This is a genomic window from Tepidiphilus succinatimandens, from assembly GCF_006503695.1.
GTDB classification, from domain to species: domain Bacteria; phylum Pseudomonadota; class Gammaproteobacteria; order Burkholderiales; family Rhodocyclaceae; genus Tepidiphilus; species Tepidiphilus succinatimandens.
The window spans coordinates 1-52714 of record NZ_SBIK01000018.1 but is presented as its reverse complement, the minus strand read 5'-3'; the positions used below and the strand labels follow the sequence as shown (position 1 = coordinate 52714).

The 52714-nt window shown below is 66.2% G+C and carries 52 protein-coding genes and 1 tRNA gene; 24 read left to right on the top strand and 29 right to left on the bottom strand.

The window, feature by feature from the left end:
• The coding region (locus tag EPD82_RS12430; protein ID WP_170210828.1) for a helix-turn-helix domain-containing protein at positions 1–124 on the bottom strand (124 nt) is incomplete at its 3' end.
• A 140-nt stretch (positions 125–264) separates the two neighbouring features.
• Positions 265–822, bottom strand: a complete 558-nt coding sequence (gene greB / locus EPD82_RS10660; RefSeq protein ID WP_055424100.1) for a transcription elongation factor GreB — start codon at positions 820–822, stop codon at positions 265–267.
• A gap of 69 nt (positions 823–891) precedes the next feature.
• Between greB and EPD82_RS10655 the strand changes: the two genes are divergently transcribed.
• Positions 892–1629 (top strand): alpha/beta fold hydrolase, encoded by a 738-nt coding sequence (locus tag EPD82_RS10655; RefSeq protein WP_055424099.1) that lies wholly within the window; start codon positions 892–894, stop codon positions 1627–1629.
• Between the two features lie 15 nt (positions 1630–1644).
• Here the strand turns inward: EPD82_RS10655 and EPD82_RS10650 are convergent, their stop codons facing one another.
• The 3 genes from EPD82_RS10650 to EPD82_RS12290 form a co-directional block, all read right to left on the bottom strand.
• On the bottom strand, positions 1645–2472 hold the full coding sequence (locus EPD82_RS10650; RefSeq protein ID WP_055424098.1) for an endonuclease/exonuclease/phosphatase family protein: 828 nt from the start codon (positions 2470–2472) through the stop codon (positions 1645–1647).
• A gap of 8 nt (positions 2473–2480) precedes the next feature.
• A complete protein-coding gene (locus tag EPD82_RS10645) occupies positions 2481–3380 on the bottom strand; it encodes a flagellar brake protein (protein WP_055424097.1) in 900 nt (299 codons plus the stop codon).
• A gap of 64 nt (positions 3381–3444) precedes the next feature.
• The gene (locus tag EPD82_RS12290; RefSeq protein WP_055424096.1) at positions 3445–5274 is read right to left on the bottom strand and encodes a cation:proton antiporter; all 1830 of its coding nucleotides are present in this window, start codon (positions 5272–5274) and stop codon (positions 3445–3447) included.
• Positions 5275–5414: 140 nt separating this feature from the next.
• Between EPD82_RS12290 and ilvB the strand changes: the two genes are divergently transcribed.
• From ilvB to ilvC, 3 genes are read left to right on the top strand one after another with little or no spacing between them, the layout of a single operon-like run.
• Positions 5415–7130, top strand: coding sequence for a biosynthetic-type acetolactate synthase large subunit (ilvB, locus tag EPD82_RS10635; RefSeq protein WP_055424095.1), 1716 nt, complete (start codon positions 5415–5417; stop codon positions 7128–7130).
• A gap of 23 nt (positions 7131–7153) precedes the next feature.
• Positions 7154–7645, top strand: a complete 492-nt coding sequence (gene ilvN, locus EPD82_RS10630) for an acetolactate synthase small subunit (RefSeq protein ID WP_055424094.1) — start codon at positions 7154–7156, stop codon at positions 7643–7645.
• 36 nt (positions 7646–7681) lie between these two features.
• Entirely contained in the window at positions 7682–8698 is a 1017-nt protein-coding gene (gene ilvC / locus EPD82_RS10625) for a ketol-acid reductoisomerase (protein WP_055424093.1), read from the top strand.
• Here the strand turns inward: ilvC and tilS are convergent.
• The 4 genes from tilS to EPD82_RS10605 all read right to left on the bottom strand — a co-directional run bounded on the left by tilS (position 8695) and on the right by EPD82_RS10605 (position 11837).
• Complete coding sequence (gene tilS, locus EPD82_RS10620; protein WP_141056626.1) at positions 8695–9729, bottom strand: tRNA lysidine(34) synthetase TilS; 1035 nt, start codon at positions 9727–9729, stop codon at positions 8695–8697. The genes ilvC and tilS overlap by 4 nt on opposite strands.
• Positions 9704–10666 (bottom strand): acetyl-CoA carboxylase carboxyltransferase subunit alpha, encoded by a 963-nt coding sequence (locus tag EPD82_RS10615; RefSeq protein WP_141056625.1) that lies wholly within the window; start codon positions 10664–10666, stop codon positions 9704–9706. Before EPD82_RS10615 ends, tilS begins: the two co-directional genes overlap by 26 nt.
• A 117-nt stretch (positions 10667–10783) precedes the next feature.
• The gene (locus EPD82_RS10610) at positions 10784–11488 is read right to left on the bottom strand and encodes a Bax inhibitor-1/YccA family protein (RefSeq protein WP_141056624.1); all 705 of its coding nucleotides are present in this window, start codon (positions 11486–11488) and stop codon (positions 10784–10786) included.
• Between the two features lie 28 nt (positions 11489–11516).
• Positions 11517–11837: an HPF/RaiA family ribosome-associated protein gene (locus EPD82_RS10605; protein WP_141056623.1), complete on the bottom strand. Its 321-nt coding sequence runs from the start codon at positions 11835–11837 to the stop codon at positions 11517–11519.
• 102 nt (positions 11838–11939) lie between these two features.
• On the opposite strand from EPD82_RS10605, the gene EPD82_RS10600 reads away from it, so the two are divergent.
• Positions 11940–12884, top strand: a complete 945-nt coding sequence (locus tag EPD82_RS10600; RefSeq protein WP_141056622.1) for a LysR substrate-binding domain-containing protein — start codon at positions 11940–11942, stop codon at positions 12882–12884.
• Here EPD82_RS10600 and EPD82_RS10595 read toward each other — a convergent pair.
• From EPD82_RS10595 to EPD82_RS10580, 4 genes are all read right to left on the bottom strand, one after another.
• Positions 12815–14521, bottom strand: a complete 1707-nt coding sequence (locus EPD82_RS10595; RefSeq protein ID WP_420824933.1) for a TRAP transporter large permease — start codon at positions 14519–14521, stop codon at positions 12815–12817. The genes EPD82_RS10600 and EPD82_RS10595 overlap by 70 nt on opposite strands.
• Positions 14521–15090 carry a TRAP transporter small permease subunit gene (locus EPD82_RS10590; protein ID WP_055424087.1) on the bottom strand — a complete coding sequence of 190 codons (570 nt, stop codon included), beginning with the start codon at positions 15088–15090 and terminating at the stop codon, positions 14521–14523. The genes EPD82_RS10595 and EPD82_RS10590 overlap by 1 nt, the downstream gene beginning before the upstream one ends.
• Before the next feature lie 69 nt (positions 15091–15159).
• Positions 15160–16566, bottom strand: a complete 1407-nt coding sequence (locus tag EPD82_RS10585) for an FAD-binding oxidoreductase (RefSeq protein WP_055424086.1) — start codon at positions 16564–16566, stop codon at positions 15160–15162.
• A gap of 46 nt (positions 16567–16612) precedes the next feature.
• A complete protein-coding gene (locus EPD82_RS10580; RefSeq protein ID WP_055424085.1) occupies positions 16613–17695 on the bottom strand; it encodes a TRAP transporter substrate-binding protein in 1083 nt (360 codons plus the stop codon).
• 107 nt (positions 17696–17802) lie between these two features.
• On the opposite strand from EPD82_RS10580, the gene EPD82_RS10575 reads away from it, so the two are divergent.
• The gene (locus EPD82_RS10575) at positions 17803–19464 is read left to right on the top strand and encodes an L-lactate permease (RefSeq protein ID WP_141056620.1); all 1662 of its coding nucleotides are present in this window, start codon (positions 17803–17805) and stop codon (positions 19462–19464) included.
• 7 nt (positions 19465–19471) lie between these two features.
• Complete coding sequence (locus EPD82_RS10570; protein WP_141056619.1) at positions 19472–20812, top strand: glycerate kinase type-2 family protein; 1341 nt, start codon at positions 19472–19474, stop codon at positions 20810–20812.
• 36 nt (positions 20813–20848) lie between these two features.
• Here EPD82_RS10570 and EPD82_RS10565 read toward each other — a convergent pair.
• A tRNA-Ser gene (locus EPD82_RS10565) sits at positions 20849–20938 on the bottom strand.
• Between the two features lie 46 nt (positions 20939–20984).
• On the bottom strand, positions 20985–21443 hold the full coding sequence (locus EPD82_RS10560; protein ID WP_055424082.1) for an HIT family protein: 459 nt from the start codon (positions 21441–21443) through the stop codon (positions 20985–20987).
• Between the two features lie 81 nt (positions 21444–21524).
• On the opposite strand from EPD82_RS10560, the gene EPD82_RS10555 reads away from it, so the two are divergent.
• From EPD82_RS10555 to EPD82_RS10535, 5 genes are all read left to right on the top strand, one after another.
• Positions 21525–22046 carry a bacteriohemerythrin gene (locus tag EPD82_RS10555; protein ID WP_170210827.1) on the top strand — a complete coding sequence of 174 codons (522 nt, stop codon included), beginning with the start codon at positions 21525–21527 and terminating at the stop codon, positions 22044–22046.
• A 32-nt stretch (positions 22047–22078) separates the two neighbouring features.
• The gene (locus tag EPD82_RS10550; protein WP_141056617.1) at positions 22079–22837 is read left to right on the top strand and encodes a sulfite exporter TauE/SafE family protein; all 759 of its coding nucleotides are present in this window, start codon (positions 22079–22081) and stop codon (positions 22835–22837) included.
• 21 nt (positions 22838–22858) lie between these two features.
• The gene (aceB, locus tag EPD82_RS10545; protein ID WP_141056616.1) at positions 22859–24460 is read left to right on the top strand and encodes a malate synthase A; all 1602 of its coding nucleotides are present in this window, start codon (positions 22859–22861) and stop codon (positions 24458–24460) included.
• Positions 24461–24596: 136 nt separating this feature from the next.
• On the top strand, positions 24597–26213 hold the full coding sequence (locus EPD82_RS10540) for an MFS transporter (RefSeq protein ID WP_141056629.1): 1617 nt from the start codon (positions 24597–24599) through the stop codon (positions 26211–26213).
• Entirely contained in the window at positions 26210–26533 is a 324-nt protein-coding gene (locus EPD82_RS10535) for a DUF4212 domain-containing protein (protein ID WP_141056615.1), read from the top strand. Before EPD82_RS10540 ends, EPD82_RS10535 begins: the two co-directional genes overlap by 4 nt.
• 20 nt (positions 26534–26553) lie before the next feature.
• Here EPD82_RS10535 and icd read toward each other — a convergent pair whose 3' ends face one another.
• On the bottom strand, positions 26554–27798 hold the full coding sequence (gene icd / locus EPD82_RS10530; protein ID WP_141056614.1) for an NADP-dependent isocitrate dehydrogenase: 1245 nt from the start codon (positions 27796–27798) through the stop codon (positions 26554–26556).
• 202 nt (positions 27799–28000) lie between these two features.
• On the opposite strand from icd, the gene aceK reads away from it, so the two are divergent.
• Positions 28001–29797, top strand: coding sequence for a bifunctional isocitrate dehydrogenase kinase/phosphatase (gene aceK, locus EPD82_RS10525; protein WP_141056613.1), 1797 nt, complete (start codon positions 28001–28003; stop codon positions 29795–29797).
• A 38-nt stretch (positions 29798–29835) separates the two neighbouring features.
• Positions 29836–30507 (top strand): YiaD family glycine zipper/OmpA-like lipoprotein, encoded by a 672-nt coding sequence (locus EPD82_RS10520; protein ID WP_028873784.1) that lies wholly within the window; start codon positions 29836–29838, stop codon positions 30505–30507.
• Positions 30508–30519: 12 nt separating this feature from the next.
• Here the strand turns inward: EPD82_RS10520 and EPD82_RS10515 are convergent, their stop codons facing one another.
• Positions 30520–31194: a M48 family metallopeptidase gene (locus tag EPD82_RS10515; RefSeq protein WP_170210826.1), complete on the bottom strand. Its 675-nt coding sequence runs from the start codon at positions 31192–31194 to the stop codon at positions 30520–30522.
• Positions 31195–31247: 53 nt separating this feature from the next.
• On the opposite strand from EPD82_RS10515, the gene nadC reads away from it, so the two are divergent.
• Together nadC and EPD82_RS10505 are read left to right on the top strand one after the other, a co-directional pair.
• Complete coding sequence (nadC, locus tag EPD82_RS10510; protein ID WP_055424074.1) at positions 31248–32096, top strand: carboxylating nicotinate-nucleotide diphosphorylase; 849 nt, start codon at positions 31248–31250, stop codon at positions 32094–32096.
• 204 nt (positions 32097–32300) lie between these two features.
• Positions 32301–33542: an ATP-binding protein gene (locus tag EPD82_RS10505; protein ID WP_055424073.1), complete on the top strand. Its 1242-nt coding sequence runs from the start codon at positions 32301–32303 to the stop codon at positions 33540–33542.
• A 69-nt stretch (positions 33543–33611) separates the two neighbouring features.
• On the opposite strand, the gene thrC is transcribed toward EPD82_RS10505, so the two are convergent.
• The 9 genes from thrC to mltG are packed head-to-tail and all read right to left on the bottom strand — an operon-like array spanning position 33612 to position 43315.
• Positions 33612–35042 carry a threonine synthase gene (thrC, locus tag EPD82_RS10500; RefSeq protein ID WP_141056611.1) on the bottom strand — a complete coding sequence of 477 codons (1431 nt, stop codon included), beginning with the start codon at positions 35040–35042 and terminating at the stop codon, positions 33612–33614.
• Between the two features lie 30 nt (positions 35043–35072).
• Positions 35073–37574: an ABC transporter permease gene (locus EPD82_RS10495; protein ID WP_141056610.1), complete on the bottom strand. Its 2502-nt coding sequence runs from the start codon at positions 37572–37574 to the stop codon at positions 35073–35075.
• Positions 37571–38749: a M20 aminoacylase family protein gene (locus EPD82_RS10490; RefSeq protein ID WP_141056628.1), complete on the bottom strand. Its 1179-nt coding sequence runs from the start codon at positions 38747–38749 to the stop codon at positions 37571–37573. Before EPD82_RS10490 ends, EPD82_RS10495 begins: the two co-directional genes overlap by 4 nt.
• Positions 38750–38773: 24 nt before the next feature.
• Complete coding sequence (locus tag EPD82_RS10485) at positions 38774–39490, bottom strand: ankyrin repeat domain-containing protein (protein ID WP_055424070.1); 717 nt, start codon at positions 39488–39490, stop codon at positions 38774–38776.
• On the bottom strand, positions 39487–40272 hold the full coding sequence (locus EPD82_RS10480; RefSeq protein ID WP_055424069.1) for a TatD family hydrolase: 786 nt from the start codon (positions 40270–40272) through the stop codon (positions 39487–39489). The genes EPD82_RS10485 and EPD82_RS10480 overlap by 4 nt, the downstream gene beginning before the upstream one ends.
• Positions 40273–40285: 13 nt before the next feature.
• Entirely contained in the window at positions 40286–40654 is a 369-nt protein-coding gene (locus EPD82_RS10475) for a PilZ domain-containing protein (RefSeq protein WP_055424068.1), read from the bottom strand.
• Positions 40655–40656: 2 nt separating this feature from the next.
• Positions 40657–41667, bottom strand: a complete 1011-nt coding sequence (locus tag EPD82_RS10470; protein WP_141056609.1) for a DNA polymerase III subunit delta' — start codon at positions 41665–41667, stop codon at positions 40657–40659.
• Positions 41655–42290 carry a dTMP kinase gene (gene tmk / locus EPD82_RS10465; RefSeq protein WP_055424066.1) on the bottom strand — a complete coding sequence of 212 codons (636 nt, stop codon included), beginning with the start codon at positions 42288–42290 and terminating at the stop codon, positions 41655–41657. The genes EPD82_RS10470 and tmk overlap by 13 nt, the downstream gene beginning before the upstream one ends.
• On the bottom strand, positions 42287–43315 hold the full coding sequence (gene mltG / locus EPD82_RS10460; RefSeq protein ID WP_206202277.1) for an endolytic transglycosylase MltG: 1029 nt from the start codon (positions 43313–43315) through the stop codon (positions 42287–42289). The genes tmk and mltG overlap by 4 nt, the downstream gene beginning before the upstream one ends.
• A 96-nt stretch (positions 43316–43411) precedes the next feature.
• Here mltG and ygfZ point away from each other — a divergent pair, with 96 nt between their 5' ends.
• Both ygfZ and EPD82_RS10450 read left to right on the top strand, forming a co-directional pair.
• Positions 43412–44407 (top strand): CAF17-like 4Fe-4S cluster assembly/insertion protein YgfZ, encoded by a 996-nt coding sequence (ygfZ, locus tag EPD82_RS10455; RefSeq protein WP_141056608.1) that lies wholly within the window; start codon positions 43412–43414, stop codon positions 44405–44407.
• Positions 44408–44410: 3 nt separating this feature from the next.
• The gene (locus EPD82_RS10450) at positions 44411–45172 is read left to right on the top strand and encodes an NRDE family protein (protein ID WP_141056607.1); all 762 of its coding nucleotides are present in this window, start codon (positions 44411–44413) and stop codon (positions 45170–45172) included.
• A 108-nt stretch (positions 45173–45280) separates the two neighbouring features.
• On the opposite strand, the gene EPD82_RS10445 is transcribed toward EPD82_RS10450, so the two are convergent.
• Together EPD82_RS10445 and tadA are read right to left on the bottom strand one after the other, a co-directional pair.
• The gene (locus tag EPD82_RS10445) at positions 45281–45799 is read right to left on the bottom strand and encodes a L,D-transpeptidase (protein ID WP_055424062.1); all 519 of its coding nucleotides are present in this window, start codon (positions 45797–45799) and stop codon (positions 45281–45283) included.
• Positions 45790–46284 (bottom strand): tRNA adenosine(34) deaminase TadA, encoded by a 495-nt coding sequence (tadA, locus tag EPD82_RS10440; RefSeq protein WP_218054552.1) that lies wholly within the window; start codon positions 46282–46284, stop codon positions 45790–45792. Before tadA ends, EPD82_RS10445 begins: the two co-directional genes overlap by 10 nt.
• Before the next feature lie 86 nt (positions 46285–46370).
• Between tadA and EPD82_RS10435 the strand changes: the two genes are divergently transcribed.
• The 4 genes from EPD82_RS10435 (at position 46371) to EPD82_RS10420 (ending at position 51624) form a co-directional block, all read left to right on the top strand.
• Positions 46371–47807, top strand: coding sequence for a putative nucleotidyltransferase substrate binding domain-containing protein (locus EPD82_RS10435; protein WP_055424061.1), 1437 nt, complete (start codon positions 46371–46373; stop codon positions 47805–47807).
• 209 nt (positions 47808–48016) lie between these two features.
• Positions 48017–50902 carry an adenosylcobalamin-dependent ribonucleoside-diphosphate reductase gene (locus EPD82_RS10430; RefSeq protein ID WP_055424060.1) on the top strand — a complete coding sequence of 962 codons (2886 nt, stop codon included), beginning with the start codon at positions 48017–48019 and terminating at the stop codon, positions 50900–50902.
• 130 nt (positions 50903–51032) lie between these two features.
• Positions 51033–51314, top strand: a complete 282-nt coding sequence (locus EPD82_RS10425; RefSeq protein ID WP_055424059.1) for a BrnT family toxin — start codon at positions 51033–51035, stop codon at positions 51312–51314.
• A complete protein-coding gene (locus tag EPD82_RS10420) occupies positions 51304–51624 on the top strand; it encodes a helix-turn-helix domain-containing protein (RefSeq protein ID WP_198289067.1) in 321 nt (106 codons plus the stop codon). The genes EPD82_RS10425 and EPD82_RS10420 overlap by 11 nt, the downstream gene beginning before the upstream one ends.
• Here EPD82_RS10420 and EPD82_RS10415 read toward each other — a convergent pair.
• Positions 51575–51832: a hypothetical protein gene (locus tag EPD82_RS10415; protein WP_141056606.1), complete on the bottom strand. Its 258-nt coding sequence runs from the start codon at positions 51830–51832 to the stop codon at positions 51575–51577. The genes EPD82_RS10420 and EPD82_RS10415 overlap by 50 nt on opposite strands.
• A 33-nt stretch (positions 51833–51865) precedes the next feature.
• Here EPD82_RS10415 and EPD82_RS10410 point away from each other — a divergent pair, with 33 nt between their 5' ends.
• Together EPD82_RS10410 and EPD82_RS10405 are read left to right on the top strand one after the other, a co-directional pair.
• Entirely contained in the window at positions 51866–52063 is a 198-nt protein-coding gene (locus EPD82_RS10410; protein WP_055424057.1) for a hypothetical protein, read from the top strand.
• Positions 52064–52067: 4 nt separating this feature from the next.
• Complete coding sequence (locus EPD82_RS10405) at positions 52068–52370, top strand: hypothetical protein (RefSeq protein WP_055424056.1); 303 nt, start codon at positions 52068–52070, stop codon at positions 52368–52370.
• Positions 52371–52714: the final 344 nt, after the last annotated feature.

The following is a 52714-nucleotide window of genomic DNA, read 5'->3' as shown; positions in this document are numbered from 1 at the left end:
CATACTGCCGGTTCCATTCGGCGAGCGCCCAGTTCCACACGCGCCGGGCCGTGCCGCAGGCGCGTTTGAAGTAATCCGCCTGCTCGGGCGTGGGACGAAGGGCGATCTTGTGGGTAAGGTGCATGGTCAGTCACTCATCGCCAAGAAGTTTTGCCGCCTTGCCCGTGCTCATGGTGTTTTCCATGAACACCCTTATGGACTAATTTGCACTTTTGGTAATACGAGAGTTGGCTCCTTCGTTTCTGGGCATAGAGGGGGAAATTTTCAAGAGGAGGCTTCATAGCGGATGTCGACGATCTCCAGCTCGCGCACGCCGCCCGGCGTGGGAATGCGCACCACCTCCCCCAGCTCGGCCTTGAGTAGCCCCCGCGCGAGCGGCGCGATCCAGCTCACTTTGCCTTTGCCCGCATCGGCCTCGTCGACCCCGACGATCTGCCAGGTCTCCTCCGTCTCGGTATCCAGATCGCGGACCGTCACCGTCGCCCCGAAGAAGACGCGGTCGGTCTGCGTCTGCTCGCGGGGGTCGACCACCACGGCCGATTCCAGCCTTTTGGTGAGGTAGCGCAGGCGCCGGTCGATCTCGCGCAGGCGCCGTTTGCCGTAGATGTAGTCGCCATTCTCGGAACGGTCGCCGTTGCTCGCCGCCCAGGCCACCGTCTCGACGAGCTGGGGGCGCTCGACCTTGACGAGCCGTTCGAACTCCTCGCGCAAGGCGCGATGACCCGCCGGCGTCATGTAGTTCTTGAAGCCGGGAAAGCTTTGTACCTCGACGAGTTCCTCGTCCTCGTCGACCTCGCTCTCGCGCACGAAGGCCTTGCTCATGCGTGCTCCTCCTGAAGCGTCAAGAAAAACGGTAAAGTATAGTCTTCGATTCTGCCGGAGGGTTCCACCATGACGTTCGCCACCGATCCGCTCGTCGTCCTCATCCACGGCGCCGGGCACGACCGGCGCATCTGGTGGGCCGTCACCCTGGGACTGAGCCGGCTGGGCTGGCAGGTGAGCGCCCCCGATCTGCCCGGCCACGGCGCCGACGAGCGCGCGCCCTGCCCCACCATCGAGGAATACGCGGCGGCGCTCGCCGCCGGGCTCGATGCCGAGCGTCCCGTCGTTGCCGTGGGTCACAGCATGGGTTCGCTCGTGGCGCTGGAACTCGCCGCGCGGCTGGGCGAGCGCTGCCGTGGGCTCGCGCTCATCGGCACGGCGCTGCCGATGGCGGTGAGCCCAGAATTGCTCGAGCGCGCCGCCGAGCCGCGCGCCGCCTGCCAGATGATGGAACCGTGGGCATTCGGTGCCCGCGCCCGGGGAACGGGGCTGCCGCGGGCGGTGCAGGAACTCGTGCTGGAACAGCGCCCCGGCGTGCTCGCCAACGACCTGCGCGCCTGCCATGCCTACGCCGCGGAACCGGCACTGGAGCGTGCCAAAGGGATGAGCGCGCCGGCGCTCTTCCTCACCGGGGCACAAGACCGCATGACGCCCGTCAAGGCCGCGACCCGTCTTTGGGAAACGCTCGCGCGGCGCGAAGCCGCCTGTACCTGGCACACCCTGCCCGGCGTGGGGCACACGCCCATGCTGGAAGCGCCGCTTGCGCTGCGCTGGCTGCTGCACCGGTTCCTACGCCGCTGCCGCTGAGCCGATCGCTGCGTTTCAGAATTCGAGATCGAGCACGATGGGCTGATGGTCGGAGGCGGCCGTGTCCCGCACCACGAAAAAATCCCGCACGGCCGGGCGTAGCGCCGCGCTCACCCAGGCGTAGTCGCAGCAGTAAGGGTGATCGGGCCATTCGGCCCCGTGCAGCCCCACCGTGTGCTCGTGCGGCGCTTCGCCATGCACCAGGCGCCAGGCGTCGAACCACAGACCGCTTTCCTCGAGCAGCCGGTACTCCTCGTCTTCGGGAGCGAAGTTCCCGTCCCCGAGCCACACCGCCTCCGCCGGCCGCGGCCAAGCGCGGAAGGTCGCTTCTTCCTCGTCCCCGCCGCCCTGCGGCCAGGCGAGGATTTCCCGCTGATGTTCGACGAGGGCTTGCACCTGCGCCAGGCGCTGACGCCGCGAGTAGTATTCCAAATGGCTCGTCGCTACCCGCAGCCGCCGCTCGCCCACCCGCACCACCGCCTCGAGCAGCACGCGCGGCATGCACTTGTCGGTCTCCGGCGGCGGATAGGGCAGACTCACGCGCTGCACCTGCTCCACCGGCAGACGGCTGCCCAGCCAATTGCCGAAGAGCGCCCGGCCGCCGTGGGCGCGCGGCACGTCGAGCGCCGGGGCGTAGAAGCCGTGATACTCCGGTAGCGCACCGCGCAGGATGGCCGGTCCGTCCTCACCGCGCGAACCGGGCAGCTCGTCGAAGCGGCTCGCCACTTCCTGCAGGCAGATCACGTCCGCGTCGAAGGCGCGCAGCGCCGCAAGCAGGCGCGCCCAATCCACCCGCCCGTCCGCCCCCCGCCCCCATTGAACGTTCCAGCTGACGATGCGCATTTTTCCTCCTAACCGGTCACCGTCGGGTTGGTCTGCACGGCGGCGATGTAGGTCATCAGGGCGACGGTATCCTCGGGTGTGAGATCGACGAACTCGATGCCGTAGCCCTTGGCTCCCTCCAGGGTGCGATCGTCGATCTCGCGCATCGAACGCACGATGGCCGGCACCGCCAGGATGATCTCCGTGCCAGAGATCTCCAGCTTGAACTTGATCTGGATGCGCTGCCCGACCTTCAGCGGATGGCGCGTGGCCAGCAACCCTCCGCCCACCGACAGATCGAGGATGACCCCACCGAAGGCCTGGTTGTCGTCGGAGACCACCGCCGCCACCAGGCGCACGGGGACACGCTCGCTGCGCCGCAGCCGCACCGCCACCACCTCCAGCGGATAGGTCAGATGCAGATGCGGGTAGGGGCGCGAGGCATTGACCAGCACGGAGGAAGGGAAGACGAAGGCGTAGGAGCCGACGCTGCCGCGTACCTGCAAGGCGGTGCCATCGGGCACGAAGAGCGGCAATCCGCCGCGCTCCAGAGCGTCGACGATCACCGACTTGCCGCGCAGCGAACCAATGTAGCGCACGAAATAGCGATCCTCTTCCCGGCCCAGCTGGATCTGAAGGACGGTACCGGGCAGCAGGCGCAACTCCTCGAAGTTCAGGCGAAGGGCATTGTTCTTGCCCGGTTCCTCCTCCCGTTCCACCACGTTCAAGGCCGCACCGATCGCCTGACGGAAACGCTCGTCGGTGGTCAGATTGCGTTCCGCCCCCTGGCGCAGGAGTTTTTCCTTCTCCTCGGCCGAAGCGATCACGTGCCCTTTCGCCAGCAAGAAACGGCCGTGCCGGTCGAAGACGTCGAATGGGATCGGCTTGCCGACCAGAAATTCGCTGGGACGGACGGGAACACGAAGCACCTGGGATCTCCTCTGAGCCGCGGGCACGCATGAACGACGGGCGGCTCATTCTAACGCGGGACGATCATGCCGAAGCGCCCGCCACTTTGCCTTTTTCGCCCTCGACCGGCAGATAGAGGCCGAGCAGATACCAGTCCGGACCGGGGCGGGAGGTAAATTCCGGCCCCACGCCCTGCAGGCGCCCCTTGGCATCGATCGCCAGCAGCAGATTCCCCCGGCCAGAAAACTGCTCCTGGTAGGATTCGAAAGCAAATGCCTCGCTCAAGCGCGTGGCATAGATCTTCGCGCCGCGCTCGAAGAGCGCCAGCAGTTCGGCCAGACCGGCTTCCTTCCCGGCCAGAAGACGGGCATAGCGAGGATCGGCCACCTGCTGCCCCTTCTTCGCCACCTCTTCGGGCGTGAGCACGACGTAGACGTTGCCCCGCCCGAATTCGCGCTGGTAGCGTACCGCCGCCAGTGCGTTCAGTTCCGGATACGGCGACATCGCCAGCAGATAGCCCACGCCGACCAGATCGAGCCGCCGGTCGGCTTCCTTCGAGACCACGTTACCGAAGAACGTCTCCAGCCCCGCCATGCGCGCCTCGCGTACCAGGGCATAATCGGTGTCGGCCACGATCACCCGAAAGCCCAGCCGGGTGAGCGCCAGGCCCAGCTCCCGTCCCAGGCGATGCGCCCCCACGATCAGCACCCCGCGCGCCTGCGGTTCCGCCACCCCCAGACGTTGCGCCGCCAGTCTGGCCGTGCCGCCAGCAAAGAGCACCGTGCCGATGATGACGGCAAAGGTGAGCGGCACCAGCACCTCCGCCCCCGGGTGCCCCAGCTCACGCAAGCGCAGCGCAAAGAGCGCCGACACCGCCGCGGCCACGATCCCGCGCGGCCCGATCCAGGCGATCAGCGCCTTCTCCTGCCACCTCAGCCCGCTCCCCCAGGTCGACGCCCATACCTTGAGCGGCTGGGCCACGAACTGGATCGCCATGAAGACCAGCACCACTCCCTTGCCGACCTCGGCGAGCTGCGCCACGTCCAGGCGCGCCGCCAGGACGATGAAGAGTACCGAAATGAGAAGAATGGTGAGCGTCTCCTTGAACGAGAGGATGTCCTCCAGAGGCACCCCTTTCATGTTGGCCAGGCGCATGCCCATCACCGTCACCGCCAACAATCCCGCCTCGTGGGCGAGCAGGTTGGAGGCGGTGAAAACCCCCACCACGAAAGCGAGCACAATGACGCTGTCAAGGTAATCGGGCACCAGGTAGCGGCGCAACATCCGTCCCAGCGCCTCGGCCGCGATCCAGCCGGTGGCGAACCCCACGCCCACCGCCTTGACGAACACCCACAGCGCCGACCAGGCCGGCAGATCGGGCAGCGCTCGGCTGACGAGAAACTGATAGACCAGCACCGCCGCCAGCGCCCCGATCGGGTCGATCACGATCCCCTCCCAGCGCAGCACCGTGGCCACCTTGTCGCTGGGACGCACGAAGCGCAGCAGCGGTACGATCACCGTGGGTCCCGTCACCATCACCAAAGCCCCAAAGAGCGCCGCCAACCCCCAATCGAGGTCCACGAACAGGTGGGCCGCCACGGCCGCCACCGCCCAGGTCAGCAACGCCCCGAGGCTCACCAGGCGCAATACCACCGTGCTCATGCCCCGCAGCTCGCTGAAGCGCAGGGTGAGGCTGCCCTCGAACAGGATCACCGCCACCGCCAGCGACACCGCAGGAAAAAGCACCGGGCCGAAGAGGCGATCCGGATCGATCCAGCCCAATCCCGGGCCGGCCGCAAGCCCCACGGCCAGCAAAAAGACGATCGCCGGCACCTGGGTGCGCCACGCCGCCCACTGCGCCGCCGCGCCGGCGACGACGATGAAAGCAAGTGTAAACAAGATATTCTCGTTCATCGATCTTTTCTCCCGGGCGCGATGCGTTCCCCATTATAAGAGGTCGAAGGAAGCGACCCGCTTGACCAAAGCCCACCGAGCCGCTAACGTTACGGGTTTACCCGATCCTTGCACGGATCATCCCTACGAGGTACACCCCCATGCTCCTCACCGGCGCCGAAATCGTCGTCCAGTGCCTGCAGCGCGAAAACGTCAAATACGTCTTCGGCTACCCCGGCGGCGCGGTCCTGCACATCTACGATGCCTTCTTTCAGCAAGACCAGATCCGTCACGTGCTCGTGCGCCACGAGCAGGCCGCGGTGCATGCCGCCGACGGCTACGCGCGCGCAAGCGGCGAAGTGGGCGTGGCGCTCGTCACCTCCGGGCCCGGGGCCACCAACGCCGTCACCGGCATCGCCACCGCCTACGGCGATTCCATCCCGGTGGTGATCCTCTCCGGCCAGGTCCCTACCGCCATGATCGGGCAGGACGCCTTCCAGGAAGTCGACACGGTGGGCATCACCCGCCCCTGCGTCAAGCACAACTTCCTCGTCAAGGACGTCGCCGAGCTCGCCGAAACGATCAAAAAGGCGTTTCACATCGCCCGCACCGGCCGCCCCGGGCCGGTGCTCGTCGACATCCCCAAGGACGTCTCGGCCGCCAAGTGTGCGTTCCACTACCCCGAGACGGTGTCGATGCGCTCCTATAACCCCGTCGTCAAAGGGCACCAGGGACAGATCCGCAAAGCCGTGAAGGCGCTGCGCGAGGCCAAGCGCCCCATCCTCTACGCCGGCGGCGGCGTGATCCTCGCCGATGCCGCCGACGAGCTCACGGCGCTCGCCCGCCGCCTAGGGGCCCCGGTCACCACCACACTCATGGCGCTGGGTGCCTACCCGGCGAGCGACCGCCAGTTCCTCGGCATGCCCGGCATGCACGGCACCTATGAAGCCAACCTCGCCCTGCACCACGCCGACGTCGTGCTCGCCGTGGGCGCGCGCTTCGACGACCGCGTCATCGGCAGCCCCGAGCACTTCGCCAGCGAACCGCGCACCATCATCCACATCGACATCGACCCTTCCTCCATCAGCAAGCGCGTCAAGGCCGACCTGCCCATCGTGGGCGACGTGCGCCACGTGCTCGCCGACTTCCTGCGCATCCTCGACGAAGAAGGCCTCACTGCCCCCCGCGAGACGCTCGCCCCCTGGTGGGAGCGCATCGAGCAGTGGCGCGCCCGGCGCTGCCTCGCCTACGAGCAGCCCGCCGATGGCCCGATCAAGCCGCAATACGTGATCGACACGCTATGGAAAGTGACGAAGGGCGAAGCCATCGTCACCTCCGACGTGGGGCAGCACCAGATGTGGGCGGCGCAATACTACCGCTTCGATCATCCGCGCCGCTGGCTCAATTCCGGCGGACTGGGCACCATGGGCGTGGGTCTGCCCTACGCCATGGGCGCGCGCTTCGCCCGGCCCGACGCGCCGGTGGTGTGCGTCACGGGCGAAGCCTCCATCCAGATGTGCATCCAGGAACTGTCCACCTGCAAGCAGTTCCGCCTGCCGCTCAAGATCGTCAACCTCAACAACGGCTACCTCGGCATGGTACGGCAGTGGCAAGAGCTCTTCCACGGCGGGCGCTATTCCGAATCCTACATGGACTCCCTGCCCGATTTCGCCGCGCTCGCCCGCGCCTACGGCCACGTCGGCATCCGCGTGGATCGCCCCGCCGATCTCCAGCCGGCGCTCGAGCGCGCTTTCACCGAGCACGCCAATGAACTCGTCTTTCTCGACGTGCGCATCGATCCGCGCGAGAACGTCTACCCCATGATCCAGGGCGGCAAGGGGCTCACCGAGATGATCCTCTCGGCCAACGACCTCTGACCCACGGCACAGGAACGAATGCCATGAGACACCTCATCTCCGTGCTGATCGAAAACGAATCCGGGGCGCTGTCGCGCGTGGCCGGCCTCTTCTCCGCGCGCGGCTACAACATCGAATCGCTCACCGTCGCGCCCACCGAAGACCCCTCGCTGTCGCGCATGACCATCATCACCAGCGGCTCGGACGAGATCATCGAGCAGATCACCAAGCAGCTCAACAAGCTCATCGAGACGGTCAAGGTGGTCGATCTCTCGGAAGCGCCGCACCTCGAACGCGAACTGATGCTGCTCAAGGTGCGCGCCACGGGCAAGGACCGCGAAGAGATGAAGCGCATGACCGACATCTTCCGCGCGCGCATCGTAGACGTCACCGACACCACCTACGTCATCGAGCTCACCGGCAACCAGGGCAAGCTCGACGCCTTCATCCAGGCGATCGACCCGGCGCTCATCCTCGAGGCCGTGCGTAGCGGCGTGTGCGGCATCGGTCGCGGCGAGCGCGTGCTGCGCGCCTGATTCTTTCATCACCACAACGACGAAAAAGGAAACGCCATGAAAGTGTATTACGACAAGGACGCCGACCTCTCGCTCATCAAGGGCAAGGCAGTCACCATCGTCGGCTATGGCTCCCAAGGCCATGCGCACGCGCTCAACCTGCGCGACTCGGGCGTAAACGTCACCGTGGGGCTTCGCCGCGGCGGCAGTTCCTGGCGCAAGGCCGAAGCCGCGGGGCTCACCGTCAAGGAAGTGGGCGAAGCGGTCAAAGGGGCGGATCTGGTGATGATCCTGCTGCCCGACGAGACCCAGCCCGAAGTCTATACGCGCGACATCGAACCCAATCTCAAGCAGGGCGCGGCGCTCGCTTTCGCCCACGGCTTCAACATCCATTACAACCAGATCGTGCCGCGCGCCGACCTCGACGTCATCATGGTCGCCCCCAAAGGGCCAGGCCACACTGTGCGCTCCGAATACGTCCGCGGCGGCGGCGTGCCCACGCTCATCGCCGTGCATCAGGACGTCTCCGGCAAGGCGCGCGATTTGGCGCTCTCCTACGCCGCGGCCAACGGCGGCACCAAGGGTGGCGTGATCGAGACCACTTTCCGCGAAGAGACCGAGACCGACCTCTTCGGCGAGCAGGCCGTGCTCTGCGGCGGGGCGGTGGAACTCGTCAAGATGGGCTTCGAGACGCTGGTCGAAGCCGGCTACGCCCCCGAGATGGCCTACTTCGAGTGCCTGCACGAGCTCAAGCTCATCGTCGACCTCATGTACGAAGGCGGCATCGCCAACATGAACTACTCGATCTCCAACAACGCCGAATTCGGCGAGTACACCACCGGCCCAGAAGTCATCAACGAGCACTCGCGTGCCGCCATGCGCCGTGCGCTCGAGCGCATCCGCAACGGCGAGTACGCCAAGCAGTTCATCCTCGAGGGCAAGCTCAACTACCCCAGCATGACGGCGCGCCGGCGGCTCATCGCCGAGCACCCCATCGAACAGGTGGGCGCCAAGCTGCGTGCGATGATGCCGTGGCTCGCCAAGAACAAGCTGGTCGACCAGAGCAAGAACTAACCACAGCGCCAGGCGGCGTCGCACCCCTGAGGCGCCGCCTCCACCCACAGGCGCTCGCCGCGGGCGCACAGCCACGCATCCCCCAGGGGAAAGCGCCGGACGCCGCCCCCATGAGATGCCGCCTGGCGCAGCCCCTCTTCCAGACGCCGTTGGGTAGGTGGCAGAGCCGGTAGCCGCAGCGTCGCCCAGCGTACCAAATTCTTCTGCCGGTGGAGCGGTAGCCGGAAAAACTCCGCCCAATCCCAGCCGCCCTGCGGATGGCGCACCCGTTCGTCGTCGAGCGCGGCCAGGTCGTCCAGTCCCTGCTGCGCCTCGGCCATGGTTTCGGCGGTACGGGCGAGCACGGTGCGCACGCCCGGCAACCTTTCCTCCAGCCGCGGCAGGATGTCGCCGCGCAGCCAGTTACGGGTGAAGTCGGCGCTCATATTCGACGGATCTTCGACCCAGCTCAAACCGCGTTCTTGCGCCCAGGCGATGAGTGTCTCTTTGGGCAGATCGAGGAAAGGGCGCAGCCACCACGGCGCCGCCGCCCCGGCCAAGGGCGCTGGCGCGATCTGTCGCATCGCCGCGAGCCCCGCCACCCCGGAGCCGCGCAGCAGGCGAAAAAGCACCGTCTCGGCCTGATCGTCACGATGCTGCGCCAGCACCAGCGCATCGCCCGGCACGGCGGCGAGCGCGCGCAGACGCGCCGAGCGCGCCGCCGCTTCCAGCCCCTTGCCGTCCGGCTGCACGCGCACGTACGCCACCTGCAGCGGTACGCCGAGCGCGGCGCAGTGCGAGCGCACCGCCTCGACCCAGGCGTCGGCCTGAGCGAGGAGCCCATGGTGCACATGCACCGCCCTCAGCTCCAGCGGAAATTCGCCGCGCGCCTCGGCCAGCGCGTGCAGCAGCACGGTGGAGTCGACCCCGCCGGAGCACCCCAGCACGAGCCGCAGCGGCTGCGAGGACACCCGCGCCGCCAGCGCTTCGATCGCCTTGAAGATCGCCGCGGAGACCGGCTCGCGTTCAGGTACGCTCGACGAAACGGCCATAGGACGCCAGACGCTGCTGCCGGCGTTCCACCAGCGCCTCGGGCGCGAGCCCTTCGAGCCCGGCGAGCGCCTGCTGCAGATGCCCTTTGAGGATCTCGGCCATCTGCTCCGGTTCGCGGTGCGCCCCGCCCACCGGTTCCGGCACGATGCCGTCGATCAGCCCCAAGGACAAGAGCTTGGGCGCGGTGATACCCAAAATCTCGGCCGCCTCGGGCGCCTTCTCCGCGCTCTTCCACAGGATGGAGGCGCAGCCTTCGGGCGAGATCACCGAATAGACGGCGTGCTGCAGCATGAGCACCGCGTCCCCCACGGCGATCGCCAGCGCCCCGCCCGAGCCGCCTTCGCCGATCACGGTGACGACCACGGGCACGCGCAGCATGGCCATCTCGTAGAGATTGCGCCCGATCGCCTCCGACTGCCCCCGCTCCTCGGCGTCGATCCCGGGATAGGCCCCGGGGGTATCGACGAAGGTGAACACCGGCAGACCGAACTTCTCGGCGAGTTTCATCAGGCGCAGCGCCTTGCGATAGCCTTCGGGCCGAGGCATGCCGAAGTTGCGCGCGATCTTCTCCTTGGTGTCGCGCCCTTTCTGGTGGCCGATCACCATGCACGGCCGCCCGTCGAAGCGCGCAAGGCCCCCGACGATCGCCTTGTCGTCGGCGAAATGCCTATCGCCGTGCAGCTCCTCGAAGTCGGTGAAGATGCGCGCCACGTAATCGAGCGTATAGGGGCGCAGCGGATGGCGCGCCACCTGCGTCGTCTGCCAGGCATCGAGCCTGGCGTAGAGCTCCTCGAGCTGCTTGCGCGCCTTCTTCTCCAGCCGCTCGATCTCCTCGCTGATGTCGACGGCGGAAGCGTCGTGCGCATAGCGCAGCTCGCCGATCTTCTCCTCCAGCTCGGCCACCGAGCGCTCGAATTCGAGAAAGATGCGTTTCATCACCTGCGTCCCGACCTGAGAAGAGGGAATTTTACCCGAAGGCCACCGCCAGGGCCGGAAAAATGAAAAGGGCGCCTACGCGCCCCTTTCCCGACGGACGGAATCAGTACGCCCGGATCACTCCTCGCCGTTGAACACGCCGAGCAGCTGCAGCAGGCTGGTAAAGAGGTTGAAGATCGTCACGTAGAGCGAGACGGTCGCCAGGATGTAGTTGGTCTCGCCGCCGCGCACGATCTGGCTGGTCTCATAGAGGATCAGGCCGGACATGAGCAGTACGAACATGGCCGACACTGCCAGCGACAGCCCCGGCATCTGGAAGAAGATCGCCCCCAGCCCGGCGAGGAAAGCCACCAGGATGCCGACGAAGAGGAACCCTCCCATGAAGGAGAAATCCCGCTTCGAGATCGTGGCGTAGGCCGAAAGCCCCAGGAAGATGGCCGCCGTGCCGCCGAAGGCCTGCATCACGATGGCCGGGCCGTTGGGCAGCGCCAGATAGGCCGAAAGGATCGGCCCCAAGGTATAACCCATGAAACCGGTGAGCGCAAAGACGGCGAGGATGCCGCTTGCCCGGTTGGCAAGTTTGTGCACAAGAAAGAGGAGCCCAAAATAGCCCACCAGGGTGATGATGACTCCCGGATGCGGCAGCCGCAGCGCCATGGCCGCGCCCGCGGTGAGCGCCGAAAACGCCAGGGTGAGTGCGAGCAGCACATAGGTGTTGCGCAGCACCCGGTTCGTGGCCGGCAGCGCCTCGCCCCGCGCTTGCGCCCAGGAGACGGCCCGCGCCTGCGCGGCGTCGTTCCAGCGTTCATCGATTCGTTGCATCATCTACCTCCTTCAGAAAATCCACGTCTCACGCTGGCAGCGGCACGGTCTGCGGGCGGGCGAAGCGGCGTTCGAGCACCCGCTGCACGCGCTTCACCGCCCGTTCGACCGCCAGCTGCGCCACGCGCTCGGTAACCGCGAACACCACCTGCGGCCGCTGCCGCAGGCGCATCTGCACCACGCAGCGCTTGGCCCAGGCGCCGGTTTCGTCACGCACGTCCACCAGCTTCACCCGCGCCCAGGTCACGCGGTCGCGGAAGCGGCGAATCGCCCCGGAAAAACGGTTTGCCAGCTCCTCCTTGTCGATCTCATGGCACGTCTGACCTTCGCAAACGAGTTCCAGTTTCATCGCGAACCTCCTTGTTCTTGTCGTGGCTTCGAGTTTTCATTGTAGAACAAAGATGCTCAGATAAAATCAGAAAAACATTGCAGATCGTTTCGGAGAATTCGAATGATCAACCTCAAACAACTGCACCACTTCTGGCTCGTCGGGCGCACCGGCAGCATCCAGCGCGCCGCCGAAACGAGCGGCCTCACCCCCCAGACCATCTCGGGGCAGATCGGTGTGCTCGAAGGGGCGATCGGCCGCCGTTTGCTGCGCCGCAAAGGGCGCGGCATCGAGCTCACCGAGGCGGGCAGAATCGCGCTGCGCTACGCCGAACAGATCTTCCGGCTCGCCGAAGAAATGGAAGCGGCACTCGCGCGCGAAGACGAACAGCCTACCCTACCCTATCGTCTGGGGCTGCTCGACATCGTGCCGAAGTCGCTCGCCGCCCTGCTGCTCGAGCCGGTGCTCGAACACCAGCCGAGACTGCGCCTGAGCGTGATCGAAGACCCTTTGCCGCGGCTACTGAGCGAACTCATGCTCGGGCGGCTCGACGCCCTCATCACCGACGGGCCGCCCCCCGCGCAGCTCGGCAACAAACTGCAATGCCGGCTGCTGATCGAATCCCGGCTCGCCCTCTATGCCCGGCCCGAGCTGAGCCTGGCAGGCCCCCTGCCGCAGGCGCTCGACGGCGCCCCCTTGCTGCTGCCCGGCGAGAGCGCCGTAACGCGCCTCGCGCTGCTGCAACTCTTCGACGAGCACCACGTCACACCGCACATCGTGGGGGAATTCGACGACAGCGCCCTCATGCGCACGCTGGCAGAGAACGGGGCGGGAATCCTGCCTGCCCCGGCCATTCTCGAATCGACGCTATGCGAGCGCGACGCCCTGCGCTGCCTCGGCATCTTGCCCCACATTACCGAACGCTACTATCTGGTGACCCTCGAGCGCAAATGGCATCACCCCGGCAACGCGGCGCTGCTGCGCCGCTTCGCCCAGGATCACCAACTGGATTCGCCGCCCGCGGCGCCGCGCCCGGGATCCGCAGCGCCTTCGGCCCCCCAGCCCTGATCCCCGACGGGAATCTCGATCTTTTCCAGGTCGATCTTCTCCGCCTTGGAGAAACTCATCGTCACCAGGCTCGGGAAGACGATCAACAAGCCCACCATCACCAGCTGCAGGACGAGGAAGGGAATCGCTCCCCAGTAGATCTCGGCGGTGGAGACGCCGCGGATCTTCTTGCCGGTGACCGCATCGACGTATTCGCCTGCCGGCGCCACGCTGCGCAAGAAGAAGAGCGCAAAGCCGAAAGGCGGGTGCATGAAGGAAGTCTGCATCACCATGGCGATGAGCACGCCGAACCAGATGAGATCGATTCCCAGGGCGCTCGCCGCCGGTCCGAGCAGCGGGATGACGATGAAGGCGAGCTCGAAATAGTCGAGGAAGAAGGCGAGCACGAAGACGAAGAGCGCGGCGAAGATGAGGAATCCCACCTGTCCGCCGGGCAGCTGCGTGAGCAGGTGCTGCACCCAATGGCTGCCGCCCACCCCCTGGAAAGTAAGGTTGAAGAGCGTCGAGCCGATGAGGATGAACATGACGAAGGAAGAAAGCGTCGTCGTGCCTTTGAGCGCCTGAACCAGCAGCGCCATGTCGAGCCGTTTGCGCGCCACGGCCAGCAGCATCGCCCCCACAGCCCCCATCGCCCCGCCCTCGGTCGGCGTGGCCACACCGAGGAAAATGGTGCCGAGCACGAGGAAGATGAGCGCGAGCGGCGGAATGAGCACGAAAGTGACCCGTTCGGCCATGCGCGAGAGCAGCCCCAGGCGGAAGGCGCGGTTGATGAGCGCGATCACGAAGGCGATGAGCGCGGCGAAGGTGGTCGCCACCACCACCGTCTCGTCGACCGGCTGTTCCTTGGGCTCGCCGCCGACGAGCCAGGCGAGCATTTCATTGTAGTGCTGGCCGGCGACGATGCCCACCGTGATCGCGATCGCCGCCAGCACAGCCACCGAACGCGTGCCGCTCGAACCGTCGTCCTCGCGGATGGTCCGCGCCTCCGGCGGCAGGGCCGGCAGGTCTTTCGGACGCAGGATCGTCAGACCGATCACGTAGAGCACGTAGAGCCCCACCAGGGCAAACGCGGGGATGAACGCCCCTTTGTAGAGATCGCCCACGCTCTTGCCCAGCTGGTCGGCGAGCACGATCAGCACGAGCGAAGGGGGAATGATCTGTGCCAGGGTGCCCGAAGCGGCGATCACACCGCTGGCGAGCTTGCGATCGTACCCGTAGCGCAGCATGATGGGCAGCGAGATGAGCCCCATGGAAATCACGGAAGCCGCCACCACGCCGGTGGTGGCGGCAAGCAGCGCCCCGACGAAGATCACGGCGAAGGCAAGCCCCCCGCGCACCGAGCCGAAAAGCTGGCCGATGGTGTCGAGCAGATCCTCGGCCATGCCCGAGCGCTCGAGCACCAGGCCCATCAAGGTGAAGAAAGGCACGGCGAGCAGCGTCTCGTTTTGAATGATGCCGAAGATGCGCAGCGGCAACGCCTGGAAGAACACCGGCGAAAGCAGACCGAGCTCGATGCCGATCAAGCCGAAGAACAAGCCGCACGCCCCAAGGGCGAACGCCACCGGAAAGCCGTAGAGCAGAAAGAAGACCAGCCCCAGGAACATCAGGGGCGCGAGATTCTGTGCAAGCCAGGCCATCATCGTGCTCCCTCGGCGCCGCCGGCCGGCGGCGTTTCATCGCTTTCCTTGACGAAAGGCGAAGGCAAGGCGCCCCGGAGAAAGGCGACGCGCTTGATCGCCTCGGAAATTCCCTGAAGCAACAAAAGCGTGAAACCGACGGGAATCGTGAGGTAGACCGGCCAGCGAATGAGCCCGCCGGAATTCGAGGACATCTCGCCGGAGACGAAACCCTGCCAGAAGAAAGGGATGGAGAAATAGAGCACGCCCACGCACACCGGCAGCAGCATGAAGAACAGGCCGAAGAGATCCATCCACGCCTGCGTGCGCAGCGAGAAGCGCGAGATCAGGATGTCGATGCGCACGTGCTCGTTGTTGCGCAGCGTGAGCGCCGCCGCCAGCATGAAGGCCGCCGCGTAGAGATACCACTGCGCCTCGAGCCAGGCGTTCGAGCCTACGTTCAGGAGTTTTCTCACGATGGCATTGCCGGCGCTCAACACGGTGGCGGCGAAGATGAACCAGATCGCAATTCGCCCGAAGAACCGGTTGAGCGCGTCGATGCCGCGCGACAGCCTCAGCCAAGCCTGCATCGCACCGCCCCTTCGTAAAAAAGATAAATTATAAGACAACCGATCACCGCCAGCTTGAAAGCCGCTGGCTCACGGTACGAGTTTGCCCGGGTTGAGGATTCCTTTCGGGTCGAGCGCAGCCTTGATCGAGCGCATCAGCGCCACGCCCACCTCGCCCGCCTCGTGCGCGACGAACTCGCGCTTGCCCATGCCCACGCCGTGCTCGCCGCTGCAGGTTCCACCCAGCGACTGGGCGATCGCCACGAGTTCGGCGCTCAGGGCCTCGGCGCGCGCAAGTTCGGCCTCGTCTTCCGGATCGATCAGGATCACCGTGTGGAAATTGCCGTCGCCCACGTGCCCCAGGATGGGGGCGATCAGGCCGGAAGCATCGATCGCCGCTCGCGCCCGCAGCACCGCCTCGGCCAGCTTGGAGATCGGCACGCAGGAATCGGTGGTGATGCCGCGGCAGCCTGGACGCAGGTTGATGCAGGCGAAGTAAGCTTGATGCCGTGCCTCCCACAAGCGGGAGCGATCCTCCGGGCGGCTTGCCCAGGCGAAGTCCTCGGCACCGTGTTCGCGCGCGAGCTCTTGGACGAGCGCCACCTGCTCCTCGAGCGCGCTCGGTGAGCCATGGAACTCGAAGAAGAGCGTGGGCGCCTCGGCAAGGTCGGTCTTGCTGTAACGGTTGATGGCGTGGATCGAGACCTCGTCGAGGAATTCGACGCGCCCGACGGGCACGCCGCTCTGGATGGTGCGGATCACCGTTTCCACCGCCGCCTGCATCGAAGGGAAACGCACCACCGCCGCGGCCATCTCCTCCGGCAGCGGATGCAAGCGCACCGTGACCTCGCTGAAAACCCCCAGCGTCCCCTCCGAACCGACGAAGAGCCGCGTCAGATCATAGCCGGCGGAGGATTTCTTCGCCCGCGTGCCCGTGCGCAGGATTCGCCCGTCGGCGAGCACCACCTCGAGCGCCAGCACATTCTCGCGCATGGTGCCGTAGCGCACCGCGTTGGTGCCCGAGGCGCGCGTGGCCGTCATCCCGCCGATCGAGGCGTCCGCCCCTGGGTCGATGGGAAAGAAGAGTCCCGTACCGCGCAAGGCGTTGTTCAACTGCTTGCGCGTCACCCCTGGCTGCACCACCGCGAGCATGTCTGCCGGCTCGATTTCGAGGATGCGATCCATGCGGGTGCAGTCGAGGGCAATCCCCCCGTGGACGGCCAGGACGTGCCCCTCGAGCGAAGAGCCCGCGCCGAAGGGGATGACCGGTACGCGGTGCGCCGAGCAGGCGCGCAGCAGGGCGGCAATCTCTTCCCTGCTCTCGACGAAAGCCACCGCCTGCGGCGGCCGGTCGGGGAAGTGGGATTCGTCGTGCCCGTGGTGCGCACACACGCCGGGCGACTGGGTGAAACGCTCGCCGAGCAGCAGGGTCAACTCCTCGACCAAAGTCGGCGGCAGCTCGGCCGCCAAAGGCAAATCGCGGGGTGAGACGTCCATCGTTTCGTCCTCGGGAAGGGTCGCTCAGAGCGAGCGCACTGGGCGCTCACAGCGGCAAACCGGCCATGTATTGGTCGTAGCTCAGCTCCGAGAGGCGGAACCAGGCGTATTCGTCGCGCAGGAACTTCTGGTACTGCGCGTTCAGGCGGCGGAAATCCTCGCTCTTCGCCTCGAACTCGGCAAAGACCTCGCGGCTCGCCTTGAAGGCCGCGTCCATCACCTCCTTGGGCATGCGCTGGATCTTGGCCCCCTCGGCGATGAGGCGGCGCAGCGCCTCGGGATTGCGTGCATCGTACTTGGCGAGCATGCGGGTGTGCGCGTCGGTGGCGGCGATGCGGATCGCTTCCTGATAGGCTTTGGGCAAGGATTCGTACGCCTTGGCATTGACGAGCAAGGTCACCTGGGCGCTGCCCTCCCACCATGCCGGATAATAGCCGTAGGGAGCGACGCGATGAAAACCCAGCTTCTGGTCGTCGTAGGGCGAGCTCCATTCCACTGCGTCGATCGTCCCTTTCTCCAGCGCCTGATAGACCTCGCCGCCGGGAATGGCCTGGGACACCGCCCCGAGCTTGCCGAGCACGTGGCCGGCCATGTTGCCCATGCGCATCTTCAGGCCCTTCAAATCATCGACCGAGCGGATCTCCTTGCGATACCACCCGCCCCACTGCGCTCCGGTATTGCCTAGGGGGAAATTGACGATGCCGTAACGGGCATAGATCTCGCGCAGGAGCTGCAATCCCCCACCATCGTACATCCAGGCATTCATCATCCGGGCGTTCATGCCGAAAGGCAGGATCGCGTCGAAGGCGAAGGCCTCATTCTTGCCGATGAAATAAAAGGTGATGGCGTGCGCCATCTCCACCGTGCCGTTTTGCACCGCATCGAACACACTCAGCGCCGGAACGATCTCCCCTCCGGCCGAAATGTCGATCTGAAAGGCACCGTCGGTCAGGTCGGCGACGTTGCGCGCAAAATCCTCGCTCACGCCGAAGAGCGTGTCGAGCGAACGCGGATAGCTCGAGGCCAGGCGCCAGCGCACGTTGCGCTGGGCCATTACCACGGCCGGAGCCATCCCGGAAAAAAGGATTCCGGCCAAGCCGGTTCCCTGGATGAAACGACGTCGTTGCATCCCTCCTCCACTTTTTATCAAACGATACAATATTTCGATTAGGGTACAATGAAACGGCGCCGACGACAATCGACCGCCAATAACCACACCAAGAGAGGAGACGAGACATGACCTGGCAGCAAGTCTATGACCCATTCGGAAACATGATCGTGTCCACCCTCATCGCCGCCATCCCCGTGGCGGTTCTGCTGATCGGGCTGGGCATCGTCCGGTTGCGCGCCCATATCGCGGCGGGATTGGGGTTGATCGCGGCGCTCGCCATCGCCATCGTCGCGTTTGGCATGCCCACGCCGATGGCGACCAAGGCCGCCTTCCTCGGCGCGCTCACTGGGCTCTTCCCCATCGGCTGGATCGTACTCAACGTGATCTTCCTGCACCAGCTCACGACGCAGAATGGCAGCTTCCGCGTGCTGCAGGAATCGATCGCCGGCATCACGGAGGACCGACGGCTTCAGCTCCTGCTCATCGCCTTCGCCTTCGGGGCGTTCTTCGAAGGCGCGGCGGGTTTCGGCACGCCCGTGGCGGTCACGGCGGCGCTCCTGATCGGCCTTGGCTTTTCGCCGCTCGCCGCCTCGGGCCTGAGCCTGATTGCCAACACGGCGCCGGTCGCCTACGGCGCGCTCGGCACCCCCATCATCACGCTCGCCAAGGTCCACGGCTACGATGTGTACGAGATCAGTGCCATGGTCGGTCGGCAGCTGCCGTTTTTCTCCGTGCTCGTGCCCTTCTGGCTCATCTGGGCCTTCGCCGGCTGGCGCGGCATGAAGGAAGTGTGGCCGGCGATCCTGGTGACGGGGGTGAGTTTCGCGATTCCCCAATTCCTCGTGTCGAATTTCATCGGCCCGGAGCTGGTCGACGTGATCGCCGCCCTCTGCTCCATGGCCGCGCTGGTGGCTTTCTTGAAAGTGTGGCAACCGCGCCGCCTCTGGACTTCGGCCTCCATCGTCGGCCACGAAGACGACGGTGGTACGCCGCCACCCGCCACGCCGATCGCCCGCCCACCGCGCGCCGAGGTGATCAAGGCCTGGACGCCTTGGGTCATCCTCACCGTCTCGGTCTTCGTCTGGGGTCTTCCGGCAGTCAAAAATTGGCTCAATTCCCTGTGGGCACCCAAGTTCGTCATCGAAGGCCTGCATAAAATGGTGGAAAAGGTGCCGCCAGTGGTTCCCCAGCCCACGCCGGAGTCGGCCGAGTTCGTCTTCAGCGTGCTGTCGATGACCGGCACCGCCATTTTCGTCGCCGCGATCATCGGCGGATTGGTGATGGGCTATCGCCTGCCCGCCCTCTTCAAATCCTATGGCCGGACGCTGTGGCTCGTGCGCTACTCGCTGCTCACCATCGTGCTGATGCTCGCGCTCGGCACGCTGACGCGCTACTCGGGACTGGATACCACGCTGGGGCTGGCCTTCGCCACCACGGGCATGTTCTATCCTTTCTTCGGCACTCTGATGGGCTGGCTCGGCGTGGCGCTCACCGGCTCGGACACCGCCTCCAACGTGCTCTTCGGCGGCATGCAGAAGGTGGCGGCCGAACAGCTGGGTCTGTCGCCGAACTTGATGGGTGCGGCGAACAGCTCCGGCGGCGTGATGGGCAAGATGATCGACGCCCAGTCCATCGTCGTCGCCTCCACTGCCACGCGCTGGTTCCACCACGAAGGCGACATCCTGCGCTATGTCTTCTTCCATTCGATCGCCCTCGCCTGCCTGATGGGGATCTTCGTGACGCTGCAGGCCTACGTGCCGCCTTTCACGTCCATGGTGATCAGGTAAGCCCGCAGTGCGCCTTCCCCAGCCGCACGAAACAATTTTCCACGCCGCCATCGCTGCCGTCGATCCCGGCGCGGCGCTGCGGCGGGCCGTGCGGCGCGACGCCGACCGCCTGCTGCTCAATGACGGCACATCCTACGCGCTCGAACGCTTCGAGCGCCTCCTCGTCGTCGGGGCGGGGAAAGGAGCGGCGACCATGGCCCAGGCGGCGGAGGACTTGCTCGGCGATCGGCTCACCGCCGGCCTCGTCGTCGTCAAGTACGGCCATGCCGCTCCTCTGCGCACGATCGAGCTCGCCGAAGCGGCGCACCCCGTCCCCGACGCGGCCGGCCTCGCCGCGGCCGCCCGCATCCTGCAATTGCTGGAGGAGGCCGACGAACGTACTTTGGTGCTGTGCCTGCTCACCGGTGGCGCTTCGGCCCTGCTCGAGCACCCTCTGCCCGGCCTGACGCTGGCAGACATCCAAGAAACCACCGCCTTGCTGCTCGCCGCCGGCGCCGACGTCCGCGAACTCAACACGGTGCGCAAACACCTCTCGGCCGTCAAGGGTGGACGGCTCGCCGTGGCCGCCCATCCGGCCACCCTCCTCACGCTCGTACTCTCGGACGTGATCGGCGATCCGCCGGAGATCATCGCCTCCGGCCCGACGGTACCCGACCCTTCCACCTATGCCGAAGCCTGGTCCATCCTCGAGCGCCATGGCCTGCAAGCACGCGTTCCGTCGCGCGTGGCGGCACACCTGCGCCGCGGCCTGAGAGGAGAAATTCCCGAGTCACCCAAACCGGGCGATCCCCGGCTCGCCCGCAGCCACACGGCGGTAATCGGGAACCTGCACGAGGCGCTGATCGCGGCGCAAGCGACAGCGCAGCGCCTGGGCTATCGCAGCACCCTTCTCACCGAGACGCTGCAAGGCGATGCCGTCGCCGCTGCCCACCATCTGGCGCACATTGCACTGAACGAGGAACGATCGACGAAGGAACGGCGCTGCCTGCTCGCAGGCGGCGAGACCACGGTGCAGGTGCTCGGTAACGGCAAGGGCGGACGCAACCAGCACCTGGCGCTCGCCTTCGCGCGGGAGGTCTCGGGCCATCCCCGCATCTCGCTCCTTGCCGCCGGCACCGACGGCACCGATGGTCCCACCGACGCTGCCGGCGCCTATGTCGATGGCGACACCATCGCCCGCGCCCGCGCGCTGGGGCTCGACCCCGACGATTTTCTCGCGCGCTGCGATTCCTATACGTTTTTCGCCACGTTCGATGCCCTCACCGGGGACTGTAGCCACTTCCGTCCCGGGCCGACCGGGACGAACGTGATGGACATCGACATCATCCTGATCGAAGCAGGAAAATGACGATCTGTATTGAAGGTATTGAAAAACAAAGAAAAATGGCGGAGGCGGTGAGATTCGAACTCACGAGGGGCGCAAACCCCTGGCGGTTTTCAAGACCGCTGCCTTCAACCGCTCGGCCACGCCTCCGTGCACCAGCGCCTTGCGCGCCGGCGCAGGCGATTCTACCGCAAGTTCAGGCGAATGCCGTCGCTCCGCTGCCGCCCAACTCTGCCCGCAGCGCGGCGGCAAGCGTCGCCGAGGGAAGGATCACGGCGTGCGGCGACGAACCGCGACGGCGCGGCGGGGCCCAGATGGCATCGGGAAAGTGCGCGTCGTCGCGATAGCGCGGAATCACGTGCCAGTGCAGGTGCGGCACCATGTTGCCCAGACTGGCGAGGTTCACCTTGTCCGGGCTCATGAGACGGCGCAGCACGCGCTCCGCACCGAGCACCACTTGCCACAGGTGCGCGCAGTCGGCCGCGCCCAGGTCCGTCATCTCGGCGACGTGTGCTTCCCAGATCACGCGCAGGTAGCCAGGGTAGTCGGCGTGGCGAGCGTCGATGATGCGGCAGCGCGCGTCGCGCCACAGGACGTCTTCCGCTTTCCCAAGGCATAGAGGGCAGCTATCGAAACGATCGGCAGAAGGCGGCATAGCACATTCCCCAAACGTGAATTGGATCACTATAATCCGCTCTTTATTGCGCTGCAAGCGACCGCCATGAATTCGCCCGCCATGGATCCCCGACCCGAGCCTGCGTTCCAGCTTCAATGGCGCGAGGCGCTCTCGGTGCACAACGACGCCATCGACCGCGACCACCGCTGGCTGATCGAGCTCGTCGACCGCATCCAGTCGCTGATCCTCAGGCGCGCCTCGCTCGCCCAGCTCACCGTCGCGCTCGACGAACTCGCCCGCTACACCGAGGAGCACTTCACGCGCGAAGAGGCAATCCAACGGGCAGCAGGCTACCCTCACCTCGGCGAGCATCACCGCGCGCACGAAACGCTCAAACGGCAGCTGCAAGACCTCACCGGTCGCATCCTCGCCCAGCCGGTCGATCGCACCACGCTCGATGCCCTAGACGACGACACCCGACGCGACCTGCTCTCGCTGCTGCGCTCCTGGCTCATCGACCACATCATCAAGGAAGACCTTCAGCTGCGCCCCTGGCTGGAGCGATTCCCCCGTGACTGGAACCCGGCCGACGCCCCTTCCTTCTTTCCGGAAAAAACGGACCAAACAGCGACTCCCGGCTAGAATCCTTCGCATCCAATCGAGCGGAGGGAAAGATGACGGCAAGCGAATGGACCCTGCTCGCACTGGGCGGGTTTGGCGCCGGCGCGATGAACGCGATCGCTGGCGGCGGCACCTTCATCTCCTTTCCGGCGCTGCTCGCCATTGGCCTGCCACCGGTCACTGCCAACGCGAGCAACTCGGTGGCCCTGTGGCCGGCGAGCCTGGCGAGCGCCTGGGCCTATCGCCGCGAGCTCGCCCGCTACCGCCAGCACCTGCCGCGCCTGACGCTCGCCGCCTTCGTCGGCGGCGCGCTGGGCGGTGGCTTGCTGCTGGTGACGAGCAACGCCCTCTTCGCCCGCCTCGTTCCCTGGTTGCTGCTCACGGCCACGCTCCTCTTCGCGCTTGCGCCGCGCATCAACCGCTGGCTGGAAGCGCGTCGCCGCGCCGGGCCGCGCCAGGCGCTGGGCTGGGGCGGCACGCTCTTCCAGCTGCTGGTGTCGATCTATGGCGGTTTTTTCGGCGCCGGCATGGGCATCGTGATGATCGCCGCCATCGCCATGCAGGGCATCGAGGACCTCAACGAGATCAACGCGCTGAAGAACTGGCTCTCGGCGGTGATCTACAGCGTGGCCGCCCTCACCTTCACCCTGGGCGGCGCGGTGAGCTGGCCGCACACGCTCGTGGTCTTGCTCGCCGCCGCCGTGGGGGGATATCTGGCCGGATACGTGGCGCGCCGCCTGCCGGCCATTTGGCTGCGCCGCTTCATCCTCTTGGTGGGAACGGCACTCACGCTTTATTATTTCCTTTTTTGATCGAGAAGAGAGGGAAACCCCATGACCATCGCCTTGCCCCAAGGCGTGCAACTGCACGCGCCGCTGCACCCGCGTTTCGACGAAATCCTCACCCCTGGCGCGCTCGAGTTCGTCGCCAAACTGCACCGCCGCTTCGAACCCCGCCGCCAGGAGCTGCTGCGCGCACGGCAAGAACGCCAGGCGCGCATCGACGCCGGCGAAAAACCCGACTTCCTGCCCGAGACGCGCGCCGTGCGCGAGGGCGACTGGAAGATCGCGCCGCTACCCAAGGCGCTCGAATGCCGTCGCGCCGAAATCACCGGCCCGGCGGCGGACCGCAAGATGGTCATCAATGCCTTCAACTCGGGGGCGGACAGCTACATGACCGACTTCGAGGATTCCAACAGCCCCAACTGGTTCAACCAGGTGCAGGGGCAGATCAACGTCTACGACGCCATTCGCCGCAAAATCGACTTCGTGGCCGAAAACGGCAAGGAATACAAGCTCGCCGACCAGATCGCCGTGCTGCAGATCCGTCCGCGCGGCTGGCATCTCGACGAAAAACACGTCACCGTTGACGGACAGCGCCTCTCCGGCTCGCTCTTCGACTTTGGCCTCGCCTTCTACCACAACGCCAAAGAGCAGCTGGCGCGCGGCCAAGGCCCCTTCTACTACCTGCCCAAGCTCGAGAGCCATCTCGAAGCGCGCCTGTGGAACGACGTCTTCTGCTTCGCCCAGGACGAACTGGGGCTGCCACGCGGCACCATCAAGGCCACGGTGCTCATCGAGACGATCCTTGCCACCTTCGAAATGGAAGAGATCCTCTACGAGCTGCGCGACCACTCCGCCGGGCTCAACGCCGGGCGCTGGGATTACATCTTCTCCTGCATCAAGAAGTTCCGTAAGGACAAGGACTTCTGCCTGGCCGACCGCGCCCGCATCACCATGGAAGTCCCCTTCATGCGCGCCTATGCGCTCGCGCTCGTCAAAGCCTGCCACAAGCGCGGCGCGCCGGCCATCGGCGGCATGAGCGCGCTCATCCCGATCAAGAACGACCCGGAAGCGAACGAACGGGCGCTCGCCGGCGTGCGCCACGACAAGCGGCGCGACGCCAACGACGGTTTCGACGGCGGCTGGGTGGCCCACCCGGGCCTGGTCGAGGTGGCCATGGAGGAATTCAAGGCCGTGCTGGGCGATCGGCCCAACCAGTGGGACAAGCAGCGCGACGAGACCTTCACCGCGCGCGACTTCCTCAACTTCCAGCCGGAAAAGCCTATCACCGAAGGGGGGCTACGCAACAACATCAACGTAGCCATCCATTATCTGGGCTCCTGGCTGGGCGGCAACGGCGCAGTGGCGATCCACAACCTGATGGAAGACGCCGCCACCGCCGAGATCGCCCGCGCCCAGGTCTGGCAGTGGATCTACAGCCCCAAAGGCGTGCTGGACGACGGGCGCAAGGTGACGGCGGAGCTGGTGCGTACCCTCATCCCCGAAGAGCTCGCCAAAGTCAAGGCAGAAGTCTCTGCGCAAGGGGAAGACACCGCCAACTACGACAAGGCGGCGAAGATCTTCGAGAAGATGGCACTCAGCGAGGAATTCACCGAATTCCTCACACTGCCCCTCTACGAAGAGCTGCCCTGAGCCTGGCCACGGTGCGTTTCTTCCCGCGGAAGCATCGCACCGACCTGGACCCGCCCCGCTGCCGTGCGGGGCGGCATGCGCTTCTCGCACCAAAGGATGATGCGGCATGACGATGCGTCCCGCGTTGCCCTTGCGCCTGATGCTTGCCCTGCGCCGCTGGTGGCGGGACGACGTGCTGGAACTGGCCAAGGAATGGCGCTGGAGCTTCCTGCCGCCGCTCATGATCTACATGGCGGCGGGCATCTCGGGGCTCACCGGCATCGCCGGTACCTTCTTCGTCAAGGAATACCTCGACCTCTCGGCGGCCTTTCTCGCCGCGCTCGGTTTCTGGGCCGGCATCCCCTGGGCGCTGAAAATGCCCTTGGGGCATCTGGTCGATCTCTTCTGGCGCCGCAAGGCGCTCTTCGTCTGGCTGGGCGCCGCCCTGATCGCCGCGAGCCTTCTCATCATGATCGGGCTCACCACCGACCGGGAGGCCATGGCGGCGTTGTGGCCCGTTTCCTACTGGTATGTGCTCTCGACGCTACTCGCACCGCTCGGCTACGTCTTGCAGGACGTGGTGGCCGACGCGATGACGGTGGAGGCGGTGCCCACGCGCGACGAGCGCGGCGAGCCACTGCCCGAGGCGCAGATCAAGCTCATGCACACCACGCTGCAGACGCTGGGGCGCATCGCGATCCTTGGCGGCGGGGTGCTGGTGTCGCTCGCCAATGTGCTCGTTTTCTCGGGCACCGAGCAGCTCACGGCGGCGCAGAAAGCCCCGCTCTATGCGCGGGTGTATGCGCTGGCGCTCGTCATCCCTCTCGTGTCGGTCTCCGGCGTGCTCATGGCGGCCTGGATGCGCCGGCAGGCGCGGCGCCGCCACCTGCGGCGCGGCCTCGACCCGGCCCTGTGGAACGAAGCCAGCGTGGAAGCTCCGGCGCCCAACTGGCCACTGCTGTGGGGGAGCCTCTTTTTCGTCGCCTTCACCGTGACGATGGGGCTGCTGGATTTTCCCGGCAACCAAGAGGTGATCTTTGCCGGTTCCATGGCGGTGATCCTCTTTTTGATGCGCCGCCTCATGAACGAACTCACGCCCTTGGCGCGGCGTACCCTCGCCGGCACGGCGCTGGTGATCTTCGTCTTCCGCGCCACGCCCACCGCCGGTCCGGGGCTCAGCTGGTGGATGATCGACGTGCTCGGCTTCGACCAATCCTTCCTTGCCAGGCTCTCCCTGATCGGCTCGGTGCTCACCTTGGCGGGGCTCTTCATCTTCCGCCGCTTCATGGCCGAGCGCTCCATTCTCGACATCGTGGTGATCCTGTCGGTGATCGGATCGCTGCTCTCGCTGCCCTACCTGGGGATGTATCACGGCCTGCACGAATGGACCAGCCGGATGACCCACGGCGTGATCGACGCGCGCTTCATTGCCCTGGTCAATACCGCCGTCGAATCGCCGCTGGGACAAGTGTCGATGGTGCCCATGCTCGCCTGGATCGCGCACTCGGCGCCGCCACACCTCAAGGCCACGTTTTTCGCCGTGATGGCTTCCTTCACCAATCTGGCGTTGTCGGCCGCCGAACTGGGCACGAAGTACCTCAACACGATCTTCGTGGTCACGCGCGAGGTGCGCGCCCCCGACGGCACCGTGCTCGTGCCGGCCGACTATTCCCAGCTCGGTATGCTGCTCACCGCCGTGATCGCCATTGGGCTCATCGCGCCCTTGGCTACCGTGTGGTACGTGCGCAGCAGCACGAGGCTACAGGCCCAATGATGCCGACCCCCTCTTCCCCCGACGATCAGGAAGAGCTCGTCCTCTGGTACTGGCGACGCACGCGCCGGCTCACCTTCGCCTTGCTGCTCTTGTGGTTCGCCTTCAATCTCGGCGCCGCCTGGTACGCCGAAGCGCTCAATACGATCTCCGTGGGTGGCGTACCCTTGGGTTTTCTGCTGCTGTCGACGGCCTCCCCTTTGCTCTTTACGGTCATTGCCACGGTCTATGCCATAGCGATCAATCGTTGGGAGCGCCAGGCGCGCCGGGCCGGAGATTGGACTCCCATTAAAAAACCCGCCTCGCGGCGGGTTTCGTCGTAGCGCAACGGCAAGGGGGCGAATCACATGCGCTCGATCATCGCCTTGCCGAAGCCGGAGCAGCTCACTTCGGTCGCCCCTTCCATCAGGCGAGCAAAGTCGTAAGTGACGATCTTGTCCTGGATGGTGCGCTCCATCGCCTTGATGACCAGATCGGCCGCCTCTTTCCAGTCGAAGAAACGCAGCATCATCTCGGCCGAGAGGATGAGCGAGCCGGGGTTCACCTTGTCGAGCCCGGCGTACTTCGGCGCCGTGCCGTGCGTGGCCTCGAACACGGCGTATTTGTCGCCGACGTTCGCCCCCGGGGCGATGCCGATGCCGCCCACCTGGGCTGCCAGTGCGTCCGAGATGTAGTCGCCGTTGAGGTTGAGCGTGGCGATCACGTCGTACTCGGCCGGGCGCAGCAGGATCTGCTGCAGGAAAGCGTCGGCGATCGCGTCCTTGACCACGATCTCGCGCCCCGTCTTCGGATTGGTGAACTTGCACCACGGGCCGCCGTCAATGGGCTGGGCGCCGAACTGCTCCTGCGCCACGCGGTAGCCCACGTCGCGGAAGAGCCCTTCGGTGAACTTCATGATGTTGCCCTTGTGCACCAGCGTCACCGACTTGCGGTCGTTGTCGATGGCGTACTGGATCGCCGCGCGCACCAGGCGCGTGGTGCCCTCGATCGACACGGGCTTGATGCCGATTCCCGAGGTTTCGGGGAAACGGATCTTCTTCACGCCCATTTCCTTTTGCAGGAAGTCGATCACCTTGCGCGCGCCTTCGGACTGCGCCGGCCATTCGATACCGGCGTAGATGTCTTCCGTGTTCTCACGGAAGATCACCATGTCGACGAGCTCGGGGCGCTTCACCGGCGAGGGCACGCCATTGAAGTAGCGCACGGGGCGGATGCACTGGTAGAGGTCCATCTCCTGGCGCAGCGCCACGTTGAGCGAGCGGATGCCGCCGCCCACCGGCGTGGTCATCGGCCCCTTGATGGAGACGGCGAATTCCTTGAGCGCCGCGAGCGTCTCTTCGGGCAGCCACTGGTCGGGACCGTAGACGCGGGTGGCTTTCTCGCCGGCGTAGACTTCCATCCAGTGGATCTTGCGCTTGCCGCCGTAGGCCTTGGCCACCGCCGCGTCGATCACCTCGATCATCACCGGCGTGATGTCGACGCCGATGCCGTCGCCTTCGATGTAGGGCACGATGGGATTGTCGGGGATCGGCTGACCCAATACGATTTTCTGGCCGCCCGCAGGTACCTTGATCTTGGAATAGCTCACGGTTCTTCTCCCTGATGTCATCATTTCGGGGTCGTGCACCGGCCGCCGCCCTGCCGCAACCGCCGCCCCGAGCCGTTTGGCGCCTTCGCGCGCCGCCATTTCGTATTATCCAATAAAGTCCCACGATCCGAAAGCGCGCGACGCAACGGCGCCGTTGTATCATTTTCCCCATGAGCACGAGGAGCCACGGAGCGGAAACACGATGACCCCATCCCTGCCGTCGGAGCGCATCGCCGAGGCGATGGCCCGCGTGATGATCGAAGGGTTCGATCGCCACTACCGCATCTTCCGCGAAACGTCCAGCCGCGCCAAAGAGCTGTTCGAGGCCGGCGACTGGCCCAAGCTGCTCGAGGCGGTGCGCGAGCGGGTGGAATTCTACGACCAGCGCGTCGAGGAGACGGTCGAACGCCTGCGCCGCGAATTCGACGTCGCTCACCTCGACGACGCGACCTGGCAGCAGGTGAAGCTCTACTACATCGGTCATCTGCTCGAACACAAACAGCCGGAACTCGCCGAGACCTTCTTCAACTCGGTGACGACCAAGATCCTGCACCGCAGCTACTTCAACAACCAGTACATCTTCGCCCGTCCGGCGATCTCCACCGAGTACATCGAGTCCTTCCCTCCGGTCTATACCAGCTACTATCCCAAGGAAGAGGGGCTGCGGCGCACCATCCGGCGCATCCTCGAAGACTTCGACTGGCAGCGACCGTTCGAGGATCTGGATCGCGACGTGCTCTACATCCTGCGCACCGTCAAGCGCCACCTGGGCGGGCGCTGGCCGGCGCCGGAAGTCAATGCCCAGATCCAGGTACTCTATTCCGCCTTCTATCGCAACAAGACCGCCTACGTGATTGGCAAGGCGATCAACGGCCACCAGGAGTATCCCTTCGCGGTGGCGGTGCGCCACGGCGACTCGGGCATGCTGGTGGTCGATGCCCTCCTGCTCGAAGCCTGGCGCATCTCGGTGCTCTTTTCGCTGTCGCGGGCCTACTTTCTCGTCGACATGGAAGTGCCCTCTGGCTACGTCAATTTCCTGCGCTCTATCCTGCCCAACAAGCCGCGCTCCGAGCTCTATACCATGCTGGGGCTGGGCAAGCAGGGCAAGACCATGTTCTTCCGGGATCTCATCGCCCATTTGCGCCACTCCAACGACCATTTCATCATCGCCCCCGGCATCAAGGGCATGGTGATGCTCGTCTTCACCCTGCCTTCCTTTCCTTACGTCTTCAAGATCATCAAGGACGTCTTCGGCAGCAGCAAGAACATCGACCGCGAAACGGTGCGGCAGAAATACCTCATGGTCAAGCGCGTCGACCGGGTCGGGCGCATGGCCGACACCCTGGAATTCTCCCAGGTGGCCCTGCCGCTGGCGCGTTTCTCGCCGGAGCTGCTCGAAGAGCTGCGTGCGGTGGCCGCTTCTTCCTTCGAAATCGAGGGAGACCAGATCGTCATCAAGCACCTCTACATCGAACGGCGCATGACCCCGCTCAACCTCTATCTGGAAAACGCCGACGACGAAACGCTCGAACACGCAGTGCGCGAATACGGCAACGCCATCCGCGAGATGGCCATCGCCAACATCTTCCCCGGCGACATGCTGTGGAAGAACTTCGGGGTGACGCGCTACGGCCGGGTGGTGTTCTATGACTACGACGAGATCGAGTACATGACCGACGTCAATTTCCGCGCCATCCCGCCAGCGCCCTACCCCGAGATGGAGTTCTCGGGCGAAGCCTGGTACAGCGCCGGGCCGCTCGACGTCTTTCCCGAAGAGTTCGCCACTTTCCTGCTGGGCGATCCGCGCATCCGCAAAGCCTTCCTCAAATACCATCGCGACCTGCTCACGCCCCAATTCTGGCAGGAGGTGCAGCGTCGCATCCGCGCCGGCATGGTCGAGGACTTCTTCCCTTACGGTGAAGAATTGCGCTTCTGCCGTCTCTACCCGCCGAAACGGCGAAAGCCTTCGTTACCCCAAACCGGCGGCGAGATGCCATAATGGAAAACGATGAAACGATCCCCATGGAACGGACTGCCATGAAGAAGACGAGATTTCCCCTCCTCATTCTCGGCGCCACGGCACTGCTCGCCGCCTGCGCCGAAAACCCCTACCGCGGCGAGAATGCGAAGACTGCCACCGGTGCCACCATCGGTGCGGTGGCGGGCGGCGTGCTCGGCCGGGTCGTGGCCAGCGACAACGCCAAAACCGGGGGAACGCTGATCGGCGCCGCGGTGGGCGCCACCGTGGGCGGACTCATCGGCCGCCAGATGGACCAGCAGGAAGCCGAACTGCGCCGCCAGATGGCGAGCAGCGGCGTGGAGGTCCACCGCCAGGGCGACACCATCCGCCTGCAGGCGCCCGAGGCCATCACCTTCCAAACGGGCAGCGCCACCCTGCAGCCGCAGTTCATGAGCGTACTCGACCAGCTCGCCCAGAGCCTGCAGCAGTATCCCAACACCATCGTGCGCATCGAGGGGCACACCGACTCCACCGGTTCGGCGGCCTTCAACCAGACGCTGTCGGAGAACCGCGCTCAGGCGGTGGCGAGCTACCTCATCCAGCGCGGCGTGCCGGCCAACCGCATCCAGACCGTGGGCTTCGGCGCCACCCGTCCCATCGCCGACAACCGCACTCCCGAGGGCCGGGCGAAGAACCGCCGGGTGGAGATTTTGCTCGTGCCCATCGTGGATCAGCAGGGCCAAGGCTGACCGGCCGAAGATTCAGCCCAGTGGCCGTCTGAGCGCACTGCGCCGCTGTTGCCAATCCGGCAGGTAGCGCGCCACCATGGCCCAGAACGCCGGGCCGTGGTGTGCATGGAACAGATGGGCGAGCTCATGGACGACCACGTATTCGATGAGATCGGGCGAGCGCTCGGCCAGATAGAGGTTGAACGTCAAACGTCCCGTGGCCCGGGTACAACTGCCCCAGATGGATTTGCAGGGACGGATGCGCCAACGAACGGAAGGTGCGTGCATTCGCTCCTGCCAGTGGGGTAGCATTTCCGCGAGGCATCGCGCGAGGCGCTCTCCCTGCCAGGCGCGCAGGAGCCTCCACCCTTCGTCCAGGCTCCGGACACCGCGCACGAGAAATCCTTCCCCTTCGCCGAAAAGGACCACTGCCTCCCCTGTGTCCGGAGATATTTTCAAGGGATAGGGAACCCCGAAGAGCCAGACCCGATCCGGAGGTTCACGGCGCAAGCGCGATCGCTGTTTTTGCACCCAGGCCGATTTTCCTCGTATCCAGGCCGATACCGCGTCCCCATCGGCATGCAGGGGAATGGACACGCGCAGACGCCCGTCGGGTGGCATGACACGAAGATGCCAGTGGCGGATGGGCTTACGCCGCACTTCCACGACTTCCCCGTCGACCTCCAAGAATCCGGTTTCGGCTTTCATGGCCAGCGATGCTACCATAGCCCTCACTCATGCCACCCTGCGAGGATGCCATCATGCTCTTCACCGAAGCCCTGCGCATCGAGATCCAACGCAACGTCGCCCAGGCGCTCGCCGAAGACGTCGGCACGGGCGATCTCACCGCCCGCCTGATCGACGCCGATGTCCGCACACGCGCCCGCGTCATCAGCCGCGAAGCGGCGATCCTGTGCGGCCAACCCTGGTTCGAGGCGACGCTGCGCGTGCTCGACCCTGCGGCGAGTTTCACCTGGCACGCCGCCGAGGGGGCGGAAGTCGCACCCGGGCAGACGCTGTGTGAAGTGGAGGCGAACGCCCGGGCGCTGCTCACCGCCGAACGCACGGCGCTCAACTTCCTGCAGCTGCTCTCCGGCACGGCCAGCACCACGCGCACCTACGTGCGTGCGGTCGAAGGGACGCGCGCCCGCATCGTCGACACGCGCAAGACGGTGCCGGGGCTGCGCCTGGCGCAGAAATACGCCGTGCACGTGGGCGGCGGCACCAACCACCGGCTGGGACTCTACGACGGAATCCTCATCAAGGAGAACCACATCATCGCCGCTGGCGGCATCCGCCAGGCGCTCGCGCGGGCGCAGGCGCTAGGGGCGGCGCACGCCTTCATCCAGGTGGAGGTGGAGACGCTCGACGAACTCGCCGAAGCGCTGGAAGCCGGGGCGCAGATGATCCTGCTCGACAACATGACGCTCGAGCAGATGAAGGAAGCCGTGTGGATCAACGCCGGCCGCGCCGAGCTCGAAGTCTCCGGCGGCGTCGAGCTCGAGCGGGTGCGGGCGATCGCCGAGACGGGGGTCGACCGCATCTCGGTGGGCAAGCTCACCAAGGACGTGCGTGCCGTCGACCTCTCGCTGCGCCTGCTCGAAACCTGAGCGCGGGATTCCGAGCGATTCTTTTGACACCCTCGTGCCCACAAGGAAGGGAAAACCACGACGACCCCGCAATCTCATCGCCTGGATGGCGACGGGATCGGGGAATCTACGTTCCGTGATCCACGTTCACATGTTCCGATATTTGAGATGATATATTCCGTAATTTACGGTACTTGATTCCGAGATTTACGATACCATCGTCGCATGAACAGGGTGCCCCTTTTTCCGCGCTGGATCGAACCGCGCATCGCTGAAGCCCTGCTGGACACGCCAGTCGTGCTGTTGGCCGGTCCTCGTCAGGCCGGTAAAACGACGCTGGTGCGGCAAATCGCAGCGCAACAGGGCTTGCGCTACCTGACCATGGATGATGAGCTGACCTTGCTGTCGGCACGGGAAGATCCGGTTGGGATGATCCGCAGCCTGGATCGCGCCGTGATCGATGAAATCCAGCGCGCACCGCAGTTGCTGCTTGCCATCAAGAAGAGCGTGGACGAGGACCGGCGTCCTGGTCGGTTTCTGCTGACCGGCTCGGCCAACTTGATGGCGTTGCCCACGGTTGCCGACTCGCTCGCTGGCCGGATGGAAACCCTGTCGTTGCTGCCTTTGTCGCAGAGCGAAATCGAGCTGCGCTCGGCGAACTGGATCGACAGCGCCTTCGCCGGCCGGACACTCCAGGTAGATCGGCCTGCATTGGGCAATGATCTGATCGAGCGTGTGCTGCGTGGTGGCTACCCTGAAGCCATTTCGCGCGCCTCGGCCAGGCGGCGTGTGGCGTGGGCGCGTCAGTACATCGACGCGATCATCCAGCGCGATGTCCGTGACGTGGCAAGCATCGAGAAGCTAGACCAGCTGCCGCGATTCCTGCGAGCCTTGGCACAGACGGCAGGTCAGATGTGCAATTACACTCAACTCGGCGGCCAGGTTGGGCTGGACGGCAAGACCGCCTCGCGTTACGTCGGCGTATTCGAGCAGATGTACCTGCTCGAGCGCATCGAGGTTTGGGCACGCAACCGCCTGAACCGCGTGGTAAAGACGCCCAAGCTGCAGTTCGTCGATTCCGGCTTGCTGGCGGCATTGCTCGATCTGACCGCCGAGGAAGTGCATCGGGATCGGACACGGTTTGGCTGTGTGCTGGAGACCTTCGTTTTTGGAGAACTGCTCAAGCACACGACCACGGCAGAAGGCGACTATCGCCTGATGTACTACCGGGATGCTGACAAGTTCGAGGTCGATGTCGTGATCGAGAACGCTGCCGGACAGCTGGTGGGGATCGAGGTCAAAGCAGCCGCCACTGTTAGGGAAAACGATCTTCGTGGGCTGAAGAAGCTGGCGAGCCTCGCGGGCAGCCAATTCAAGATGGGTGTATTGCTGTACGACGGCAGCGAGACGATGCCTCTCGGGGACGGGATCTGGGCGGCGCCGTTATCTTCACTTTGGGGTACGTAGAAGCAAAGGCGCGACGTCCCTGTATCGGGCAGGACCGTCGCGCCGTCGCCGCTATTTTTTCACAGACGCTCAGGCATGCGCCGCGACGTAGTCCTTCACCTGCTGCACGTCGGCGGGCAGGCGTGTGACGCGCTGCGGCCGTTGCTCCAGATCGGCGAGTTCGGCCGGGCGCGGCGGTTCGAATCCCACCGCCTCGCGCAGCGTCTCGGCGAACTTCGCCGCTTGCGCCGTCTCGAGCACGACCACGGGCGTGTCCTCGATGCCAGCGCAGCGTGCCACCGTCACCGCGTCGGCCGTATGCGGATCGATGAGCACGCCGTGGCGCGTCCAGACGTCGCGGATGGTTGCGAGCCGGTCGGCATGCGTGCTGCGACCGGAGACGAAGCCGAATTCGGGCAAGCGCGCCCAATACGGCGTCCCCTTGAGGTCGAAATATCCCTGTGTCTCCAGCGCCTGCCACAGCCGGCGCAGCGCCTCGGCGTCGCGCCCCACCAGGTCGAAGACGAAGCGCTCGAAGTTCGAGGCCTTGGAGATGTCCATCGACGGGCTGGAGGTGGCGAAGGTCTCGCTCGATGCGCGCGGGCGGTAGACGCCGGTGCGGAAGAATTCGTCGAGCACGTCGTTCTCGTTGGTCGCCAGAATCAGACGCCCGATGGGCAGCCCCATCTGGCGGGCGATGTGCCCGGCGAGGATATTGCCGAAGTTGCCGCTGGGTACGGCGAAGGCCACCGGCTCGCCCACGCGCTCGGCCGACTGGAAATAACCGGCGAAGTAATAGACCACCTGCGCAGCGATGCGCGCCCAGTTGATCGAATTGACCGCGCCGATGCGATGGCGGCGCTTGAACTCGGCATCCTGGCTCACCGCCTTGACGATGTCCTGGGCATCGTCGAAGGTCCCCTCGACGGCGAGGTTGTGGATGTTCGGTTCCTGCAGCGAATACATCTGTGCGCGCTGGAACGGGCTCATGCGCCCGGCCGGCGAGAGCATGAAGACCTGCACGCGCTCGCGCCCGCGCATGGCGTATTCGGCGGCCGAGCCGGTATCGCCCGAGGTGGCACCGAGGATGTTCAAGCGCTCATCGCGGCGCTCGAGCACGTACTCGAAGAGCTCGCCCAGCAGCTGTAGGGCCATGTCCTTGAAGGCGAGCGTGGGGCCGTTGGAGAGCTCGAGCAGCCCGAAACGGCCCTCTTCCAGCCAGGTGAGCGGCGTGATGCGCGCGGCGCGCGCCGGATGGCGGGCGAAGGGGTAGCGCGTGGCGGTATAGGTGCGCACCACGAGCCGGGCGAGATCGTCCTCGGCAATATCGTCGAGGTAGCGGCGTAGCAGCTCCCAGGCGAGTTCCCCATAGGGCAGGCGCGACAGGCGCTCGAGCTCTTCGAGCGGAATATGGGGATAATGCGCCGGCACGTAGAGCCCGCCGTCGGCGGCGAGCCCCTCCAGCAAGATGTCGGAAAACTTCAGTACGGGCGCCTGCCCGCGCGTCGACAAGTACTCCACGGCCACCTCGAGATCGAACGATAGTCGCGATTATACGACGCTCGAGCGCAGCGCTTCGAGCGGCGGACGGCGCAGCAGCGGCGTCACCGTAAGCATGCCGGCAACGGCCACCAGCAGCACGGCGAACCCGGCGGCCGCGGCGAGCAGCCCCCAGCTGAGCACCACTTCCAGGCGGAAGACCGACGCCGCGAGCCACAGGCCGAGTCCCGCGCTCAGCACGACCGAAACCAGCGCCCCCACGGCGCCCAGCGTGGCGAACTCGAGCGCGAGCGTGGCGAGGATCTGCCGGCGACGCGCCCCCAGCGCCCGCAGGACGGCCACGCGCTGGCGCCGCTCCTCCTGCCCCAGCATCCAGCCCACCGCCAGCACCAATGCCCCCGCCCCCAGGGTGAAGGCGAACACCGCCTGCAGCAACGCCGCCACCCGATCGCTCATGCGTTCGAACTGCTCGCGGATGCGACCGACGTCGATCACGGTCACGTTGGGAAAGCGCTCGACGAGCGTCCGCTCGAAGGATTCCCGTCCCGGCGGCAGGCGATAGCTCGTGATCCAGGTAGCGGCAAAAGATTCGAGCAGTGCCGGCTGCGTGACGACGAAGAAATTGACGTTCATCGATTCCCATCGCAGCCGACGGATGCTGGTCACCACCCCCTCGACTTCCTGCAGATCGATGACGAAGCGCAGACGGCTGCCCAGCCGTAGGCCGAAGGCTTGCGCCAGCCCCTCTTCGACCGAGATCGCATTCTCCGGCGCACCCGCCTCGCCGTGCCAGCGCCCCGCCACCACGCGGTTGTCCTCGGGCAGCGCCGTGCCATAGCTCAGGTTGAACTCGTGGCGCATCAGGCGCTGCGCGCGCGGATCTTCGAAAGAGGTATCGCTCACCGGCGCGCCGTCGATCGCCACCAGGCGGGCACCGCGCACCATGGGCCAGAAGCGCGGTTCGGCTAGCACTGCCTCGGCAAAGGACGTGCGCAGCGCCTCCATCTGGTCGGCCTGCACGTTGATGAGAAAGCGGTTGGGGGCATCCGGCGGGATTCTGAAGCGCCAGGCTTCCAGCAGATCGCCACGCACGATGGCCAGCAGCCACAGCGCCGCCAGCCCCAGGGCGAGCGCCCCGGCCTGCAGGGCGGAGAGGCCCTTCTGGTTGCCGAGTGCGCGCCAGGCAAGGCGCAGTGGCACCGCCGCGCCCGCGGCAAGCCGCCTGAGGGCGGCAAAACCGCTCGAGCCCGCCACCAGCAGCAGCGCGAAACCCGCCACCAGTCCCCCGAAGACGCCCAAGGCCAGTTGCGTCTCCCCCGCGAGCAGGACTGTGAGCGCAAAGAGCGCCAGCGCCCCGGCGCCGGCGGTGGCGAGCACCCCGCCACGCCAGCCGCCCCAATCGCGCCGCAACACGGCAAGCGGCGTCACCTGCGCGAGCGCCACGAGCTGTGGCACGGCGAAGCCGAAGGCGAGCAGCAGGGCGAGCAGCCCCGCCGGCCAGGCGGCCCACCACCGCAGCGAAGGAAGGCTCGCCGTCTCCACCACCTGCGCCGCAAGCACCGCAAACCCCTGCTGAGCGAAGAGCCCCAGCGCCGCCCCGAGCACCAAGGCGAGCGCAAGCGCCGCGACGAATTCCCCCAGTACGATCGCTGCCACCTGCCGCCGGCTCGCCCCCAGGCAGCGCAGCAAGGCGGCGACGTCGAGCCGGTCGCGCACGAAACGGCGCGTGGCGAGCCCCACGGCCACGGCCGCGAGCGCCACGGCCGCGAGCACGGCAAGGCGCAGAAAGCGCTGCGTCTGTTCGAGCAGCGTTTTCACCGCCGGCTGACCGTCTTGCAGCGAGACGAATTCTTCCCCCTTGCCCAGACGCTCTTGCGCCTCCTCGGCCACGCGACTCAGCGCCTTCGCAGGCCCGACCAGATGAACGCGCCACTGCGCCCGCACCCCCGGCCCGAGGAGGCCACTCGCCGGCAGATCCCCGAGACTGATCCAGGATTCAGGGAGAAAATCGAGAAAGCTTCCCCCGTGCTCGGGATTGACGCGCACGATGGCGGACACGCGCAGGGTGAGGCGCCCCACCCGAACCTCGTCGCCGGGTTCGATACCGAGCAGGCCCGCCAGCGCCTCGTCGACCCAGACATCCCCTGGCGCTGGTCCTTCTTGTACGGATTCTTCCGGCCCGTCGGCATTTCGCCGCAAGAGGAACCGTCCGCGTAGGGGATAGCGCGGCGGAATCGCCCGCAAAGCCGACAGCTGCCAGCGCTCGCCCGCGCGCAGGATCGAGGTCATGGCCACGCTCTGCACGCGCTCGAGCTCGGGATGACGATCCAGCCAGGAAAGCACTTCAGGACGCCAGGGGCGGTTGGCGGTGATCAAGGCATCCCCGCCGAGCCAGGAACCGGCCTCGCTCATCAGGGCCCGTCCCAGGCGGTCGTTGAGCCACAGGACGCTGCCCACGGCGGCGACGGCGAGTGCGAGCGCCGCGACGATGGCCGCGAGCGCCGGCGTGCGCAGATCGCGCCGCAGCAGGCGCAGCGTGATCCGCAGGTTCATGCCGCGAGCACGCGCGTGGCGAGCGTGGCCCAGTAGGCCGCCCCCAGCGGCAGGATCTCGTCGTTGAAGTCGTAGTGCGGACTATGCAGCAGGCAACCCCCCTCGCCGGGGCCGTTGCCGATCCAGACATAGGCGCCGGGGCGGTGCTGCAGGAAGAAGGCGAAATCCTCCGCCCCCATCGACGGCGGCTCGTTGCGGCGCACGTTCGGCGCTCCGACGAGCGCGGCGGCCGCCTCGGCGCAGCGCGCCGCCTCGGCGGCGGTGTTGATCGTGGGCGGATAACCCTCGTCCCACTCGATACGGAAGGAGAGACCAAAAGCCGCCGCCACCCCTCGTCCGATGCGTTCCAGCTCCTCGCGGATACGGGAAAAAAGCTCCGGCGCGAAGGCGCGCACGGTACCGGCGAGCTCTGCCTCCTCGGGGATCACGTTGAAGGCATGTCCGGCGTGGAACTGTGTTACCGACACGACCGCCGCCTGCAGCGGATCCACGCGGCGGCTCACTACCGTCTGCAGCGCCTGCACGAGCGCCGCCCCGGCGGCGACGACATCATCGCCCAGATGCGGCATGGCCGCATGCGTGCCGCGACCGCGCAAGGCGATGCGGAACCGCTCGGTGCCCGCCATCACCGGACCGGAGTGGACCGCGAACTGGCCGACCGGCAGGCCCGGCCAGTTGTGCATGCCGTAGAGCTCGCGCACGGGAAAGCGCTCGAAAAACCCCTCCTCGACCATACGCCGCGCCCCTCCGCCCCCCTCCTCGGCAGGCTGGAAGACGAAGACGACGGTGCCGGCGAACGCCGGATCGGCGGCGAGGAGCTCGGCAGCGGCGAGCAACATGGCCGTATGCCCGTCGTGACCGCAGGCGTGCATCTTGCCCGGCTCGCGCGAGGCGTAGGCGAACGTGTTGGCCTCGGGGATGGGCAGGGCGTCCATGTCGGCGCGCAGCGCGATCATGGGGCCGTCGCCCCCCCGCCCTCGGAGCACTGCGACCACGCTGGTGCCGGCCAGTCCCTCGATCGGCTCGAGCCCGAAAGAGCGCAGGCGATCGGCGACGAAGGCCGCGGTCCGCCGCTCTTCATAGGCGAGCTCGGGATGCGCGTGCAACTCGTGCCGCCAGCTCCGCCAGACCGATTCACGGGCCCGAGCCCGCGCCAACCACGATTCCGTATCCATCATCCCCTCCCCCCCCTCGAGGACTCACTCGATCACGAGCTGCACCTTGGTCGGCGGCAAGCCTTTGGCGCGCCGTGCCTTCTCGATGAGATCCGCGGCCTCGGTCTGCCGTTTTTCCAGCGCCCAGCTCACCGCCGTTCGCCCTTCCTCGTTGAGTTTTTCGGTATCCGCCCCGGCGGCGAGCAGGCGTTTGACCACGTCCACGTGACCGTTGCGCGCCGCCAGCATCAAGGCCGTGCTGCCGTTGGGCGCAGCGGCATTCACGTCGGCCTTGGCGCGCAGCAGCACCTCGACGCACTCGAGGTTGCCCTGTAGCGCCGCATAATGCAGCGGCGTCCAACCGGCGTGATCGACGATGGCTCCGGCATCGATCAGACGCTGCAGCACCTTGGCATGCCCCTTGAGCGCCGCCATCATCGCCGGCGTCTCGCCGACGAGGTTACGCCGGTTGGGAGACGCCCCGGAGCGCAACAGCAGATCCACCATCGCCTCGTCGCCGTTGGCGGCGGCAAGATTCAAGAGCGGATTGCCCTTTTCGTCGGTGGTATTTGGATCTATCCCCTTGGCGAGCAGTTTCTTCATGGTGGCCGTGTCGCCGTTTTGCACGGCGAGCGCCGTATCCTCGACGAGATCGGCAGCGAAGAGCGGGGCGATTCCCCAGCCCAAGGTCACGGCCAAAACCACCGTGTGCAGCCAGCGCTTGCCAAAAAGAGATTTCGTGGATCGACGAGCGTTCCTCATTGCGATGAGCTCCTTGCCCCAGAAAAGAGGCGGAAAAAATTCTCGGTGGTACGCTCGGCGATGCGCTCGAAGGGCACGCCGCGCACTTGGGCGAGGCACTCGGCCACGAAACGCACATAGGCCGGCTCGTTCGTCTTGCCGCGGTGCGGTACTGGCGCGAGATAGGGCGCGTCGGTCTCCACGAGGATGCGATCCTCGGGCACGAAGGCCGCCACCTCGCGCAGCGCCGCGGCGTTCTTGAAGGTGAGGATGCCGGAAAAGGAAAGGTACATGCCCAGGTCGAGCGCCGCCCGTGCCACCTCGAGCGATTCGGTGAAGCAGTGCATCACCCCACCGATTGCCTCGATCCCTTCCTCGCGCAGGATCGCCAGCGTGTCTTCGGCCGCGGCGCGCGTGTGTACGATGACCGGCTTGCCACAGGCACGCGCCGCCCGCAGGTGGGTGCGAAAGCGCTCGCGCTGCCACTCGGGACGATCGGTGAGCCGATAATAATCGAGCCCTGTTTCCCCGATGCCGATCACCTTGGGCTCGGCCGCGAGTTCGACGAGGCGCTCCAGCGTCGGCTCCTCGCCGCCCTCGTGATCGGGATGCACGCCGACGCTCGCCCACAGCCGATCGTCGCTGCGCGCAACCGCCAAGACTTTGGGGAAATCCTCCAGCGTCACGCCAATGCACAGAGCGTAACCCACGCCGTTCGCGGCCATGTCGTCCAGCACTTCCGGCAGGCGCTCGGCAAGCCCGGGAAAATCCAAATGGCAATGCGAATCGACCAGAACGGTCATCGTTTCCTTTCCTTTACAAGGTATGAGTGGTGCGACCGGAACCGAGCAAGGTGCCGAGCTTACGCTCGATGCGCACCCGAAGCTGCTGGGAAGTTTCCGATTCGGCGAAATGCACGCCGATCCCCTGCACCCGATTCCCCGGCACCCCAGCCGGCGTGATCCACACCACGGTGCCGGAGACCGAGAAACGCTCCGGTTCGTCGGGCAGCTGCAGCAGGAGGAAGACTTCGTCCCCCAGATCGTAATGCTTGGTCGTGGGCACGAACACGCCGCCGCGCAGCAGAAAAGGCATGTAGGCAGCGTACAGGGCGCTGACGTTGGCCACGTTCAGCGACAGCACCGTCGGGCGCATTTCGGTTCGCGGCCCTTCATCGAACACCATCGTCATCCTCCCACCGTATCAACGTAATCCGACAGCACGTCTTCGAGAAAGAGCCGCAGGTTGAGCGGATGCCTCACCCACTCGGCCCGGGCCCTTGCCCTACGCTCCAGCGCGAGCCAGGCACGCAAGGAGGCCCGCCCGGCGAGCGCCTCGAGCTGCCCCGCGGCTCGGGAAAAATGGCGCGCGGCAGCCCCCGAGGCGACGCGAGCGAGGTCATGCAGCCAGCGCAGCCACCAATCCATCCACGCCTCCAGCCCGAAGCCGCTCTCCTGCGTCTCCTTGGCCCTGAGCCAACTCTCCAGCCCGGCCGCCCACGCCAGGGGGGCCTTCGGCGCATCTCCACCTGCCTCGGCAAGAAAACGCTCAAGCCACCGCCCCCAGCCGGACCGGGCCCAGCGCAAGGCAGCCAAAGGCGCCCCCCCGGCGAGATCGAGCAGCGGCGCGGCCTGAGCCCCGCCCTCCTGAGTCTCGAGCCAGGCGAGGGCGAGGTCCCGCCGCGGCGGCGCGATCCACCAAACCTGGCAGCGGCTGCGCACCGTCGGCAACAGCGCCGACGGCGAATCGGTTACCAAAAGGAATGATACTCCCGCCGGAGGCTCCTCCAGCACCTTGAGGAGCGCGTTGGCCGTGAAGCGGTTCATCGCGTCGGCCGGCACGATCGTCACCACCCGCCGCCCCGTCTCGGCCAGACTCAAGCCTTCCTGCAAGGCGCGAATCTGTTCGATCGTGATCTGCCGCCCTTCGTTCCCGAGCGCAGTCTCCGGCGCCAGACGCCAGGCCATCGGATGGGCGCCCCTATGCAGCAAGCGGCAGGAACGGCACTGGCCGCACGCCGATTCACCCGCCTCGAGCGGACGCTCGCACAACCAACGGGCGGCGAGCGCTTGGGCGAGCGCCTCTTTGCCCACGCCGCGCGGCCCACCGAGCATGAGCGCCTGGGGTGCACGTTCTGCGGCCATCGCCGCCGCGAAGCGCCGGTACAAGGGTTCGAGCCAGGGCATCAACTCGGCCATCGCCGCTGCACCTCCGCAATCACCTGCTGCGACAGCGCTTCGGGCGGACGGGTCGCATCGAGCACGACGAAGCGCCCCGGCTCGCGCGCCGCCCGTTCGAGATAGGCCGCCCGCACCCGGGCGAAGAAAGCTTGGTCGAGCCGCTCGAAGCGGTCCCGCACCCGGGTGCCGGCCTGCGCGAGCCGCCGCCCCGCCACGGCCGGATCGAGATCGAAGAGGAAGGTGAGATCGGGACGAAACCCTCCCAGCACCCAGCGCTCGATCAGGGCGAAGCGCGCCGCGTCCACGCCGCGCCCGCCCACCTGATAGGCATAGGACGCATCGCTGAAGCGGTCGCACACCACCCAGCGGCCGGCCGTGATCGCCGGCAGGATGCGCGCCTGGACGTGCTCGCAGCGCGCGGCGAACATCACCAGGAGCTCCGTCTCCGGTTGCATCGCTTCCGCGAGCACCACCTCGCGCAGGCGCTCCCCAGCGGGCGTGCCGCCCGGCTCGCGCGTGCGCTCGAACGGCGTGCCGCGCGACTGCAAGAAATGACATAAAGCTTCGAGTTGAGTCGTCTTCCCCGCCCCGTCGATCCCTTCGAAGGTGATGAAGGGCGCGCGTGCCTCGGATCCGGTCATGGGCTTTTTCGTCCTTTCTGCCAGCGCGCCACCGCGCGATTGTGCTCCTCGAGCGTGCGCGAGAATTCGCTCGATCCGTCGCCGCGCGCCACGAAATAAAGGTACTCCGTCTTTTCCGGTCGCACCGCCGCCCAGAGCGAGCCCCGGCCCGGCAGGCAGATCGGCGTAGGCGGAAGACCGCCGCGCGTATAGGTATTCCAGGGATGGTCCTCGCCGAGATGGCGCCGCGTCAGGTTACCGTCGAAGCCCTCTCCCAGGCCATAGATGACGGTCGGATCGGTCTGCAAGGGCATGCCGCGGCGCAGGCGGTTGACGAAGACCGAGGCCACCTTGCCGCGATCTTCCGCCCGCCCCGTTTCCTTCTCCACGAGGGAAGCGAGGATCAGCGCTTCGTAGGGGGAAGAAAGCGGCAGATCCGGATCGCGCGCCTGCCATGCCGTCTCGAGTTCCTCTTTCATCTTGCGATAGGCCAAGCGATAGAGCTCGCGATCCGGCGTCTTGCGGTCGAACACGTAGGTGTCGGGGAAGAAAAGCCCCTCGGCCCGCGCTTCGCTTGCGCCGATCGCCGCGAGCAACGCTCGCTCGTCAGCCCCGGTAAGTGTTTTCTCCACCCAGGGATGGCGCTCCAGCGCGGTGCGCATCTGGGCAAACGTCCACCCCTCGACGAAGGTGACGCTCTCGCGGATGCGCTCGCCACGGCGAAGCAGATCGAGCAGCTGCGGCGCCGTCAGGCCGCGTTCGAGGCGATAATAGCCCGCGACGATGGCACTGCCGGGCTGCAAGCGCGCGAGCAGATACAAGGCATGGGGTTCGACTCCCACCCCCTGGCGGGCCAGGGCGCGCCCTGCCTCGAGCACCGAAGCTCCTCGCGGCACTTCCACCTCCATCGTCGCCGCCGCCATCGGCAAGGGCCGCAGCCACAGCCACCAAACCGAAGCCGCACTCAGGCCGAGGATCGCGGCCAGCGCCAGGACGATCGCCGCCCCCCATCGCCGCCAAGCGCCCTTGCGTTCTTTCCTACCCACGAAGCGCCTCGCAAAGCCCTGCCGTCCGCCGGGTGGACGGCCAAAAGCGCGATTCTATAATGATTGCGTCGACAATTCCGTCCTCCGGTCGTTCCTATGCCCCTGACTCCCGAGCTCGCCGAAACCCTCGCCCAGCACCGCTGCCGCCCCGCCGGCGACGAAGTGCTCGCTCCGCCTTCGCCAGAGAACGCCCTCCGCGTCGTGCCGCTGCCTTCGCTGGCCGTTCTGAAGGCAGAAGGGCCAGACGCCGCCACCCTGCTGCACAATCTCCTGACGAACGACATACGCGCCCTGCCCGTCGGCGAAGCCCGCTGGGCAGCGCTCCTCACGCCCAAAGGGCGCGTATCCGCGCTCATGCTGCTGTGGCGGGAAGCGCAAGACCGTTTCCTGCTCGCCCTGGAAGCGGCGCTCGCCGAGCCGCTGCGCGTCGCGCTCCTGCGCTACCGGCTGCGCAGCAAGGTCGAATTCCTCCTCGAAGAAGGGCTTTTCGCCTTCGCTCGCCTGCAGCCAGACCGGATCGAACCGCCGCTCGTACCCCCCACGCTCGAACGCTTGGACGCCGGCCATGCGCTGCACCTCGCCCCCGGGCTCGGCCTCGAGTTCCTGCCTGCCGAGACCGCTCCCGCACGGTTCGAAGCGCTGCTCGCCGCGGGCCACGTCCCCGGCGGAACCGTCGACTGGCGGCTCGCCCTGGTGCGCCATGGGTTACCTTGGCTCTTACCGGAGAACCGCGAAGCCTTCCTCCTCCAATGGCTCAACCTCGACCTGCTCGGCGCCGTGAGTTTCACCAAAGGCTGTTACCCCGGCCAGGAGATCGTCGCCAGAACGCACTACCTCGGCCGCCTCAAGCGGCGGATGTACCGGCTGGGCGCACGCGAAGGAGAACCGCCGGCGACCGGCGCCGACTGTTTCTCCCCCGCCTTCGGCGAGCAGGCGGCCGGCCGCATCGTGCTCGCGGCGCCGTGCCCCGAAGGCGGGTTCGAAGCGCTCGCCGTCCTGCAGCGCGAAGCGGCCGAGACGGGCGAGGTGCGCTTCGGCTCCCCCGACGGGCCTCGCGCCGCCCCCCTGCCCTTGCCCTACCCTCTGGATTAGCCCATGTGCCTCATCGCCTTCGCCTGGCAGGCACACCCGGACTATCCGCTCATCCTCGCCGCCAACCGCGACGAGTATTTCGCCCGCCCGGCCGAACCCATGCACTGGTGGCCCGACGCGCCGCTGCTCGCCGGGCGCGATCGCACCGGCGGCGGCACGTGGCTCGCCCTCACGCGCAGCGGACGGCTCGCCGCGCTGACCAACTACCGCGACCCGACCCGGCATCGCCCCGGCGCCCCCAGCCGCGGCGCCCTCGTCGTCGCCGCGGCGCTCGCCGACTCCGCCCCGCTCGCCGTGCTCGAGCGCCTGGCCGAGCGCAAGGACGAGTACCCGCCTTTCAATCTCCTCGTGATCGACCGTGACGAGGCGGCGATCCTCGAATCGCGCACCGGCCGCGTCGCGCCCATCCCCCCGGGCCTGCACGTTCTGTCGAACGCGCTCCTCAACACCCCCTGGCCCAAGGCCGAGCGCGCGCGGGAACTGCTCGGCGCCGCCATCTTTCCCCAGCCCTCGCACGAGCGGCTGCTGGCGCTGCTCACCGACCGGGCGCACGCCCCGGACGAGCTGCTGCCCGACACCGGCATCGCCCCCGACTGGGAACGGGCCCTGTCGGCGATCTTCGTACAGACCCCGGGCTACGGCACGCGCTGCAGCACCCTGGTGCTGCGCCGCGCCGATGGCGTCACGGAAGTCGAAGAGATCACCTGGAACGAAGCGGGCGAAGCGGCGGGCAGCGTGCGGTTCAGCGTGACGCCAAGCGATTGACGGGCCGCCCGAATCACCTGCTGCGCGACGGCGGGGTGACGTTACGCGGCGCTGCCTCTTCCGTGCGCCTCGCTACAGCGCCGCTCGCGACATTGCCTTCACAGCCGCTCATTCGGAGGCCGATGCGAGCGACTCTGCCGCCTCCTGCGCCCGCGCCACGATCCGCACTTTCGTCCCCACCGGCACCCGGTCGAAGAGTTCGGCCACATCGGCATTGCGCATGCGGATGCAGCCGTGGGAACCGGGCACGCCCATCGGCACCGTGTCCGGCGCGCCGTGGATGTAAATATAGCGGCGCATGGTGTCGACCTCGCCCAGGCGGTTGAAGCCTGGTTCCTCGCCGCACAGCCACAGGATGCGGGTGAGGATCCAATCCCGCCCCGGGTGCGCCGCCGCCAGTTCCGGCGTCCAGATTTCGCCCGTGGGGCGACGTCCGACGAACACCGCCCCCAGCGGCGCCCCGGCGCCGATCTTGGCACGGATGCGGTGCCACCCCAACGGCGTCTGCAGGCTGCCCCGCCGCTGTCCCGCCCCGCGGGCCGCCGTCGACACCGGATAGCTCGCCACCACCCTTCCTTCCTCGCAGCACCACAACCGCTGCGCATCGAGCGCCACGATCAGCAACATCCCTGCTCCTTTTTCCGCGCAAGGCGCCGCTCGGCGAAAAATGCCCGCAGCAGCGCGCCGCAGGCCTCGGCCGCCACCCCGCCGCGCACCGAGGTGTGATGATTGAGCCGCCGCTCCCGGAACGGATCGAGCACACTGCCTGCCGCCCCCGTCTTCGGATCGGGCGCGCCGAAGACCACACCCGCCAGCCGCGCGTGCAGCATCGCCCCGACGCACATCAGGCAAGGCTCCAGCGTCACGTAGAGCACGCAGCCCGGCAGCCGGTAGTTGTCGAGCCGCAGGGCTGCCTCGCGCAGGGCCACGATCTCGGCGTGCGCCGTCGGATCCCGGCTCGCGATCGGACGGTTGAAGCCCCGCCCGATCACCTCGCCCTCGTGCACCACCACCGCCCCCACCGGCACCTCGCCAAGCGCCCAGGCTTTCTCCGCCTCCGCAAGCGCCAGCGCCATGAAGCGCTCGTCGTCCGACTCTCCTTGCTGCAACACGCCGCGTCTCTCGTACCACACTGAAGCGGCAAGTCTACCCCAGCGCCGCCTCTTCCCGGCTAGAATGACGCCGCGAGGAGGATCTCATGGCCACGGAAGAAAGCGCACTGTTCCAGCCGGTAGGGCGATGGTGCTCGGGCACGGTCCACGCCTGCCCGCCCGAGACCTCCGTCGACGCCGCCGCACGCCGCATGCGGGAATTGAGCATCTCCAGCCTCATCGTGGCCGAGGCGCCCGAACACCCCCTCGGCATCCTCACCGACCGAGACCTGCGCAACCGCGTCGTCGCGGAAAACCGCCTGCCTTCGACCCTCACCGTGGCCCAGATCATGAGCACGCCCCTGGTGACGGTGGGCGCAGCCGAACCCCTGCACCGCGCCCTCTACCTCATGGCGCGCCACCGCATCCACCGGCTCGGTGTCGTCGACGCCGAGGGGCGCCTCGTCGGCATTCTCAGCCAAACCGATCTGCTCCGGTTGCAGCGCCACTCGCCGCACCAGCTCGCGCTCGACATCGAACACGCCGAGGATTTCGCCACCCTCGCCGCCCTGCAGCGCGACCTGCAGCGGCTCGTCGGTGTCCTCGCCCGTGCCGGGACCCCCATTCGCGAGCTCGTCGAAGTGATCGCCTTCCTCGACGACGCGCTCGCCCGCCGCGTCTTCGAACTCACCCTGCCCGATCCGGCCCTCCAAGACAAGCTCGCCTTCCTCGCCCTGGGCAGCCAGGGGCGCGGTGAGCAGACGCTGGCCACCGATCAGGACAACGCCTTCGTCTACGCCGACGACTGCACCCTGGAAGAACTCGCCGCGCTCGATGCATTTGGCGAGACGCTCACCCAACGCCTCATCGACATCGGCATCCCCCCCTGCCCAGGCGGCATCATGACGCGCAACCCCGACTGGCGCCGCTCGGTACATGAATGGCGCATCCTCCTCTGGGAATGGCTGCAAAAGCCTACTTCCGCCCACCTCATGAACGCCAGCATGCTGGCCGACCTCAAACCCCTCGCGGGCAACGCCGCGCTCGCCGAGCCGCTGCGCGAAGCCTATTACGAACACGCGCAGAGCGACCCTCTGGTACTCGCCCGCATGGCGCAGAACACCCTGCGCTTTGCCGTCCCTCTGGGCTGGTTCGGCCGCATCCAGCCCAACACCGGCGAAGAGGACCTGCTCGATCTCAAGAAAGCCGGCATCTTCGCCATCACCGACGGCGTGCGCATCCTCTCCATCCAACACCGGGCACTAGAGGGGAATACGTTCAAGCGCATCGAACGGCTCGCCGCGCTCGGCGTGCTGCCGCAAGCCGAAGCGGCCGAGCTCGCCGCCGCCTTCGCCTTCCTCACCCGGCTGCGGCTCGACGCCCAGCTCGAACGCCTCGCCGCCGGAGAGCCCGCGCGCAATGCCCTCCCCTTACGCCGCCTCGGCCGCCTGCAGCGCGCCGAACTGCGCAGCGCGCTCGAGACGGTGCGGCGTTTCCAGAAATTTCTCAAACTGCATTTTCGCCTCGATCTGCTGCGCAGTTGATTTTTCGACGCTTCGTCGTGCCGCACCCCCTGTCGCGGCGCCGGTTTTCGCCAAAATCCGATACTTTTGTCATACTAAATGTCGTATGTACAACGCCTTGAAACAACTACATTTTTTATAAGTTATTGATTTTAAAATACTTTAATTTTTTGCGTTTACCCGATTTCTGGGCTATAGTTCGCTTCAGCGCAACGCCCAGGAGCATCGAGATGAGCCAGAAAAACACCACCCAGACTCCCGCCAAACCCACCGTCGACAACCTCCCGCCGCAGGAGATCTCCACCGAGGTCCTATTGGAAAAATATGCCAAAGGCGACGAACGCACCGTCGCCGACGTGCGCCGGCGCGTCGCCCGGGCGCTCGCCGCGGTCGAGAAGGAAGAAGAACGCCCCGCCTGGGAGAAGAAATTCCTCTGGGCGCAGGAGCACGGCTTCATCCCCGCCGGGCGCATCAACAGCGCCGCCGGCACCCAGCTGCAGGCCACGCTGATCAACTGTTTCGTCCAACCAGTGGGCGACTCCGTCACCGAATCGGTCGACGGCTACCCCGGCATCTACACGGCGCTCGCCCAATCGGCCGAAACCATGCGCCGCGGCGGCGGCGTCGGCTACGACTTCTCCCGCATCCGCCCGCACGGCGCGCTCGTGCGCGGCACCCAGTCGAACGCCTCCGGGCCCGTCTCCTACATGCGCGTCTTCGATCGCTCCTGTGAAACGGTGGAATCGGCCGGCGCGCGGCGCGGCGCACAAATGGGCGTGCTGCGCTGCGACCACCCCGACATCGAAACCTTCATCCACGCCAAGGACCAGGGCGATCTGTCGAACTTCAACATCTCCGTGGCGGTCACCGACGCCTTCATGCGTGCGGTCGAAGCCGACGAGATGGTCGAACTCGTGCACAAAGCCGAGCCCGGCCCCGAGATCAAGGCGGCCGGCGCCTACCAGCGCGAAGACAAACTCTGGGTCTATCGCAAGGTGCGCGCGCGCGAGCTCTGGGACCAGATCATGCGCTCGACCTACGACCACGCCGAACCAGGCGTGCTCTTCATCGACCGCATCAACCAGGACAACAACCTCTATTACTGCGAAACGATCGAAGCCACCAACCCTTGTGCTGAGCAACCCCTTCCCCCCTACGGTTGCTGCGATCTCGGTTCGATCAACCTGACGCGCTTCGTGCGTGACCCCTTCACCGACGAAGCACGCTTCGATTTCGAGGCCTTCGGCAAAGTGATCGACGTGGCCGTGCGCATGCTCGACAACGTGCTCGACGTCACCCACTGGCCCCTGCCCGAGCAGCAGCGCGAGGCCATGAGCAAGCGGCGCATCGGCCTTGGCTTCACCGGCCTGGGCGACGCGCTCATCATGCTCGGCAAGCGCTACGACGCCGAAGAAGCGCGCCTCACCGCCTCCGAGATCTCGCGCTACATGCGCGACCGGGCCTACGCCGCCTCGGTGGAACTCGCCAAGGAACGCGGCCCCTTCCCCCTCTTCAACCCCGACCTCTACCTCACCGGCGGCAACTTCGCCTCGCGCCTGCCCGCCGAACTCAAGGCGCTCATTCGCAAGCACGGCCTGCGCAACTCGCACCTGCTATCCATCGCGCCTACCGGCACCATCTCGCTCGCCTTCGCCGACAACGCGAGCAACGGCATCGAGCCGCCCTTCTCCTACACCTACACCCGGCGCAAGCGCATGGCCGACGGCACTTTCAAGGAATACAGCGTCGAAGACCACGCCTGGCGCCTCTACAAGCACCTGGGCGGCGACGTGGAACACCTGCCGCCGGCCTTCGTCACCGCGCTCGAGATCTCGGCCAAGGCCCACGCCGCCATGGTCGCGGCGGTCGCCCCCTACATCGACACCTCCATCTCCAAGACCGTCAACGTCGCCGAAGACTACCCCTACGAAGACTTCCAAGACCTCTACACCTTCGCCTGGAAATCCGGCCTCAAGGGGCTGGCCACCTACCGGCCCAACAATGTCGTCGGCGCCATCCTCACGGTCGAGCCTCCCAAGGAAAAAACGGCCGAGACGAGCGAACTCGAATTCACCGACGCCAACCGGCGCCTGTCCATCCAGAAACTACCCGCGCCGGTCCTCTCCAGCCTGCGCTGGCCCGGGCGGCCGAAACTGCCCGACGGCAACCCCGCCTGGACCTACATGCTCGAAACGCCGGAAGGCGAATTCGCGCTCTTCGTCGGCCACATCGACCAGAACGGGCACGGCGCCTTCCCCTTCGAAGTCTGGGTCAATGGCGCCGACCAGCCCCGCGGCCTCGGCGCGGTTGCCAAGACGCTCTCCATGGACATGCGCGCCAACGACCGCGGCTGGCTGCAGCTCAAACTCGAAGAGCTCGCCAAAGTCGTGGGCGAGAAATCCTTCGACATGCCCTTCCCGCCGCATGGCGAACCCAAGCGCTTCCCCAGCGTCGTCTCCGCCTTCGGTCAGGTGGTACGCTACCGCTGCGAACGGCTCGGCGCCTTCGAGCACCTCGGCGACACCCCCGTGCTCGACAGCCTCTTCAGCCGCCACGAGCCCAAGACCGGCACGGAAGGCACGCTCTCCTGGACGGTGGACATCCAGAACCCGACCACGGGCGACGACTTCATCCTGGGCCTGAAAGAGATCACCCTGCCCTCGCCCGACGGCGCCGGCCCCATGACCCGACCCTACGCCATGTGGCTTGCCGGTCACTATCCGCGCTCGCTCGACGGCCTCACCCGGATCCTGTCGCTCGACATGCGCGTCATCGACCCGGCCTGGATCGGCATGAAACTGCGCAAGCTCCTCAACTACCCCGAGCCCCTGGGCGACTTCATGGCCTTCGTGCCCGGCGACCGGCGCCAGCAGAACTTCCCCAGCACCGTGGCCTACCTCGCCCGCCTCATCATCCACCGCTACGCCATGCTCGGCATCCTGGATGAACGGGGATTCCCCATCCGCGAAATGGGCCTGCTGGAAGCACCGCGTGACGAGCGCGATCCCAAGCTCATGCAAGGCGCGCGCTGCAGCGAATGCGGCAACTACGCCGTGATCCGCAAAGACGGCTGCGACTTCTGCACCGCCTGCGGCGCGGTCGGCACCTGCGGCTGACCTCTGCCCCGTCGCGGAAAACGAAACGCCCGGCCAGGAGCCGGGCGTTTTTCGCTTTTCATCTGCAACGCCACACCAATCCGAAGCGGGTTCCCTTGTGGCTTGTAGTCCGTTGAACTACAATTCAGCCATGGACTTCGAATGGGATGAGGCAAAAAGCGAAACGTGCTTCGTCGAGCGCGGGTTTGATTTCGCCTATGCGGCCAGAGCCTTCTTCGATCCGAATCGCCTGATCCAGGCTGACACCCGATACAGCTATGGAGAAGAGCGTTACCAATTGATGGGCAAGATCGAAGGTCGGCTCTTCGTCGTGGTCTATACGCCAAGGAATGGCGCGATTCGCATCATCTCGGCCCGAAAGGCCAACCAACGGGAGGTCAAGCACTATGAAAATCGTACGCATGAAGATTGACCCCGCAATTCCAGAATCGCTGGATGCAGGGCGAATCGATCCTGAGCGGGTGGATAGCACGACGGAGACCGACATTGCCCGACAGGCCGCTGCCGATGAAGCCGAAGCAGTGCAAGACGTCGCCCGTTTCGTGCGCCGCATCCGCCTGCGTTTGGGGCTAAGCCAAGCGGAATTTGCCGAGCGGATCAATGTTCCGCTGGACACCATCCGCAACTGGGAACAAGGAAAGCGCTGCCCGACGGGTGCCGCCAAAGCATTGCTCAAAGTGCTGGATAAGGCACCGGAAGCCGCACTCGCTGCCCTGCACTGATGGGGCCACGCATCACAAGGAAATCTCGATCATCCCCGTTTTCCGGTAAACTCGGAACCTGACACTTTTCCAGCTGCGCTTTCACATCGCGCTCTGCCCGTTCGCTGAGCACCACGGCCGCGCGCCATTCGGCGCGGGTGAGCGCGACATAGAGCCGCCGGCGCACGGATTCATCGAACTGCGCCCAGTCGGTTTCGGTGAGCAGCACCGCCCGGCAGCGCCGTGCTGCATTGAGAAGGCGATGGATAAGGACATCAACCCTGAAGACGCGCAATTTCTGGCCGAGGTAGCGGCCGAGTCCATCGGCTGGCTGCCGCTGGCGGATGGCGCCTATCTGCACCTGCACCTGTGCAAGCAGGACGAGGAAGAAGTCATCATCACCGTGATCGGTGTGCCGGATACAGGGATGGTGGGGATGAGTGTTCTGTGGGTGGGGTGATGAGATGAGCGAAACCCTTCTGATTGCAGCAGCTGGTTACGTGGTCACCCTGCTGGTAGCCGTTGGCGGCTGGGTGTTCGGGTATCGGATGCAGAGTGAAGCCCGCCGCCTGTCCCGACTCGAAAAGAAAGTCAACCAGCTCGAATCGGAGGCGCGCGCTCGGATCGCACTTGAGAAAGCGGCCTGCGAGTGGTTGGCCGAATTGACCAAACGTAGCCCCGAGGCCGTGAAGCGAGATCTGCGGAGTCGCGGACAGGAGAGATCCGGACTGCGTCCGAAGATGTCAGACAGCGATCTGCCCTCTTGACATCAATACGGTCTCTGCCCTCGCGAGATGAACCGGTCGTAGCTATCCTCCACCGGCTCATCCTCCCACCCACTGCCAGCGAAGCCCCTCGGCGGCGCCGGAGCCTGACCTTGGCAACCGAGGAAGGCTGTATTACAAATGCTGAGCAACTTCAGGTTGTGTAATCAATTGCTGCTGCCGGAACGCGGGGTCTAGCACGAACTGAAAAACCGCTGCAAGAGTAATTGTCAGGTCCCGGACGATTGCATTGATCCGCGACGTCGTGCATTATTCATAGGTCGCGAGACGATGCGTGAGCTGATCGAGGAACTACGGAGGCAAAAGTCATGATGGTTCGACTGCAC

Bases quoted from the DNA above. Each gene is read 5' to 3' on its own strand.
- EPD82_RS10550 (WP_141056617.1), top strand. From the start codon at position 22,079: ATGACGGCAAGCGAATGGACCCTGCTCGCACTGGGCGGGTTTGGCGCC.
- EPD82_RS10590 (WP_055424087.1), bottom strand. From the start codon at position 15,090: ATGCAGGCTTGGCTGAGGCTGTCGCGCGGCATCGACGCGCTCAACCGG.
- EPD82_RS10485 (WP_055424070.1), bottom strand. From the start codon at position 39,490: ATGAGGAACGCTCGTCGATCCACGAAATCTCTTTTTGGCAAGCGCTGG.
- EPD82_RS10595 (WP_420824933.1), bottom strand. From the start codon at position 14,521: ATGGCCTGGCTTGCACAGAATCTCGCGCCCCTGATGTTCCTGGGGCTG.
- EPD82_RS10515 (WP_170210826.1), bottom strand. From the start codon at position 31,194: ATGAAAGCCGAAACCGGATTCTTGGAGGTCGACGGGGAAGTCGTGGAA.
- EPD82_RS10610 (WP_141056624.1), bottom strand. From the start codon at position 11,488: ATGCAACGAATCGATGAACGCTGGAACGACGCCGCGCAGGCGCGGGCC.
- EPD82_RS10475 (WP_055424068.1), bottom strand. From the start codon at position 40,654: ATGGTGTTCGATGAAGGGCCGCGAACCGAAATGCGCCCGACGGTGCTG.
- EPD82_RS10585 (WP_055424086.1), bottom strand. From the start codon at position 16,566: ATGGACGTCTCACCCCGCGATTTGCCTTTGGCGGCCGAGCTGCCGCCG.
- EPD82_RS10615 (WP_141056625.1), bottom strand. From the start codon at position 10,666: ATGAAACGCATCTTTCTCGAATTCGAGCGCTCGGTGGCCGAGCTGGAG.
- EPD82_RS10450 (WP_141056607.1), top strand. From the start codon at position 44,411: ATGTGCCTCATCGCCTTCGCCTGGCAGGCACACCCGGACTATCCGCTC.
- greB (WP_055424100.1), bottom strand. From the start codon at position 822: ATGAGCAAGGCCTTCGTGCGCGAGAGCGAGGTCGACGAGGACGAGGAA.
- EPD82_RS10480 (WP_055424069.1), bottom strand. From the start codon at position 40,272: ATGACCGTTCTGGTCGATTCGCATTGCCATTTGGATTTTCCCGGGCTT.
- aceK (WP_141056613.1), top strand. From the start codon at position 28,001: ATGACCCCATCCCTGCCGTCGGAGCGCATCGCCGAGGCGATGGCCCGC.
- EPD82_RS10555 (WP_170210827.1), top strand. From the start codon at position 21,525: ATGGATCCCCGACCCGAGCCTGCGTTCCAGCTTCAATGGCGCGAGGCG.
- aceB (WP_141056616.1), top strand. From the start codon at position 22,859: ATGACCATCGCCTTGCCCCAAGGCGTGCAACTGCACGCGCCGCTGCAC.
- EPD82_RS10410 (WP_055424057.1), top strand. From the start codon at position 51,866: ATGGATAAGGACATCAACCCTGAAGACGCGCAATTTCTGGCCGAGGTA.
- EPD82_RS10445 (WP_055424062.1), bottom strand. From the start codon at position 45,799: ATGTTGCTGATCGTGGCGCTCGATGCGCAGCGGTTGTGGTGCTGCGAG.
- ilvB (WP_055424095.1), top strand. From the start codon at position 5,415: ATGCTCCTCACCGGCGCCGAAATCGTCGTCCAGTGCCTGCAGCGCGAA.
- EPD82_RS10405 (WP_055424056.1), top strand. From the start codon at position 52,068: ATGAGCGAAACCCTTCTGATTGCAGCAGCTGGTTACGTGGTCACCCTG.
- EPD82_RS10505 (WP_055424073.1), top strand. From the start codon at position 32,301: ATGAACAGGGTGCCCCTTTTTCCGCGCTGGATCGAACCGCGCATCGCT.
- EPD82_RS10425 (WP_055424059.1), top strand. From the start codon at position 51,033: ATGGACTTCGAATGGGATGAGGCAAAAAGCGAAACGTGCTTCGTCGAG.
- EPD82_RS10605 (WP_141056623.1), bottom strand. From the start codon at position 11,837: ATGAAACTGGAACTCGTTTGCGAAGGTCAGACGTGCCATGAGATCGAC.
- EPD82_RS10560 (WP_055424082.1), bottom strand. From the start codon at position 21,443: ATGCCGCCTTCTGCCGATCGTTTCGATAGCTGCCCTCTATGCCTTGGG.
- EPD82_RS10495 (WP_141056610.1), bottom strand. From the start codon at position 37,574: ATGAACCTGCGGATCACGCTGCGCCTGCTGCGGCGCGATCTGCGCACG.
- tilS (WP_141056626.1), bottom strand. From the start codon at position 9,729: ATGGCCGTTTCGTCGAGCGTACCTGAACGCGAGCCGGTCTCCGCGGCG.
- tmk (WP_055424066.1), bottom strand. From the start codon at position 42,290: ATGACCGGATCCGAGGCACGCGCGCCCTTCATCACCTTCGAAGGGATC.
- EPD82_RS10535 (WP_141056615.1), top strand. From the start codon at position 26,210: ATGATGCCGACCCCCTCTTCCCCCGACGATCAGGAAGAGCTCGTCCTC.
- EPD82_RS10580 (WP_055424085.1), bottom strand. From the start codon at position 17,695: ATGCAACGACGTCGTTTCATCCAGGGAACCGGCTTGGCCGGAATCCTT.
- EPD82_RS10575 (WP_141056620.1), top strand. From the start codon at position 17,803: ATGACCTGGCAGCAAGTCTATGACCCATTCGGAAACATGATCGTGTCC.
- ilvN (WP_055424094.1), top strand. From the start codon at position 7,154: ATGAGACACCTCATCTCCGTGCTGATCGAAAACGAATCCGGGGCGCTG.
- EPD82_RS10520 (WP_028873784.1), top strand. From the start codon at position 29,836: ATGAAGAAGACGAGATTTCCCCTCCTCATTCTCGGCGCCACGGCACTG.
- EPD82_RS12290 (WP_055424096.1), bottom strand. From the start codon at position 5,274: ATGAACGAGAATATCTTGTTTACACTTGCTTTCATCGTCGTCGCCGGC.
- EPD82_RS10650 (WP_055424098.1), bottom strand. From the start codon at position 2,472: ATGCGCATCGTCAGCTGGAACGTTCAATGGGGGCGGGGGGCGGACGGG.
- EPD82_RS10420 (WP_198289067.1), top strand. From the start codon at position 51,304: ATGAAGATTGACCCCGCAATTCCAGAATCGCTGGATGCAGGGCGAATC.
- ygfZ (WP_141056608.1), top strand. From the start codon at position 43,412: ATGCCCCTGACTCCCGAGCTCGCCGAAACCCTCGCCCAGCACCGCTGC.
- EPD82_RS10490 (WP_141056628.1), bottom strand. From the start codon at position 38,749: ATGGATACGGAATCGTGGTTGGCGCGGGCTCGGGCCCGTGAATCGGTC.
- EPD82_RS10470 (WP_141056609.1), bottom strand. From the start codon at position 41,667: ATGGCCGAGTTGATGCCCTGGCTCGAACCCTTGTACCGGCGCTTCGCG.
- EPD82_RS10600 (WP_141056622.1), top strand. From the start codon at position 11,940: ATGATCAACCTCAAACAACTGCACCACTTCTGGCTCGTCGGGCGCACC.
- ilvC (WP_055424093.1), top strand. From the start codon at position 7,682: ATGAAAGTGTATTACGACAAGGACGCCGACCTCTCGCTCATCAAGGGC.
- EPD82_RS10435 (WP_055424061.1), top strand. From the start codon at position 46,371: ATGGCCACGGAAGAAAGCGCACTGTTCCAGCCGGTAGGGCGATGGTGC.
- nadC (WP_055424074.1), top strand. From the start codon at position 31,248: ATGCTCTTCACCGAAGCCCTGCGCATCGAGATCCAACGCAACGTCGCC.
- EPD82_RS10430 (WP_055424060.1), top strand. From the start codon at position 48,017: ATGAGCCAGAAAAACACCACCCAGACTCCCGCCAAACCCACCGTCGAC.
- EPD82_RS10655 (WP_055424099.1), top strand. From the start codon at position 892: ATGACGTTCGCCACCGATCCGCTCGTCGTCCTCATCCACGGCGCCGGG.